The sequence below is a fragment of the Curtobacterium sp. 1310 genome (assembly GCF_017834105.1).
GTDB lineage: Bacteria > Actinomycetota > Actinomycetes > Actinomycetales > Microbacteriaceae > Curtobacterium.
In genome coordinates this window covers 173,015-230,685 of record NZ_JAFICY010000002.1, presented here as the reverse complement: position 1 = coordinate 230,685, position 57,671 = coordinate 173,015, and the positions used below count along the sequence as shown (strand labels likewise).

General features: G+C 72.3%; 49 protein-coding genes and 1 tRNA gene (1 of these 50 cut by a window edge). 27 read left to right on the top strand and 23 right to left on the bottom strand.

Annotated elements, in window-relative coordinates:
* Positions 1-13: the beginning of a GNAT family N-acetyltransferase gene (locus JOD95_RS05200; protein ID WP_209683655.1), read on the bottom strand. Its footprint begins 527 nt before the window's first position; only the first 13 of its 540 coding nucleotides appear in the window; its start codon is at positions 11-13; the stop codon falls past the left edge of the window.
* Complete coding sequence (locus JOD95_RS05195) at positions 10-759, bottom strand: CPBP family intramembrane glutamic endopeptidase (protein ID WP_066652815.1); 750 nt, start codon at positions 757-759, stop codon at positions 10-12. The genes JOD95_RS05200 and JOD95_RS05195 overlap by 4 nt, the downstream gene beginning before the upstream one ends.
* 139 nt (positions 760-898) lie before the next feature.
* Between JOD95_RS05195 and typA the strand changes: the two genes are divergently transcribed.
* From typA to JOD95_RS05160, 7 genes are all read left to right on the top strand, one after another.
* Positions 899-2,821 (top strand): translational GTPase TypA, encoded by a 1,923-nt coding sequence (gene typA, locus JOD95_RS05190; RefSeq protein WP_066652823.1) that lies wholly within the window; start codon positions 899-901, stop codon positions 2,819-2,821.
* A gap of 109 nt (positions 2,822-2,930) precedes the next feature.
* Positions 2,931-4,124, top strand: coding sequence for an amidohydrolase (locus JOD95_RS05185; RefSeq protein ID WP_066652826.1), 1,194 nt, complete (start codon positions 2,931-2,933; stop codon positions 4,122-4,124).
* Between the two features lie 75 nt (positions 4,125-4,199).
* Positions 4,200-4,739 carry a hypothetical protein gene (locus JOD95_RS05180; protein WP_066652830.1) on the top strand — a complete coding sequence of 180 codons (540 nt, stop codon included), beginning with the start codon at positions 4,200-4,202 and terminating at the stop codon, positions 4,737-4,739.
* A gap of 19 nt (positions 4,740-4,758) precedes the next feature.
* Positions 4,759-6,012 carry a PIG-L family deacetylase gene (locus JOD95_RS05175; RefSeq protein ID WP_209683652.1) on the top strand — a complete coding sequence of 418 codons (1,254 nt, stop codon included), beginning with the start codon at positions 4,759-4,761 and terminating at the stop codon, positions 6,010-6,012.
* 37 nt (positions 6,013-6,049) lie between these two features.
* Positions 6,050-6,367 carry a ferredoxin gene (gene fdxA / locus JOD95_RS05170; RefSeq protein ID WP_209683649.1) on the top strand — a complete coding sequence of 106 codons (318 nt, stop codon included), beginning with the start codon at positions 6,050-6,052 and terminating at the stop codon, positions 6,365-6,367.
* A 14-nt stretch (positions 6,368-6,381) separates the two neighbouring features.
* Positions 6,382-7,500 (top strand): succinyldiaminopimelate transaminase, encoded by a 1,119-nt coding sequence (gene dapC / locus JOD95_RS05165; protein ID WP_066652838.1) that lies wholly within the window; start codon positions 6,382-6,384, stop codon positions 7,498-7,500.
* A gap of 194 nt (positions 7,501-7,694) precedes the next feature.
* Positions 7,695-8,993 (top strand): citrate synthase, encoded by a 1,299-nt coding sequence (locus JOD95_RS05160; protein WP_081984701.1) that lies wholly within the window; start codon positions 7,695-7,697, stop codon positions 8,991-8,993.
* 452 nt (positions 8,994-9,445) lie between these two features.
* On the opposite strand, the gene JOD95_RS05155 is transcribed toward JOD95_RS05160, so the two are convergent.
* Both JOD95_RS05155 and dapD read right to left on the bottom strand, forming a co-directional pair.
* The gene (locus tag JOD95_RS05155) at positions 9,446-10,267 is read right to left on the bottom strand and encodes an alpha/beta hydrolase (protein ID WP_209683646.1); all 822 of its coding nucleotides are present in this window, start codon (positions 10,265-10,267) and stop codon (positions 9,446-9,448) included.
* Positions 10,268-10,290: 23 nt separating this feature from the next.
* Complete coding sequence (gene dapD / locus JOD95_RS05150) at positions 10,291-11,259, bottom strand: 2,3,4,5-tetrahydropyridine-2,6-dicarboxylate N-succinyltransferase (RefSeq protein ID WP_209683644.1); 969 nt, start codon at positions 11,257-11,259, stop codon at positions 10,291-10,293.
* A gap of 174 nt (positions 11,260-11,433) precedes the next feature.
* On the opposite strand from dapD, the gene dapE reads away from it, so the two are divergent.
* On the top strand, positions 11,434-12,516 hold the full coding sequence (gene dapE / locus JOD95_RS05145; RefSeq protein ID WP_066657851.1) for a succinyl-diaminopimelate desuccinylase: 1,083 nt from the start codon (positions 11,434-11,436) through the stop codon (positions 12,514-12,516).
* Entirely contained in the window at positions 12,513-13,751 is a 1,239-nt protein-coding gene (locus tag JOD95_RS05140) for a hypothetical protein (RefSeq protein WP_307810380.1), read from the top strand. Before dapE ends, JOD95_RS05140 begins: the two co-directional genes overlap by 4 nt.
* Here the strand turns inward: JOD95_RS05140 and JOD95_RS05135 are convergent.
* On the bottom strand, positions 13,730-14,872 hold the full coding sequence (locus JOD95_RS05135) for an AI-2E family transporter (protein WP_209683638.1): 1,143 nt from the start codon (positions 14,870-14,872) through the stop codon (positions 13,730-13,732). The genes JOD95_RS05140 and JOD95_RS05135 overlap by 22 nt on opposite strands.
* A gap of 145 nt (positions 14,873-15,017) precedes the next feature.
* Between JOD95_RS05135 and JOD95_RS05130 the strand changes: the two genes are divergently transcribed.
* Positions 15,018-15,188 (top strand): DUF3117 domain-containing protein, encoded by a 171-nt coding sequence (locus tag JOD95_RS05130; RefSeq protein ID WP_017887054.1) that lies wholly within the window; start codon positions 15,018-15,020, stop codon positions 15,186-15,188.
* A gap of 173 nt (positions 15,189-15,361) precedes the next feature.
* On the opposite strand, the gene JOD95_RS05125 is transcribed toward JOD95_RS05130, so the two are convergent.
* Positions 15,362-15,994, bottom strand: coding sequence for an O-methyltransferase (locus JOD95_RS05125; protein WP_066652851.1), 633 nt, complete (start codon positions 15,992-15,994; stop codon positions 15,362-15,364).
* A 64-nt stretch (positions 15,995-16,058) separates the two neighbouring features.
* On the opposite strand from JOD95_RS05125, the gene JOD95_RS05120 reads away from it, so the two are divergent.
* Positions 16,059-16,439, top strand: a complete 381-nt coding sequence (locus tag JOD95_RS05120) for a twin-arginine translocase TatA/TatE family subunit (RefSeq protein ID WP_307810379.1) — start codon at positions 16,059-16,061, stop codon at positions 16,437-16,439.
* A gap of 69 nt (positions 16,440-16,508) precedes the next feature.
* Here JOD95_RS05120 and JOD95_RS05115 read toward each other — a convergent pair whose 3' ends face one another.
* Genes JOD95_RS05115 through JOD95_RS05100 form a run of 4 tightly spaced genes read right to left on the bottom strand, consistent with a single transcriptional unit; the run spans position 16,509 to position 20,432 of the window.
* Positions 16,509-17,360, bottom strand: a complete 852-nt coding sequence (locus tag JOD95_RS05115; RefSeq protein WP_066652855.1) for a bifunctional 2-polyprenyl-6-hydroxyphenol methylase/3-demethylubiquinol 3-O-methyltransferase UbiG — start codon at positions 17,358-17,360, stop codon at positions 16,509-16,511.
* A gap of 43 nt (positions 17,361-17,403) precedes the next feature.
* Positions 17,404-18,570, bottom strand: a complete 1,167-nt coding sequence (locus JOD95_RS05110; protein WP_209683632.1) for a P-loop NTPase — start codon at positions 18,568-18,570, stop codon at positions 17,404-17,406.
* Positions 18,563-19,078 (bottom strand): DUF1003 domain-containing protein, encoded by a 516-nt coding sequence (locus tag JOD95_RS05105; RefSeq protein ID WP_066657854.1) that lies wholly within the window; start codon positions 19,076-19,078, stop codon positions 18,563-18,565. Before JOD95_RS05105 ends, JOD95_RS05110 begins: the two co-directional genes overlap by 8 nt.
* 34 nt (positions 19,079-19,112) lie before the next feature.
* Positions 19,113-20,432 carry a magnesium transporter MgtE N-terminal domain-containing protein gene (locus tag JOD95_RS05100; protein WP_066652860.1) on the bottom strand — a complete coding sequence of 440 codons (1,320 nt, stop codon included), beginning with the start codon at positions 20,430-20,432 and terminating at the stop codon, positions 19,113-19,115.
* A gap of 157 nt (positions 20,433-20,589) precedes the next feature.
* On the opposite strand from JOD95_RS05100, the gene JOD95_RS05095 reads away from it, so the two are divergent.
* The gene (locus JOD95_RS05095) at positions 20,590-21,507 is read left to right on the top strand and encodes a general stress protein (RefSeq protein ID WP_209683629.1); all 918 of its coding nucleotides are present in this window, start codon (positions 20,590-20,592) and stop codon (positions 21,505-21,507) included.
* Positions 21,508-21,627: 120 nt separating this feature from the next.
* Here JOD95_RS05095 and JOD95_RS05090 read toward each other — a convergent pair whose 3' ends face one another.
* A complete protein-coding gene (locus JOD95_RS05090; RefSeq protein ID WP_081985226.1) occupies positions 21,628-22,137 on the bottom strand; it encodes a GNAT family N-acetyltransferase in 510 nt (169 codons plus the stop codon).
* A gap of 15 nt (positions 22,138-22,152) precedes the next feature.
* A complete protein-coding gene (locus JOD95_RS05085) occupies positions 22,153-23,637 on the bottom strand; it encodes an aminopeptidase P family protein (RefSeq protein ID WP_209683626.1) in 1,485 nt (494 codons plus the stop codon).
* 70 nt (positions 23,638-23,707) lie between these two features.
* On the opposite strand from JOD95_RS05085, the gene JOD95_RS05080 reads away from it, so the two are divergent.
* Positions 23,708-24,580, top strand: coding sequence for a PHP domain-containing protein (locus tag JOD95_RS05080; RefSeq protein ID WP_374191719.1), 873 nt, complete (start codon positions 23,708-23,710; stop codon positions 24,578-24,580).
* 91 nt (positions 24,581-24,671) lie between these two features.
* Here JOD95_RS05080 and JOD95_RS05075 read toward each other — a convergent pair whose 3' ends face one another.
* Positions 24,672-26,168, bottom strand: a complete 1,497-nt coding sequence (locus JOD95_RS05075) for a DEAD/DEAH box helicase (RefSeq protein WP_066652870.1) — start codon at positions 26,166-26,168, stop codon at positions 24,672-24,674.
* A 104-nt stretch (positions 26,169-26,272) separates the two neighbouring features.
* Between JOD95_RS05075 and JOD95_RS05070 the strand changes: the two genes are divergently transcribed.
* Positions 26,273-26,989, top strand: a complete 717-nt coding sequence (locus JOD95_RS05070) for a ferritin-like fold-containing protein (protein ID WP_066652872.1) — start codon at positions 26,273-26,275, stop codon at positions 26,987-26,989.
* A 57-nt stretch (positions 26,990-27,046) separates the two neighbouring features.
* Here JOD95_RS05070 and JOD95_RS05065 read toward each other — a convergent pair whose 3' ends face one another.
* Positions 27,047-27,343, bottom strand: a complete 297-nt coding sequence (locus JOD95_RS05065; RefSeq protein WP_066652875.1) for a hypothetical protein — start codon at positions 27,341-27,343, stop codon at positions 27,047-27,049.
* 1 nt (position 27,344) lies between these two features.
* Entirely contained in the window at positions 27,345-27,569 is a 225-nt protein-coding gene (locus JOD95_RS05060) for a DUF3107 domain-containing protein (protein WP_066657860.1), read from the bottom strand.
* Between the two features lie 117 nt (positions 27,570-27,686).
* Here JOD95_RS05060 and JOD95_RS05055 point away from each other — a divergent pair, with 117 nt between their 5' ends.
* Positions 27,687-30,842, top strand: a complete 3,156-nt coding sequence (locus tag JOD95_RS05055; RefSeq protein WP_209683621.1) for a UrvD/REP family ATP-dependent DNA helicase — start codon at positions 27,687-27,689, stop codon at positions 30,840-30,842.
* A 110-nt stretch (positions 30,843-30,952) separates the two neighbouring features.
* Entirely contained in the window at positions 30,953-34,225 is a 3,273-nt protein-coding gene (locus tag JOD95_RS05050; RefSeq protein ID WP_209684429.1) for an ATP-dependent DNA helicase, read from the top strand.
* A 179-nt stretch (positions 34,226-34,404) separates the two neighbouring features.
* On the opposite strand, the gene JOD95_RS05045 is transcribed toward JOD95_RS05050, so the two are convergent.
* Positions 34,405-35,403, bottom strand: coding sequence for a phosphotransferase (locus JOD95_RS05045; RefSeq protein WP_066652883.1), 999 nt, complete (start codon positions 35,401-35,403; stop codon positions 34,405-34,407).
* Between the two features lie 119 nt (positions 35,404-35,522).
* Here JOD95_RS05045 and nudC point away from each other — a divergent pair, with 119 nt between their 5' ends.
* Together nudC and JOD95_RS05035 are read left to right on the top strand one after the other, a co-directional pair.
* Positions 35,523-36,458 carry an NAD(+) diphosphatase gene (gene nudC, locus JOD95_RS05040; RefSeq protein WP_209683619.1) on the top strand — a complete coding sequence of 312 codons (936 nt, stop codon included), beginning with the start codon at positions 35,523-35,525 and terminating at the stop codon, positions 36,456-36,458.
* Positions 36,455-38,209 (top strand): ATP-dependent helicase, encoded by a 1,755-nt coding sequence (locus JOD95_RS05035; protein WP_209683617.1) that lies wholly within the window; start codon positions 36,455-36,457, stop codon positions 38,207-38,209. Before nudC ends, JOD95_RS05035 begins: the two co-directional genes overlap by 4 nt.
* Here the strand turns inward: JOD95_RS05035 and JOD95_RS05030 are convergent.
* Both JOD95_RS05030 and JOD95_RS05025 read right to left on the bottom strand, forming a co-directional pair.
* Complete coding sequence (locus JOD95_RS05030; protein ID WP_209683615.1) at positions 38,100-38,957, bottom strand: hypothetical protein; 858 nt, start codon at positions 38,955-38,957, stop codon at positions 38,100-38,102. The two genes, JOD95_RS05035 and JOD95_RS05030, sit on opposite strands and share 110 nt — an antisense overlap.
* Positions 38,958-39,017: 60 nt before the next feature.
* Positions 39,018-40,439 (bottom strand): zinc-dependent metalloprotease, encoded by a 1,422-nt coding sequence (locus JOD95_RS05025; protein ID WP_209683613.1) that lies wholly within the window; start codon positions 40,437-40,439, stop codon positions 39,018-39,020.
* Positions 40,440-40,608: 169 nt separating this feature from the next.
* Here JOD95_RS05025 and JOD95_RS05020 point away from each other — a divergent pair, with 169 nt between their 5' ends.
* From JOD95_RS05020 to JOD95_RS05005, 4 genes are all read left to right on the top strand, one after another.
* Complete coding sequence (locus JOD95_RS05020; protein WP_251154721.1) at positions 40,609-41,718, top strand: S16 family serine protease; 1,110 nt, start codon at positions 40,609-40,611, stop codon at positions 41,716-41,718.
* Between the two features lie 248 nt (positions 41,719-41,966).
* Complete coding sequence (locus tag JOD95_RS05015; RefSeq protein ID WP_209683611.1) at positions 41,967-44,996, top strand: UPF0182 family protein; 3,030 nt, start codon at positions 41,967-41,969, stop codon at positions 44,994-44,996.
* Positions 44,997-45,059: 63 nt separating this feature from the next.
* Positions 45,060-45,136, top strand: a tRNA-Met gene (locus JOD95_RS05010).
* 163 nt (positions 45,137-45,299) lie between these two features.
* The gene (locus JOD95_RS05005) at positions 45,300-46,112 is read left to right on the top strand and encodes a carbon-nitrogen hydrolase family protein (RefSeq protein WP_209683607.1); all 813 of its coding nucleotides are present in this window, start codon (positions 45,300-45,302) and stop codon (positions 46,110-46,112) included.
* 762 nt (positions 46,113-46,874) lie between these two features.
* Here JOD95_RS05005 and JOD95_RS05000 read toward each other — a convergent pair.
* The gene (locus JOD95_RS05000; RefSeq protein WP_209683605.1) at positions 46,875-48,077 is read right to left on the bottom strand and encodes an aminotransferase class I/II-fold pyridoxal phosphate-dependent enzyme; all 1,203 of its coding nucleotides are present in this window, start codon (positions 48,075-48,077) and stop codon (positions 46,875-46,877) included.
* Positions 48,078-48,298: 221 nt separating this feature from the next.
* Between JOD95_RS05000 and JOD95_RS04995 the strand changes: the two genes are divergently transcribed.
* From JOD95_RS04995 to JOD95_RS04975, 5 genes are all read left to right on the top strand, one after another.
* A complete protein-coding gene (locus JOD95_RS04995; RefSeq protein ID WP_209683603.1) occupies positions 48,299-50,341 on the top strand; it encodes a S1C family serine protease in 2,043 nt (680 codons plus the stop codon).
* A gap of 218 nt (positions 50,342-50,559) precedes the next feature.
* Positions 50,560-51,603, top strand: a complete 1,044-nt coding sequence (locus JOD95_RS04990) for a glycosyltransferase family 2 protein (RefSeq protein ID WP_209683601.1) — start codon at positions 50,560-50,562, stop codon at positions 51,601-51,603.
* Between the two features lie 9 nt (positions 51,604-51,612).
* Positions 51,613-52,431, top strand: coding sequence for a CDP-alcohol phosphatidyltransferase family protein (locus JOD95_RS04985; protein ID WP_209683599.1), 819 nt, complete (start codon positions 51,613-51,615; stop codon positions 52,429-52,431).
* Positions 52,428-53,372: a glycosyltransferase family 2 protein gene (locus tag JOD95_RS04980; protein ID WP_209683597.1), complete on the top strand. Its 945-nt coding sequence runs from the start codon at positions 52,428-52,430 to the stop codon at positions 53,370-53,372. The genes JOD95_RS04985 and JOD95_RS04980 overlap by 4 nt, the downstream gene beginning before the upstream one ends.
* Before the next feature lie 138 nt (positions 53,373-53,510).
* Positions 53,511-54,743: a CDP-glycerol glycerophosphotransferase family protein gene (locus tag JOD95_RS04975; RefSeq protein ID WP_209683595.1), complete on the top strand. Its 1,233-nt coding sequence runs from the start codon at positions 53,511-53,513 to the stop codon at positions 54,741-54,743.
* Between the two features lie 11 nt (positions 54,744-54,754).
* Here the strand turns inward: JOD95_RS04975 and JOD95_RS04970 are convergent, their stop codons facing one another.
* The 4 genes from JOD95_RS04970 to JOD95_RS04955 all read right to left on the bottom strand — a co-directional run bounded on the left by JOD95_RS04970 (position 54,755) and on the right by JOD95_RS04955 (position 57,511).
* A complete protein-coding gene (locus JOD95_RS04970; protein ID WP_066657868.1) occupies positions 54,755-55,066 on the bottom strand; it encodes a hypothetical protein in 312 nt (103 codons plus the stop codon).
* A gap of 108 nt (positions 55,067-55,174) precedes the next feature.
* Positions 55,175-55,945 (bottom strand): ABC transporter ATP-binding protein, encoded by a 771-nt coding sequence (locus JOD95_RS04965; protein WP_200884133.1) that lies wholly within the window; start codon positions 55,943-55,945, stop codon positions 55,175-55,177.
* Positions 55,945-56,769: an ABC transporter permease gene (locus tag JOD95_RS04960; RefSeq protein WP_209683593.1), complete on the bottom strand. Its 825-nt coding sequence runs from the start codon at positions 56,767-56,769 to the stop codon at positions 55,945-55,947. The genes JOD95_RS04965 and JOD95_RS04960 overlap by 1 nt, the downstream gene beginning before the upstream one ends.
* Before the next feature lie 46 nt (positions 56,770-56,815).
* Entirely contained in the window at positions 56,816-57,511 is a 696-nt protein-coding gene (locus tag JOD95_RS04955; RefSeq protein WP_066652912.1) for an NTP transferase domain-containing protein, read from the bottom strand.
* Between the last annotated feature and the right edge of the window lie 160 nt (positions 57,512-57,671).

The window sequence follows — 57,671 nt, the reverse complement described above, 5'->3', positions numbered from 1 at the left end:
TCGGTGCGCTCACCGGAACAGTCCCGGGAACGCCTGGGCGACGAAGGGGTAGCCCACGAAGACGACGGCGTCGAGCAGGCAGTGCGTGATGACGAGCGGGAGCAGCCGCCCCCACCTCGTGTAGATCCACCCGAACACGACGCCCATCACCGCGTTCCCCACGAACGCCCCGAACCCCTGGTACAGGTGGTAGCTCCCGCGCAGGACCGCGGTCGACAGGATGACCTGCCACCGCCCCCACCCGAGCCCGCCGAGCCGCTCGTACAGGTACCCGATGACGATGACCTCCTCCTGCAGCCCGGACCGGACGGCCGAGAGCAGCAGGACGGGGATCGTCCACCAGTAGGTGTTCAGCGCCGCCGGGTCGACGTCCACCGTGAAGCCGAGTGCGCGACCGGTGAAGTAGAGCGCGAGTCCGGGGACGCCGATGCCGAGCGCGATGAGGGCTGCACCGCCGAGGTCCGGCCGCGCCCGGAAGCGGTCGATGCCGAGCCGGTGGAGGTGCGGGCGCCTCGCGCTCCAGAGGAGGTAGCAGACCAGCGCGACCGGGGCCAGGTCGACCGCGATGCCGACGAGCTGCCGCGCGAGGTCGACGTACTGCACGGTCGTGGTGGACGTGTTGAGTGCCGTCGACTGCTCGCCGAGGGGCGTCGTCTGGGACAGGTCGTCGATGATCTGCAGCACCGAGTACAGCGCGCTGCCACCCAGTGAGAGCATGAGGACGATCGTGATCTCGGTCCACGTCCGCCGTCGGGTCATGCGCTGTACTCCTCAGGGTTGCGAACTACCGGTAGACTGGCGTGTCGGGCGTTCCAGCCCACCCCCGGGCAGTGCCACCACGGCGCGAGAGCCGCCGTCGGCCGCCCGATCTTCTCCGAACACTTGAAGGATGTCCTGTATGGCGCTCGCCACCCGGTCCGACCTGCGCAACGTCGCCATCGTGGCACACGTCGACCACGGCAAGACCACCCTCGTCGACGCGATGCTCACGCAGACCAACTCGTTCGACGCCCACTTCGAGGGCGAAGACCGGATGATGGACTCGAACGACCTCGAGCGCGAGAAGGGCATCACCATCCTCGCGAAGAACACCTCGGTGCTCTACAACGGGGAGCACGCCGAGCAGTTCAACCCGGGTGGCCGCATCACGATCAACGTGATCGACACCCCCGGCCACGCCGACTTCGGTGGTGAGGTCGAGCGCGGCCTCTCCATGGTCGACGGTGTCGTGCTGCTCGTCGACGCGTCCGAGGGCCCGCTGCCCCAGACCCGCTTCGTGCTGCGCAAGGCGCTCGCCGCGAAGCTCCCGGTGATCCTGCTCGTCAACAAGACGGACCGCCCGGACTCCCGCATCGACGAGGTCGTCTCCGAGTCGCAGGACCTGCTCCTCGGCCTGGCCTCCGACCTGTCGGACGAGGTCGACGACCTCGACCTCGACGCGATCCTCGACGTCCCGGTCGTCTACGCGTCCGGTCGTGCCGGTGCCGCGAGCCGCAACAAGCCGAACGACGGCGAGCTGCCCGACAACGACGACCTCGAGCCGCTGTTCGAGGCGATCCTGCAGCACGTCCCGGCGCCGACGTACGACGACGAGCACCCGCTGCAGGCGCACGTCACCAACCTCGACGCCTCGCCGTTCCTCGGCCGCCTCGCGCTGCTCCGCATCTTCCACGGCACGATGAAGAAGGGGCAGACGGTCGCGTGGGTCAAGCACGACGGCACCGTCGCGAACGCCCGCATCACCGAGCTGCTCATCACGAAGGCACTCGACCGCTTCCCGGCCGAGTCCGCGGGCCCCGGTGACATCGTCGCCGTCGCCGGCTTCGACACCATCACCATCGGTGAGACGCTGTCCGACCCCGAGGACGTCCGCCCGCTGCCGACCATCACGGTCGACGACCCCGCCATCTCGATGACCATCGGGACCAACACGAGCCCGCTCGTCGGCAAGGTCAAGGGCCACAAGCTGACCGCGCGCATGGTCAAGGACCGCCTCGACCGCGAGCTCATCGGCAACGTGTCGCTCAAGGTGCAGGACATCGGCCGTCCGGACACCTGGGAGGTCCAGGGCCGTGGTGAGCTGGCGCTCGCCATCCTGGTCGAGCAGATGCGCCGCGAGGGCTTCGAGCTCACCGTGGGCAAGCCGCAGGTCGTCACGAAGCGTGACGAGAACGGCAAGCTCCAGGAGCCCTACGAGCACATGACGATCGACACGCCGGAGGAGCACCTCGGCGCGATCACGCAGCTCATGGCCGCGCGCAAGGGTCGCATGGAGAACATGACGAACCACGGCACCGGCTGGATCCGCATGGAGTTCATCGTGCCGTCGCGTGGCCTCATCGGCTTCCGCACGTCGTTCCTCACCGAGACCCGTGGCACGGGCATCGCGAACGCGATCTCGCACGGCTACGACGACTGGGCGGGCCCGATCCAGACCCGCATCAACGGTTCGATCGTCTCCGACCGCGCCGGTGTCGTGACGCCGTTCGCCATCACGAACCTGCAGGAGCGCATGACGTTCTTCGTCAACCCGACGGAGGAGGTCTACGAGGGCATGGTCATCGGCGAGAACTCGCGCGCCGACGACATGGACGTGAACATCACGAAGGAGAAGAAGCTCACGAACATGCGTTCGGCGAACGCCGACTCCTTCGAGTCGATGACGCCGTCGCGCCAGCTCTCCCTCGAGGAGTGCCTGGAGTTCGCGCGCGAGGACGAGTGCGTCGAGGTCACTCCCGACAACGTGCGCATCCGGAAGGTCGAGCTCGACGCTCAGGCCCGTCAGCGCGCGTACGCCCGCCTGAAGCGCCAGGACGCGTAACCCGGCGACAGCCTGGAGGCACTGCCTCCGTCCGACGGCCCGGTCACCTCGTCGAGGTGGCCGGGCCGTCGGCGTCCGCGCCCTCCGGCTCCGGGGTTACGGTGGACGGGTGACCCTCGATCTCCTCTCCCTGTACCAGGACCTGCACGCCCACCCGGAGCTCGGCTTCCAGGAGCACCGCACCGCCGGTGTGATCGCCGACCGGCTGGCCGAGATCGGTGGGATCGAGGTCACCACGGGCGTCGGCGGGACGGGCGTCGTGGGCGTCCTGGCGAACGGCGACGGACCGGTCGTGTGGCTCCGCGCCGACATCGACGGCCTGCCCGTGCAGGAGCGCACGGGGCTGTCCTACGCGAGCACGCACACCGGCCGCGACGACGAGGGCGTCGAGGTCCCGACGATGCACGCCTGCGGGCACGACATCCACGTCACGTGGCTGCTCGGGACCCTCGAGCGCCTCGTCGACACCCGTGACGCGTGGCACGGCACGGTGGTCGCCGTCTTCCAGCCCGCGGAAGAGGTCATCTCCGGTGCCCGCGCGATGATCGAGGACGGCCTGGTCGAGCGCTTCCCGCAGCCGGAGGTCGTACTGGGGCAGCACTCCGCCCCCGCGCCGGTCGGGATCGTCGCGGTCGGCAGCGGACCGGTCATGGCGTCGAGCGACCGGCTGACGGTCACGTTCAACGGCCGCGGCGCGCACGGTTCGGCGCCGCAGGCCTCGCTCGACCCGATCGTCACCGCCGCGAGCGCCGTCGTGCGGCTGCAGACGGTCGTCTCCCGCGAGGTCTCGCCGTCCGACGCCGGTGTCGTCACCGTCGGCGCCTTCCACGCCGGGACCCGGCCGAACATCATCCCGGACCAGGCCGTCATCGAGATCTCGACCCGTGCTCGGAACGAGGAGACCCGCGAGCGGATCATCGCCTCGATCGAGCGCATCGTGCGGGCCGAGAGCGAGGCGGGCGGCCTCGCCGCGCCGACCATCGAGCGTGCCCCGGGTGCCGAGGTCACCGTGAACGACCCCGAGGCGGCGAAGCGCGTGCTCGAGGCGATCCGTCCCGTCGTGCCCGGCGCGCGCGACCTGGAGATCGGGCTGGCGATGGCGTCGGAGGACGTCGGGCAGCTCGCCACCGCGGCGGGGGTGCCGCTCGTGTACTGGTTCACCGGCATCACCGACCCGGAGCTGTTCCGCCGCGGCGAGGAGATCCCGAGCAACCACTCGCCGTTCTACGCGCCGCAGGCCGAGACGGCGATCCCGGTCGGCGTCGACGCCCTGACGGCAGCCGCCCGAACCTACCTGTCCTGACCGGCGGCGCGGCGGACGGGAGACTTCCCAGGGAACGCACGCCGCGCCTCCCGGCAGTCCACCTAGGGTGTCCGCATGCGCACGACCCGGACCCTCATCGCCGCCGTGACCGCGGGGATCGCCCTCGCGGGCCTGACCGGCTGCTCCGCCGACGCGGTGCGCCAGGCGACCGACCTCGGCTCGTCGGTCGCCTCGAACGTCAGCGAGACCGTGCAGGGCATCGACGGCAAGGCCGTGCAGGACGGCATGGCCTCGGTCGCGGGCGGCATCGACGGCGCCCTCGACGCGGCACTGTCGGGCACGGGCGTGACGAGCGACGGCAGGGTGCCGGACGGCTTCCCGACCCCCGACGTCCCGCTCGTCGACGGCACCGTGCTCGGCGGTGGGGCCGGGCCGAACGGTTCCGGCTGGGTGGTGCAGGTCCGCGTGGCCTCGGTCGACGACTTCGCGGCGGCCGCCGAGCAGCTCGCTGCCGCCGGGTACACCGAGTCCGCGAAGCGTGCGGACACGTCGAGCGCGTTCGGGATGTTCCGCAGCGACGCGTACCGCGTGGTGCTGACGGTGTCCGAGTCGTCGGACGGCGTGACCGCGACGTACATCGTCACGCCCCGCTAGCGAAGTACCCTGGGACGCGATGTCCAAGGCTCCCGCACCGCGTCCCGAGCGCGTCCTGTTCGTGCACGCCCATCCCGACGACGAGACACTGTCGTCCGGCGGCACCATCGCGACCCTGCTCGAGCTCGGCGCCGAGGTGACGGTGCTCACCGCCACGCGGGGCGAGCGCGGCGAGATGCTCACCGAGGCCCTGGCGCCGCTCTTCGGTGACGGCCCCCGTGTCGCGGCACACCGCGAGACCGAGATCGCCGCCGCGCTGGCCGCGCTCGGCGGTCCGGCACACCTGTGGCTCGGCGGTCGGGGAGCACGTCCCACCGACCTGCCCGAGCGGCGGTACAGCGACTCCGGCATGCAGTGGGGACCGGACGGACGCGCGACGGCCGCCGACGACGCCCCGGCCGACTCGCTCACCGCGGCGGACCTGGGCGAGGTCGTCGACGACGTGCGCGCGGCGATCCGCTCCACCGGCGCCGACGCGGTGGTCAGCTACGCCGACGACGGCGGGTACGGCCACCCGGACCACGTGCGGGTGCACCACGCTGCCCGGTACGCGGCCCGGGCAGAGGAGGTCCCCTTTTCGATGATCGTCGACCCGACGTCGGAGGAGGTCGACCTGACCGTCGACGTCGTCCCCGTCCGGGCGAAGGTCCGCGCCGCCGTCGAGCAGTACCGGTCGCAGGTCGCCATCGACCCCGTGGACCCGACCGACCCGCAGCGCCTGACCTGGGTGATGCCCCACGGCGTCCGGCAGGAGGCCCCCGCGGTCGAGGCGTTCCGGCACGACGCCGACCCGGTGCCCCACGCTCCCGAGACCTTCGCGGAGCTCACCCGTCAGGGGAAGGTGACGGCGGTCGTCGTCGCGGCGGTCGCCGGGCTCGTCGTCGGAGCACTCGGGACCGTCACACACCAGCAGCGGCTCGCGGGCTTCCCGGTCGGCATGGTCCTGACGACGCTCATCGTGCTCGGACTCGTGGTGGGACTGCGCCTCCTGTACCGCTCGCGGGCGATGGTCGCAGCGGCCGGCATCGGGATCATCGTCGCGACGCAGGTGCTCGTGAGCGTCGGCGGGCAGTCGTCCCCGCTGGTGCTCGCGAACCTCGCCGGCTACGTCTGGACCTTCGCGCCGGCGGCGATCGCGGCGTTCGCCCTCGCCTGGCCCGACCTGTCGGGGCTGCGCGCCCGCGCCGCGGCGGCGTCCGGAGCCAGAGCCGGGACGGCTGCCGCATCGTCCACGGACACCGCGCGGTCCGGGGCTCCCGGGCGCCGCGAGTAGACTCGACCACGCTCAGTCCGAAGGGAGCACCCGCACCGTGACCTACGTGATCGCCCAGCCCTGTGTCGACGTCAAGGACCGCGCCTGCATCGACGAATGCCCGGTCGACTGCATCTACGAGGGTGACCGGTCGCTGTACATCCACCCCGACGAGTGCGTCGACTGTGGTGCGTGCGAGCCGGTCTGCCCGGTCGAGGCGATCTACTACGAGGACGACCTGCCGGACGAGTGGGCCGACTACTACAAGGCCAACGTCGAGTTCTTCGACGAGGTCGGTTCGCCCGGCGGTGCTGCCAAGGTCGGTGTGATCCACAAGGACCACCCCGTCGTCACAGCCCAGCCCCCGCGCGGCTGACCCCGGACCGCTCCGTGGCGCTCGACCTCCCCGACTTTCCCTGGGACCAGCTCGTCCCGTTCAAGCAGCGCGCAGCGGCGTACGAGGGCGGCATCGTCGACCTCAGCGTCGGTTCGCCCGTCGACCCTACCCCCGAGGTCGTCCGACGGGCCCTGGCGGGTGCCACCGACGCGCACGCCTATCCGCAGGTCGCCGGCACGCCCGCGCTGCGCGAGGCGATCGCCGACTGGTACGGCCGTCGGCAGGGCATCACGCTGACGCCCGAGCAGGTGCTCCCGACCATCGGCTCGAAGGAGTTCATCGCCGGGCTCGCGCTCTGGCTCGGGATCGGCCCGGGGGACACCGTCGTGTTCCCGGAGGCCGCGTACCCGACCTACGAGCTCGGAGCCGCGCTCGTTCGGGCCGACGCGCTGGCATCGGACGACCCCGCCGCATGGCCGGAGAGCACGAAGCTCGTGTGGCTGAACTCGCCCGGCAACCCGGACGGTCGCGTGCTGTCCGTCGAACAGCTGCGCGCCGCGGTCGCACGGGCGCGGGAGCTCGGCGCCGTGATCGTCGGCGACGAGTGCTACGCCGAGCTCGGGTGGGAGCCGCCGTACGACGCGTCGCCGACACCCTCGATCCTCGACCCGCAGGTCGTGGGCGATCGGGTGGACGGCGTGCTCAGCGTGTACTCGCTGTCGAAGCAGTCGAACCTCGCTGGGTACCGTGCTGCCTTCGTCGCGGGGGACGCGGCGATCCTGGCCGACGTGCTGGCGGTCCGGAAGCACACCGGCATGATGCCGCCGCTGCCGGTCCAGGACGCGATGATCGTGGCCCTCGCCGACGACACGCACGTGCAGCAGCAGAAGGCCCGCTACCGTGCCCGACGGAACATGCTCCGACGGGCACTCGAAGGGGCGGGCTTCCGGATCGACCACAGCGAGGCCGGGCTCTACCTCTGGGCGACCCGCGGCGAGCCCGCGCTCGACACCGTCGGCTGGCTGGCGGAACGGGGCATCCTCGTCGCGCCGGGCACCTTCTACGGGCCCGCCGGGGCGGAGCACGTCCGGGTGGCGCTCACTGCGACCGACGACCGGATCGCGGCCGCGGCGCAGCGGCTGGCGAGCACCCGGAGACTGGCCGCGTCCTGATCGAGGTGGGCCGCGCCTCCCGGTCGTGACGAGGGGTGGGACCGCTGTGCGCTCCCTGCACAATCCGTGGAATCCACCAGATCTCCGCCTTCCGGTGGTGCACGACCGACAGTCGGCGCAGTTAGGCTGTCGTCGTGACTGACACTGCCAACGACGCTCAGAAGACGGCCACACCGCCCACCACGCCCGTCCCCGTGAGCCCCGCCGCCGCGGAGTCGACGGAGACGGCGACACTGACGTTCCCGGGTGGCACGGCGGAGTTCCCGATCCTGCCGAGCGTCGACGGCGCGTCCGCCATCGACATCTCCTCGCTGAAGAAGCAGACCGGGCTGAACACGCTCGACTACGGCTTCGTCAACACCGGCGCGACCAAGAGCGCCATCACGTACATCGACGGCGACCAGGGGATCCTGCGCTACCGCGGGTACCCGATCGACCAGGTCGCATCGGGGTGCACCTACCTCGAGGTCGCGTGGCTCCTCATCTACGGCGAGCTCCCCACGAAGGACGAGCTCGACGACTTCGACGCCCGCATCCGTCGGCACACGCTGCTGCACGAGGACCTCCGTCGGCTCTTCGACGCGCTGCCGCACTCGGCGCACCCGATGTCGGTGCTGTCGAGCGCCGTGAGCGCACTGTCCACGTACTACGAGGACGACATGGACGTCGACGACCCCGAGAAGGTCGAGCTGCAGACCGTCCGGCTCCTCGCGAAGCTGCCGGTCATCGCCGCCTACGCGCACAAGAAGGCGATCGGGCAGGCGTTCCTCTACCCGGACAACAAGCTGTCGTTCGTCGACAACTTCCTCCGGCTGAACTTCGGCACGATGGCCGAGCCGTACGAGCCGAACCCGGTGCTGTCGAAGGCGCTCGAGCGGCTCCTCATCCTGCACGAGGACCACGAGCAGAACGCCTCCACCTCGACCGTGCGCCTGGTCGGCTCGACGAAGGCGAACATGTTCGCGTCGATCTCCGCCGGCATCAACGCGCTGTACGGGCCGCTGCACGGTGGCGCGAACGAGGCCGTGCTCGAGATGCTGCAGCAGATCAAGGACTCCGGCGAGCCGGTGTCGCGCTTCGTCGAGCGGGTGAAGAACAAGGAGCGCGGGGTGAAGCTCATGGGCTTCGGGCACCGCGTCTACAAGAACTACGACCCGCGCGCGAAGCTCGTGAAGGAGTCCGCGCACGAGGTGCTGCAGTCGCTCGGGGTGCAGGACGACCTGCTCGACATCGCGATGGAGCTCGAGCAGATCGCGCTCGAGGACGAGTACTTCGTCAGCCGCAAGCTCTACCCGAACGTCGACTTCTACACGGGCATCATCTACCGGGCGATGGGCTTCCCGCCGCGCATGTTCACGGTGTTGTTCGCCATCGGGCGTCTGCCGGGGTGGATCGCCCAGTGGCGTGAGCTCAACAACGACCCGCTCAACAAGATCGGCCGCCCGCAGCAGCTCTACGTGGGGCACCCGGAGCGGGACCTGCCCGCTCGCTGACGTCCGGCCCCGGTCCGAAGGCCCGCTCGCGCCCCGCGAGCGGGCCTCTTCCGTCACGCTCAACGGTCGCGAGCCGCGAGCGGGCCATCTCTGTCACGCTCGGCGTCGTCCGGCGACGGTTCCTGCCCGCTCGGCAGGCGGCGCGCGGCGTGTCCTGCCCGCTCGGTGACCTGAGGGCAAGTGCGCGCGCCGGAGGGGAGGCGCGGTGCGGGCTGGCACCGCGCCTCCCGTCCGGCGCGCAGCTCGTTCCTTCCCATGACGAATGCCATGGCAGGCGGAACCGGGCGTACCTGGCCGATCCTGCGGATCAGGTACGCCCGGTTCTGCTGGGTACGCCTGGTGCCATCGAGTGCACCCGGATTCCGTCGGCGCCAGCCGGCGTCACCCGGCTCGCGCCGAGCTCCTCGTGGCGCTCAGGAGCGGCGGTCAGGCGCCGCGCTCAGGCGCGGCGGTCAGCAGGCGCGGCGCACCGCCGACGGGAACCGGCCCGTCGCCGTCGCCCAGGTCCCGAGCCGGTCGACGGCCGCACGGAACGCGGGCGTGCCCGGTCGGTTCAGGAAGGCGTGCCGATCGGGCAGGACGTGTCGCTCCACCGACGTGCCCGCCGAGACGAGCTCGGCAGCGAACCGCTCGCCCGACGCCCGCATCGCGTCGGACGCGGCGTCGACGACGAAGGCGGGCGGGAAGCCGGTCAGGTCCTGTCCGCCGGCGAACGCCGTCCGCTGCCCGAGTGCCGTCCGGGGCACCGCGTTCCGGTTCGCGACGTCGAGGGCCCACGGGGCGTGCGTCACACGGCGGTGTCCGCGGACGGTGCGCTGCACGGCGCGGTCGCGGGGGAGTCGGGCGTGGTGGAAGCCGTACGCGAGGACGACGCCCTCCGGCGGGTCGCCGGCATCGAGCAGGCCGAGCGTCGCGGCGGACGCGAGGCACGCCCCCGCGCTCGCCCCACCGAGCAGCAGCGGCCCGTCGGTGTGCGCCCTCGTGTGTCGGACCACCGCGAGCACGTCGTCGTGCGCGTGGGGCCACCGCGCCCGGGGCCGAGCTCCACGGCGTCCGACCCAGGGCAGCCCGGGCAGCGGAGCGAGGCGGTAGTCGACGGTCACGACGGCGAGCCCGTGGGCGGCCAGCGCGGTGGCGACGGCGTGCGACTCCGGTTGGTCGAGGCCACCGCGGAAGAACCCGCCCCCGTGCAACCAGACCAGGGTGAGTCGGCCCGGGCGTCCGTACCGCCGGACGGGCACCGGTCCGTGCGGCCCCGCGATCGTCGCCCCCATGCCGTCTCTCGTCGGGAGCCGCGCTACGCGTGCAGCGCCGTGTTGAGCTGGATGCCCTGGCCCTGGCGCTGCAGGGCCTCGACCGCACCGGAGAGCGAGTTGCGCCGGAACAGCACGTTCGGCACGCCCGACAGCTCTGCGGCCTTCACGGTGCGCGGCGTGCCGTCCGGGTTCGGTGCGACACCCACCAGGACGACCTTGGTGCCGGCCGTCACGTAGAGCCCGGCCTCGATCACGGAGTCGTCGCCGAGCGAGATGCCGAGGCCGGCGTTCGCCCCGAGGAGCGCCCGCTCGCCCAGCGACACCCGGTGCGTCCCGCCGCCGGACAGGGTCCCCATGATCGACGCACCCCCACCGATGTCGGTGCCGTCTCCGACGACGACCCCCTGCGACACCCGACCCTCGATCATGGCGTCACCGAGCGTGCCGGCGTTGAAGTTCACGAAGCCCTCGTGCATGACGGTCGTGCCGGGAGCCAGGTGTGCGCCCAGCCGCACCCGGTTGGCGTCGCCGATGCGCACCCGGTCCGGCACGACGTAGTCGAGCAGGCGGGGGAACTTGTCGACCGCGTGCACCGCGATGCCCGCACGCTGCAGGACCGGACGCAGGCGGACGAGGGCGTCCGGGTGCACCGGGCCGGCGTTGGTCCAGGCGACGATCGGCAGGTGACCGAAGACGCCGTCGAGCGAGACGGTGTTCGGCCGGACGTGCAGGTGGCTGAGCAGGTGCAGCCGCAGGTACGCATCGGGCGTGCTGGTGGGTGCGTCGTCGATGACGATCTCGGTCGTCACCGCCTCGATCCGGACCTCGCGCCGGGGGTCGTCGCCGACGTGCGCCTCGAGCTCGGGCGGGAACACCGCGTCGGCCGGACGCGCACCGAGGTGCGTCTCGGGGTACCAGGTGTCGAGGACGGTGCCGTCGGCGGCGATCGTCGCGAGGCCGTGGCCCCAGGCGTGCGTGGGTCGGTCGGTGGCTGCGGTCGCGTCGGTCACGCCCCCAGGGTAGCGAGCGGGCCGGTCGGCGACCCGTCCGGGGAGACGGTCTGTGGAGAACGTCGGTGACGAGACCAGGCCGGCCTGGAGGCAAAGGTGCTGTGGACGGATCGGCACCGTCCACAGGTGGTCGCCTCACCGTCCGCTGAGGGAAGCGGCCGGTACGCTGACCGCATGCCGGAGCAGCTCGACCTCACCGCCTCGTCCATCGACATCACGCGCGCCGTCTGCGACATCGAGTCGGTGTCGGGGAACGAAGGACCCCTCGCCGACGCGATCGAGGCGGCGCTGTCGTCGCTGCCCCACCTCGACGTCGTGCGCGACGGCGATGCGATCGTGGCACGCACGCAGCTCGGTCGCGAGCGCCGGGTCGTGATCGCCGGGCACATCGACACGGTGCCGCTCAACGGCAACCTGCCGACCGAGTTCCGGACCGCGGACGACGGCACCGAGATCCTCTGGGGTCGCGGCACGGTCGACATGAAGGCCGGGTGCGCCGTGCAGCTGAAGCTCGCGCACGACCTGACCGAGCCGAACGTCGACGTCACGTGGGTGTTCTACGACCACGAGGAGGTCAGCGACTCCCTGAACGGCCTCGGTCGGCTGGCGCGGACCCGTCCCGAGCTGCTCGCGGGCGACTTCGCGATCCTCGGCGAGCCGTCGGGCGCCCAGATCGAGGGTGGGTGCAACGGCAACCTCCGCGCCGAGGTCCGGACCTCCGGCAAGCGCTCCCACAGCGCACGCAGCTGGATCGGCGACAACGCGATCCACAAGACCGCACCGATCCTGGCGACGCTCGCGGCGTACGAGCCGCGCACCGTGACGGTCGACGGGCTCGAGTACCGTGAGGGGCTCAACGCCGTGGGCATCACCGGCGGCATCGCCGGCAACGTCATCCCGGACGAGGCCATGGTGCACGTGAACTACCGCTTCGCGCCGTCGCGCAGCGCGGACGAGGCGGTCGCGCACATCCGAGAGCTGTTCGCCGGGTACGACGTGCAGATCGTCGACCTCGCCGCCGGCGCCCGCCCCGGGCTCGACGCGCCGCTCGCGCAGCAGTTCGTCGCAGCGGTCGGCGGCCCGGCCCCGCGTCCGAAGTACGGGTGGACCGACGTCGCCCGCTTCTCGGCGCTCGGGGTCCCGGCGGTCAACTACGGTCCCGGCGAGCCGGTCTTCGCCCACCACGACGACGAGCAGGTCCCCGTCGACCAGATCACCGCGGTCGAGGACGGCCTGCGTCGGTGGCTGACGGCGTGACCACCGGCCCCGCGCGCACCGTCGCGGGGCTCCACGGCGCCGGCCGCTGGCGCGCGCGCTACCGGCTCGTGCCCTGGTGGGTCCGGGTCACCGTCGTCTACGTGGTCGCGCGGCTCGTGACGGGGGCGATGCTCCTGGCCTTCGCCGGTGTGCAGACCGCCAACTCGTTCACCGGTGCGCGTCCGTCGTACCTGTCCTTCGCATCGATCTGGGACGGCGCCTGGTACCGGGTGATCGCGTCGAACGGGTACCCGTCGACCCTGCCGGTGGACGCCGCGGGCCACGTCACCGAGAACGCGTGGGCGTTCATGCCCGCGTACCCGTTCCTCGTCCGAGGGCTGATGGTGCTGACCGGGGCGTCGTTCGAGGCCGTCGCGGTCACGGTGTCGCTGGTCGCGGGGTGGGGCGCTGCGCTGGTGTTCCGACGGCTGATGGGCCGCTTCCTCGACGACGGCCGGGCGACGTTCGCCACGGTGCTGTTCTGCGTCGCGCCGGTGTCCGCCGTGTTCCAGGTCGCCTACGCCGAGGCGATGGGGCTCTTCCTGCTCCTGGTCGCCCTGCTGCTGATGGTCGACCGCCGCTGGTGGACGATGCTGCCGGTCGTGCTGCTGCTCGGGATGACCCGACCGACCGGGCTCGCGTTCGCGTTCCTCGTGGTGCTGTTCCTGGCCGCCTGGACGGTCCGGCCGTCATGGGTGCGCGAGGTCGAGCGGCCGACCCTGCGCACCGCTCTGCCGCCACTCGTCGTGGGTGCGGTCTCGGGGCTCGTCGGACTCGCCTGGCCGGCGATCGCGTGGGCGGTGACCGGGGTCCCGAAGGCGTACACCGACACCGAGCTCGCCTGGCGGTCGTCGTACATCGGGTGGCGGGAACTCGTCCCGTTCGCGCCGTGGATCCAGGGCGCTGGCTGGTGGTTCGGGCAGCCGGCGGGCGGGATCCTGCTCGCCGTGGCGCTCGTCGGGTTCGCGGTGTTCGTCGCGCACCCCGCCGTGCGGCGCGTCGGCCTCGAGCTGCGGTTGTGGGGCGTGGCCTACGTCGTGTACCTGCTCGCCGTGTTCTTCCCGCAGTCGAGCACCTGGCGCATCCTGCTGCCGATCGCGCCGCTCCTCGGCATCGTGGCCCTCCCGCGGTCGTCGGGCTACCGGGTGCTGGTGGTCGCGGTCTGTCTCGGTCTGCAGTTCGTCTGGCTGTACACCTGCTGGTGGGTCGACGGCTACGACTGGACGCCGCCGTGATCGACCTCGCGGTCGTCTGAGTCCTCGGCGGCGGGTGTCGCCGAGGGGTCCTCGCCCGGGCGCCAGTCGGCCGCGGCGTGCACCATCGCGTTCACCGTCGCGATGAACGGCACGGCGAAGAAGGCTCCGACGACGCCGGCGATCGTGGTGCCCGCGGTCACACCGAGCACGACGCCGAGCGGGTGCACCCGGACGGCCGAGCCGGTCAGGAACGGGTGCAGCACGTGGCTCTCGAGCTGCTGGACCACCACCACCACGGCGAGCATGACCAGCGCCGGCACCAGTCCGTTGAAGACCAGCGCGATGAGCACGGCGACGATGCCGGCGACGATCGCCCCGACCACCGGGACGAACGCGCCGAAGAACACGATCACGCCGATCGGGACGGCGAGCGGGAGGCCGAGCGCGAGCGCGCCGATGACGATGCCGAGTGCGTCCGTCACCGCGACGACGAGCTGCACGCGGATGAAGCTGGTGAGGGTCTTCCACCCCGCCTGACCCGCGGCGTCGATGCGTCCGCGCGAGCGTCGCGGGAAGATCCGCACCACCCACGACCAGATCCGGCGGCCGTCGATGAGCACGAAGATCGTCGTGAACACCACGATGAACAGCCCCTCGAGCGCGTGCACCAGCCCACTGCCCGCCTCGGCGGCCCCGGACAGGATCGACGCGACGTGGGTCTGCAGGAACTTCGTCGCCTCCGCCAGGTACTTCGTGACCTGCGCCGAGGTGATGCCGAACGGCTCGGACGCGAGCAGGGTCTGGAAGGTCTGCACGTTGCTCGTCAGCCGACGCTCGAGCGTCGGCAGGTCGTAGCGGATCTGCGCCGTCACGACGAGCGCCAGGACACCGAGGACGACCACGACCGAGATGCAGGCCGTGAGCACGGCGAGCCACTTCGGCCACCGGTGACGTTGCAGGAACGCCGAGAAGGGGGCGAGCAGTGCGCAGACGAGCAGCCCGACCAGGAACGGCACGATGATGTCCTGCAGCAGGACCACGAGGGCGACGACGACGGCGAGGGCAGCCACCACCACGAGGAAGCGCCACGAGAACGCTCCGGCGATGCGCATGCCCTTCGGCACCGCCTCGACGACCGGATCGACCTGTGGACGCAGCACGGAGCGGATGTTCGGCACACGCCAAGGTGACCACCCGGAGCCGCGAGAACGTCGCATTCCGACACCCCCAACCTGGGCGGTTTCGCAGTTGCCCCCTCGGTACGGGATAATGGGCCTGCATCTTCTGCACGAAAGGGGACATCTGATGGCAGCGATGAAGCCGAGGACCGGTGACGGGCCGATGGAGGCTGTCAAGGAGGGTCGACTCATCATCGTGCGGGTTCCGCTCGAAGGTGGAGGCCGCCTGGTGGTCTCGGTCAACGACGCCGAGGCCAAGGAACTCCACGACGCACTGGCAGAGGTCGTCTCCGCCTAGTCCGTCGACGCACCACGACGAGAGGCCCGGAGCACGTACGCTCCGGGCCTCTCGTGTGCCTCGTGGCCGACGGAACCGGCAGACCGGGCCACGATGTCCGTCGCTCCGGGACGTCCGTCGGGTCAGGACGTCCGTCGGGTCAGGACGTCCGGCGGGTCAGGATGTCCGGCGGGTCAGGCCGAGACCTTCGTCATCTGCAGCAGCCCGTCCCCGGCGGGGGAGAGCGCGCTCCGCACCGCGCCCGAGGTCGAGACCTCGGTGAGCAGCAGGCGGAAGTCCGTCGTCGCACGGTCCCGACGCACCGGGTCCGCGACGCGACCGCGCCAGAGCGCGTGCGGCACGAGCACGGTGCCCCCGACGCGCGCGAGGCGGAGTCCGTGCTCCACGTACTCGATCACGTGCTCGGGGTCGGCGTCGACGAGGACGACGTCGTACGACGCCTCGTTCATCCGGGGCAGCACCTGGTTCGCCCGACCCGGGATGAGCCGGACACGCGAGGGTGCCGTGCCGGCGGCGACGTAGGCGTCACGGGCGTACTGCTGGTGGTCGACCTCGACGTCGATCGTCGTGAGGGTCGCATCGGGCGCGCCGCGCAGCAGGTAGAGCCCCGAGACGCCGAGCCCGGTGCCGATCTCGATCATGCTCGTCGCGCGCGATGCCGCTGCGACCACGGCGATCTGGGCGCCGATCGCGGGGGAGACGGCTTCCACCCCGAGTTCGAGGGAGTGCTCTCGCGCTCGGGCGATCACCTCGGGCTCCGAGACGATGTCCTCGGCGAACTTCCAGTTCGACTCTTTCTCTGACACGCACACTCCGTTCGGGAGACAACTCTACGGGTGCGGCGCAGTGGGACGGGTTACGCTCGTTGCCGTGTCCATCGACTTCAACAAGATCCTGATCATCGGGATCATCGCGGTGCTGCTGCTCGGGCCGCAGCGCCTGCCGATGTACGCGCAGAAGCTCGCCGAGTTCGTCAAGGCGATCCGCCGGTTCGCGGACACCGCGAAGGACCGCATGCGCGAGGAGATGGGCCCCGAGTTCGACGACGTCGACTGGCAGAAGCTCGACCCCCGGCAGTACGACCCCCGTCGCATCATCCGCGATGCCCTGCTCGACTCCGGGGGCACCGCCGCCGGCAGCACGGCCGCGGTGGAGACCGCGCAGGTCACCGCGTCGAGGGTGCGTGCGACGGCGCCGGTGGTGCCGCTCGCCGAGGGCGAGCCGGCCCCCTTCGACACCGAGGCGACCTGACGCGGCTCCCGTCACGACACGACGGACGGGAGGCCCGGTGCCAGCTGGCACCGGGCCTCCCGTCCGTTCTCAATCACGCGTCGCGACGATCGTGAACGTCGTCGGGATCCGGTCGCGGTCCGGGGCGGGCCACACCCACGAACCGTGGCCGTCCTCCTCCATGCGCGGGCTGAACCGCCACGGCAGGGTGCGCCCCTCGTCCAGTCGGCGGAGACGCAGTCCGGCGCCGAGCAGGGCGTTGACGACCTCGGACAGCGGGTGCGGCCACTCGTACGTCCGGGTGTTCGCGACGGTGCCCTCGCCGACGTAGGTGCCCGCGTCCTCCCACTGCTGGGCCGTGCCGTCGGGGAAGTACCGGTGCCGCGTCACGAGCTCCGGCGCGTCCTCGTCCAGGGCGTACAGCGCGGGGTGTCCGTCGCGGATGAAGAACACCCCGCCCGGCCTGAGGAGTCCCGCGACCTGCGCGGCCCAGCGGTCGAGGTCCGGGAGCCAGCAGATCGTGCCGATGCTCGTGTAGACGACGTCGAAGTCGCCGGTGACGGCCGCGCGGGCGTCGAGGACGTCGGTCTCCACCCACGTGACGTCGAGGCCGAGCCGGTCGGCCAGGGCCGCTGCCGCCGCGAGCGCCGGTGCCGAGAAGTCGACCCCGGTGAGGCGTGCACCCTCGCGGGCCAGCGAGACCGTGTCGGTGCCGATGTGGCACTGCAGGTGGCAGACGTCGAGCCCCGTGAGCGTGCCGCCGGGCAGCCACGGCGTGAGCGCGGGCAGGTCGTCGCGCACGACGTCCGACCGGTGTGCCGGGTCGTCGAGCGCGGCGACGTCGTACGCGCCCTCGTGGATGGGGACCCGGTCGTCCCAGTTCGCCCGGTTCGTCGCGCGGGCGGCGTCCCAGTCGACGCTGACGTGGTCGGAGCTGTCCATGCGGCCACGCTAGCGGGCGCATCGGCCCGTGCGCGACGATCGCTCAGGACAGGCTGAGTCCGAGCTTGCGTCCGGCCAGGCCCCGTCCCATCGTGGTGATGGTCTCGGCGACGGACCGCAGGGCGACCGCGGCGGGGTCCTCCGGGGCGCCGAGCACGACCGGGACGCCGCCGTCGCCGCCCTCCCGGAGCGGGACCGACAGGGGGACGCGGCCGAGGACCGGCACGGGGATGTCCTGCCCCCGGGAGAGCCGAGCGGCGGTCTCGTCGCCGCCGCCCTCGCCGAACAGGTGCAGGACGCTGCCGTCGGGCTGCACGAGCCCGGCCATGTTCTCGACCACACCGATGACCTTCTGCCCGGTCTGCCGTGCGACGACCCCGCTCCGCTCGGCGACGTCGGCGGCCGCGGCCTGGGGCGTCGTGACGACGAGCACCTCGGCGTGGGGGAGCAGCTGCCCGACCGAGATCGCCACGTCGCCGGTGCCGGGCGGCAGGTCGAGCAGGAGCACGTCGAGGTCGCCGAACCACACGTCGGTCAGGAACTGCGAGACCGTGCGGTGCAGCATCGGTCCACGCCAGGACACCGCGGTCGAGACGTCGTCGACGAACATGCCGATCGAGACGACCTTCACCTCGTGGGCGACCGGCGGCAGGATCATGCTGTCCACACGGGTCGGTCGTGGTGCGACGCCGTGCTCGTCGGTCAACCCCATCAGGCCGGGCACGCTGAAGCCGTGCACGTCGACGTCGACGATGCCGACCCGCTGACCGGCCGCTGCGAGCGCGACGGCCAGGTTGACGGTGACCGTCGACTTCCCGACCCCGCCCTTGCCGCTCGTGACGGCGATCACGCGGGTCAGGGAGTCCGGGGTGAACTGCACGCCGCGCGGCCGGCCGGCACGGAGGCGTTCGGTGAGGGCGGCGCGGGTCGCCGGGCTCATCACGTCGACGTCGACCTCGACGTGGTGCACGCCGTCCACGGAACCGGCGGCCGATCGCACGTCGCGCTCGATGGTGTCGGCGGCGGGGCACCCGACGATCGTGAGCTGCAGGTCGACCCGCACCGAGCCTCCCGGCCGGACGTCGACCCCGCGGATCATGTCGAGCTCCGTGACGGGGCGGCGGATCTCGGGGTCGATCACGCGACCGAGCGCAGCGAGGACCGCGGCGCCGAGCTGCTCGTCGGGCGTCGCTGCGGTGCCGTCAGCCACGCGTGCTCGCCGCTCCCTCACCGTCGTCGACGGAGTCGGCGCGCAGCGCTGCCTCCTCGGCGTCCCGCCGGTCGAGCTCCTCGAGCAGTGACCGGATCTCGGCGCGGATGAAGTCCTTCGACGCCATCTCCCGCATCGCCAGACGGAGGGCGACGACCTCGCGGGCCAGGTACTCGGTGTCGGCGAGGTTGCGCTCGGCGCGCTGGCGGTCCTGCTCGAACTGCACACGGTCGCGGTCGTCCTGCCGGTTCTGCGCGAGCAGGATGAGCGGCGCCGCGTACGAGGCCTGCAGTGAGAGCACCAGGGTGAGCGCGGTGAAGCCGATCGCAGCCGAGTCGAACTGCCACGGCTTCGGAGCGAGGGTGTTGTAGCCCATCCACAGGGCACAGAAGAGGGTCAGGCCGACCAGGAACCAGGGCGTTCCCATCGCCCGCGCGATGCCCTCGGTCGCCCGACCGAAGGTGTCCCCGCGGCCACGGCGGCGGGTCGGGAGCACACGCGTGCGCATGCCCTTGGGCGAGTCGAGTCGCTCCTGGCGGTTGTCATCCGTTCGGGCCACGGGTGGTCCTCCTCCCCGTCGTCACGGGCGTCTTGCGCTGGCGTTGGCGGAGTCGCGAGGGGGCATCCCCCTCGCCGTGACTTCGCCAGTCGTCCGGCAGGACGTGGTCGAGGACATCGTCGATCGTCACCACCCCGACCAGACGGTGGGCGTCGTCGACCACGGGGACGGACACGAGGTTGTAGGTCGCCATCACGCGCGTGACCTCGGCAGCGCTCGCGTCGACGCGGACCGGCTCGGTCTGCTGGTCGATGAGCGTGCCGAGGCGCTCGTTCGGCGGGTACCGGAGCATGCGCTGGAAGTGCACGAGCCCGAGGAACCGACCGGTCGGCGGCTCGTACGGCGGCAGCACCACGCACACGCTCGCGCCGAGCGCCGGGGCGAGCTCGTGCCGGCGGATGAGCGCCAGCCCCTCGGCGACGGTCGCGTCCGCCGAGACGATGACGGGCTCGGTGGTCATGAGACCACCCGCGGTGTCCGGCTCGTACTCGAGGAGCATGCGGACGTCCTGCGCCTCCTCCGGCTCCATGAGCTGCAGCAGCGCCTCGCTCCGGTCGTCGGGGAACTGCGCGAGCACGTCTGCGGCGTCGTCGGGCTGCATCTGGTCGAGGACGTCGGCTGCGCGGGCGTCCTCGAGCCGGGTCAGGATCTCGATGCGTTCCTGGTCGGGCATCTCCTCGAGCACGTCGGCGAGCCGGTCGTCGGGGAGCTCCTCGGCGACCTCGAACCGGCGCTCCTCGGGCAGGTCGAGGAGCGTCGACGCCAGGTCGGCCGGGACCAGGTCGGAGTAGGCGGCGATCACGTGCTCGGCGGACTGGGCCTCGCCGGGGAGCTCGTCCTCGGTGACCTCGTTCCACGTGGCAAACGTCGTCGGGCCCTTGCCGAACGGCGACGGCGTCGTCTTCGGCTTGCGGAGGAAGAGCTGCGACACCTCCCAGTCGCCCTGTCCGCGGTCCTCGATCGCGACGTCCTCGATCGTCGCGCGGATGCGGTCGCGCGTCAGCAGGACCTTGCGGCCGAGCATCTCCGCGATGACGCGCACCTCACCCCCGCGCTGCTCGAAGCGACGCATGTTGACGATGCCGGTGGTGATGACCTGACCGGCGCCGATCGACGTGACGCGGCCGATGCTGAGGAAGATGCGGCGCTTGCCGGGCACCTCGACGATGAGCCCGACGACGTGCGGGGCGTCGACGCGGCGGTACACGACCAGGACGTCCCGGACGCGACCGACGCGGTCGCCCGCGGGGTCGAAGACGGAGCACCCGGCGAGGCGGGCGACGAAGACCTTCGTGGCGCTCACCCGTCCAGCGTAGTCGCTGCCGCGCGCGCCCGGGACGAGCGCACCCTGCGCACACCGAGGGGACGCGCGGCTCGGTGCACCAGCCGCTGCGCCCCTGCCCCGGAGGTTCCCGGGAGGCGCACGTGTGATCGCAAGGTGCCCGGTGGATGATGGCTGGGTGAGCAACCAGAGCCCGTTCGCCGGACGCACCGCCCAGGCCTTCCCGACGCTGCCGCGTGGGGACGTCCTCGGCACCTACGACAGCTACCCCGATGCCCAGCGCGTCGTCGCGAAGCTCGCCGAGGCGGACTTCCCCGTCGCCAAGATCTCGATCGTCGGCAACGACCTGAAGACCGTCGAGCGCGTCACCGGGAAGATGACCTACGGCCGTGCGGCCATCGCGGGCGCGCTCTCCGGTCTCTGGCTCGGCATCTTCTTCGGCATCGTGCTGACGCTGTTCTCACCGACGGCGGGCGGTCTGATCATCGCCGCGGCGATCATCGGCGCCGCGTTCGGCATGCTGTACGGCATCGTCTCGTTCGCGATCACGAAGCGGCAGCGGGACTTCACGAGCGTGCACCAGGTGCTCGCCACGAACTACCAGATCGTCGTCGACCCGCAGCTCACCGGCCAGGCGCAGCGGATCCTCGGCCAGCACGGCGCGACGCCGTCGACGCACTGGAACGACGCTCCGCAGCCTGGCGCGCCGGGTTCGCAGGCCCGTCCGTCCCAGGGCCAGGAGCCGTGGCGTCCGGGCCCCCAGCAGGGCTCGCCCTACGGTGGGCACGCGACGCCGCACCAGCCGCAGCAGCACCGGCCTGGAGGCCCGCAGCAGTCCGGCCCGTCGGCCGCCGGTCCGCGGTACGGGACCAACGACGGCCCGCGGTACGGGACGAACGACGGCCCCCGGTACGGCGAGACCCCGCAGACGGCGCAGCAGCCGGCGCCGACGTCGGACCCGCGTGTCCCGCAGTCACGACCGGGCCAGCCCCCGCAGTACGGGGAGCGCGTCGACGGAGCCGACGAGCGCTCCGCCGGTGCGGACCAGCGACCCGGCTCGGCACCCGACGACCGCCGCGACGGCGAGCGCGGCTGACGGAGGGACCGAACCGAACCGGAGGACGCCCGCGTCGACGATCGTCGACGCGGGCGTCCTCCGTTGCGGCGCGTGACCGGTCAGGGCTCCGGTCACGGGTCGCCGGTCAGGGCTCGGTGGTCAGAGCACCTTCGAGTAGCACATCGACCGCGCCGCTCCGACGTAGGGCCCGAACTGCGCGATGCGGCGGAAGCCCTCGCGCTCGTAGAACCCGATCGCGCGCTTCTGCTCGTCGCCGGTCTCGAGCACGAGCGCCGGGGAACCCAGGTCGATCGCGGCCTCCTCGAGGCGACGGAGGATCGCGCTCGACACCCCGGCCCCGCGGGACTCCGGCCGCACGTACATCCGCTTCACCTCGGCGATGCCGTCCTGCACCAGGCGCAGGCCACCGCAGCCGAGGGGCGTGCCGTCCTCGTCGCGGGCCAGGAAGAAGACCGCGATCGAGTCGGCCGTCGGCTTCTCGCCCGGTTCGGTGTCCCCGCCGTAGGCCCGGTCGATCTCGAGACGCTGGGCGGCGCGGAGCCGCTGTGCGTCGGGCGAGTCGAAGTGCTCGACGTCGATCACCAGCCCGCGCGGCGCGATCGGGCCGTCGGTCGGGGCGGACGTCGTGCTGGGGGAGGCGTCGGGCATCGTCACCCGCTCAGGCTAGCGGCCGGTGCGGGCGATCCACCCCTCCACTTCCGAGGGGGTCCGGGGGATGCCGACCGACAGGTTCTCGGCGCCGTCCTCGGTCACCAGGACGTCGTCCTCGATCCGGACGCCGATGCCGCGGAACTCCTCGGGCACGGTCAGGTCGTCCTGCTGGAAGTACAGGCCGGGCTCGATCGTGAACACCATGCCCGCTTGCACGACGCCGTCGATGTACATCTCGCGACGGGCCTTCGCGCAGTCGTGGACGTCGAGCCCGAGGTGGTGGCTCGTCCCGTGCACCATGTAGCGGCGGTGGAACTGGTTGTCCGGCTGCAGCGACTCCTCGGCCGTACCGGGCAGGAAGCCCCACTCGGCGGTCTTCTTCGCGATGACCTCCATCGCGGTGGCGTGCACCTCGCGGAAGGTGATGCCCGGCTTCACGATCGCGAACGCGGCGTCGGCGGCTTCGAGTACGGCCTCGTAGACCATGCGCTGCACGTCGGTGAAGGTGCCCGACACGGGGAGCGTCCGGGTGATGTCGGCGGTGTAGAACGAGTCGACCTCGACGCCGGCGTCGATCAGGATCAGGTCGCCCGGCTGCACCGCGCCGTCGTTGCGGGTCCAGTGCAGGATGCACGCGTGGTGGCCGGACGCGGCGATCGTGTCGTAGCCGACCGTGTTGCCGTCGGCCCGTGCGCGACGGTTGAACGTGCCCTCGACGATGCGCTCGCCGCGAGGGTGCGCGAGCACGGCGTCGAAGTCGGCGATGACGTCGTCGAAGCCCGACCCCGTGGCCTCGACGGCCTTCCGGAGCTCGCGCACCTCGTACGCGTCCTTGACCAGCCGGAGCTCGGACAGGTCACGGGAGAGCACGTCCTCGGTCGCCGGGGCCCCGTCCACGGCGTCCGCACCGCCGACCGTCGTGCCGAGTCGGGTGTCGAGAGCGCGCGTCAGCTCGGCGTCGGCATCGCGGACGAGCAGGACGGATGCGTCGAGGCCGTCGGCCACCCCGGCGAAGGCGCCGAGGTCGGCCGTCGCGAGACCCAGGTCGGCGGCGACCTCGTCGAGCGAGGGACGGGGCCCGACCCAGAACTCACCGATCTCGGGGTTCGCGTAGAACTCCTCGGAGTCACGGCCGGCCGTGGCGCGGAAGTACAGCGTGGCGTCGTGACCGGACCCGTTCGGGGTCATCACCAGGACGGAGCCGACGACCGTGTCGGTGCCCCAGCCGGTCAGGTGCGCGAAGGTCGAGTGCGGACGGAACGGGTAGTCGCAGTCGTTCGACCGCACCTTCGCCTGACCCGCGGGGACGACGATCGTGCGTCCGGGGTGCAGCTCCGAGATGCGAGCACGTCGCTCCGCCGCGAAGGGCGACTGCTCGCGCGGCTCGGGGGTGGGGCGCTCCCGGTCCGCCCACTGCGACGCGATGTGGTCCTTGAAGGTCGAGGACCCGGGGGTGGTGGATCGGTTGCTCGTCGCGCGAGGAGTGGTGTCGGCCATGTCACCCATCATCGCACCGAGCTGACCCTCCGGCCTGAGCGGCTGTTCACCTGTCGGTAGCATGGTCGACGTGCCCGATCCGTTCATCGACCTGCACGCCCACTCGAGCGTGTCCGACGGCACCGAGCGGCCGGCGGAGCTCGTCACTGCCGCCGCCGCTGCCGGCCTCGACGGCGTCGCCCTGACGGACCACGACACGACGGCCGGCTGGGACGAGGCGACCGCCGCCGTCCGCGACCGCCCGATGTCGCTGCTCCCCGGCCTCGAGCTGAGCACCCGCGTCGGCCACCGGAGCGTGCACGTGCTCGGCTACCTGGTCGACCCGACCGACGAGGCCCTGGTCGCGGAGACCGCCCGGATCCGCGACGGCCGGTTCGCGCGGGCACGACGCATGGTCGAGCGCATCGGTCGCGACCACCCGATCACGTGGGACGACGTCCTCGCGCAGGCGCGCGACGGCGCCACCATCGGTCGGCCGCACATCGCCGACGCCCTGGTCGCCCGAGGGCTCGAACCGGATCGCAGCGCGGCGTTCCGCGGGATCCTGCACCCGGCCTCCGGCTACTACGAACCGCACGAGGCGCCGACGCCCCTGCGCGGCGTCGAGCTCATCCGCGGAGCCGGTGGCGTGCCGGTGATCGCGCACCCGGCGGCGTCCTCGCGCGGGATCGTGATCGACGAGCCCATGCTGCGTGACCTCGTCGACGCCGGCCTCGGCGGGCTCGAGGTCGACCACCGCGAGAACCTCGCCCACGGCAAGCGGACGCTGCTCGACTGGGCCGGTCGCTACGACCTGTTCGTCACCGGCTCGAGCGACTACCACGGCACCGGCAAGCCGAACCGGTTCGGCGAGCACCGGACCGCGCGGCACTCCTTCGACGCCATCGTCGACCAGGCCACCGGCAGCGACCCGGTGCACGGAGCGGGCTCCCGCCTGGCCTGACGTCCGCCCCTGTCGGGGTCCCCGGCGGGCAGGCCCGCGGACGTGACGAAGGCCCCGTCAGGTGAGTGACGGGGCCTTCGGACGGGAGGCGCTACTCGCCCTCGCCGGTGCCCTGCGGTGCCGAGGTGGTCGCCTCGGCGGAACCGCTGCGGCGACGACGACGGCGACGGCGCTTCGCGGCCCCGTCGGTGGTCGAGCCCTCGCCGGCGGGCTGCGCGGCGTCGGGACCCGTGGACTCGGCGGCCGGAGCCGACGTGACGGCGTCGGACGAGCCTCCCGACCGGGTGCGCGAGCGCGGACGCGAGCCGCCCTGGCGGTCACCGCTGCGCTCGGAGCCGCGACGGTCACCGGTCCGCTGCGCGCCACGGCCGGCGGAGGAACCTGCCTCGGCCGCGTGCGAGGGCGCACCGGGCAGGCGGCCCTTCGTCCCGGCGGGGATGTCGAGGTCGGCGAACAGGTGCGGCGACGACGAGTAGGTCTCGACGGGCTCGGGGATGCCGAACTCGAGGGCCTTGTCGATGAGCGTCCACTTGTGCAGGTCGTCCCAGTCCACGAAGGTGACCGCGATGCCCGTCTTGCCGGCACGACCGGTGCGGCCGGCGCGGTGCAGGTACGTGTCCGGGTCGTCCGGGATCGTGTGGTTGATGACGTGCGTGACGTCGTCCACGTCGATGCCGCGCGCCGCGACGTCGGTCGCGATCAGCACGTCGCGCTTGCCGGCCTTGAACGCCGCCATCGCGCGCTCGCGCTGCTCCTGGTTGAGGTCGCCGTGGACGGCGGCGGCGTTGAAGCCACGGTCCTTCAGCTCCTCGACGAGCTTCGCGGCGGCGCGCTTCGTGCGCGTGAAGATCACGGTCTTGCCGCGGCCCTCGGCCTGCAGGATGCGGGCGATGACCTCGTCCTTGTCGAGCGAGTGCGCGCGGTAGATGACGTGCTTGATGTTCGCCTGCGTCAGGCCCTCGTCGGGGTCCGTCGCGCGGATGTGCACCGGGCGCGTCATGAACCGGCGGGCCAGCGCCACGATCGGAGCCGGCATCGTCGCCGAGAAGAGCATGGTGTGGCGCACCGCGGGGACGGCCTGGAAGATGCGCTCGATGTCCGACAGGAAGCCGAGGTCGAGCATGCGGTCTGCTTCGTCGAGCACGACCTCCTGCACCTTCGACAGGTCGAGCAGGCGCTGGCGCTGCAGGTCGATGAGGCGACCGGGCGTGCCGACGACGATCTGCGCGCCGGCCTTGAGCTGCTCGATCTGGCCCTCGTACGCCTTGCCGCCGTAGATCGACACGATCGTGGTCGACCGGTTCGACGTGGCGAGCTCGAGGTCCTCGGTCACCTGGACCGCGAGCTCGCGGGTCGGGACGACGACGAGCGCCTTCACGCCGTGCTCCGGGTCGGCACCGAGGCGCTGGATCAGCGGCAGGCCGAAGCCGAAGGTCTTGCCGGTACCCGTCTTGGCCTGGCCGATGATGTCCTGGCCGGTGAGGGCGAGCGGGATCGTCTGCTGCTGGATCGGGAAGGGCTCGGCGATGCCCTTCGTCGCGAGCGCGTCGACGATGTCCTGCTCGATGTTGAGGTCTGCGAAAGTCAAAGAATCACCTTAGTCCTGGTGGAAGTCCAGGCCAGTCTACCGACGGCGGGCGAGGACAGCGCCCGCCGGGCGGGAGTGGTGCCCGCGGCCCGTATGCTTGGGGCGTGGTGTCGTGGTGGAACCGGAAGCGCGCTGCGCAGCTCGCCGCCGCGTGGCTGGCGTCGCGGAACCCGCGGAACGCCAAGCCCGTGGAGCGCCTGCAGCTGGACGACGTGAGTCCCGAGCTCGACGTGTACCTGGGGCAGGCGGCCTACCTGCAGCTGTCGCTCTACGAGACGATGGGTCGAGCCGGTGCCGCGGCGCCGACGATGTCCGGGCGACTCGTCACGGGCGTGCTCGCGACGACCGCGCTCGAGCGGCACCGGACGATCGTCGCCGAGATCGAACGAGGCGGGTGGGCGCCGGCGGAGCTCATGGAGCCCCACCGCGAGGCGATCGACCGCTTCCTGCTGCGCACGAGCGGCGCTGACTGGTACGAGTCGATGCTCACGGGCTACGTGACGGCAGGGATCCTCAACGACCTCTTCGGCAGCCTGCTCCGGTCGCTGCCGCTCGACGTCCGACAGCGGTTGCGGACGGTGTTCGACGCGCGCGAGGAACCGGCGGTCGTCGAGGAGCTGGCAGCGCACATCGAGCAGGACCCGCGCGTCGGGTCGCGCCTGGCGATGTGGGGCCGGCGGCTCGTGGGGGACACGCTGCTCGTGGCACGGTCGGCGCTGGCGGTCCACGCCCGTGAGGACCAGGAGAAGCTCGAGCCGGTGTGGACGGAGCTCATCGCTGCGCACACACGGCGGATGGACGCACTCGGCCTGACCGCCTGAGGCGCGGGCCGCGTCGACGGCCCGGGGCGCGGGGCGCGCTCGCTCGGGCCTGCTCGGTCAGACGCGCTCGGTGCGTGCGCGCTCGAAGGCGTGCTCGTCTGCGGCCGTGCGACGACGACCCAGGACCCACTCGGTCACGACGGCGACGACCCCGGCACCCACCAGGGCCACGACCCAGATCCATCCGCCGTCGTACGGCCAACCGGCCCAGGTCAGGGCCTCCCACACGACGGCCGCCACGACGCCGCCGACGACGGGGCCGAGCAGTGCTCCGCGCGTCGAGCGCCACGGCACCACGACGTGCGCGACGGCCCCCGCGATGAGGCCGCCGAGCACGGCGAAGAGCAGCTCCACGTCAGGCGACGAAGCCGATGCGGCGGGACTCCTCTGCGCCGACCTCGACGTAGGCGAGCGAGGCGACGGGCACGATGAACCGGCGGCCCTTCTCGTCCTTGAGGGAGAGGTGGGTCGACTGCGACTCGAGGGCCGCTGCCACGGCCTGCTCGATCTCCTCGGCGCTCTGGGCGGTCTCGAAGGCGATCTCGCGCGGGCTGTTGATGATGCCGATCTTGATGTCCACGAGCACAGCGTATCCGAGCGGTACCCCGTCGGCCCGGGCGTTCGCCGGGGGCGCACCGCCGACGGCGGTCCCGGTGCGTCGAGCGTTGCTGTCGGCCGTCCTCGGTACCGTGTCCGCGTGCCCAGGACCACGCTGACGACCCTCCCCGAGGACGTCGGGGTCGTCCGCCCGCTCGTCGCCGACCCCGCGCAGGACGCCGTGCTCGCCCTGCCGGAGGGCCGGCACGCCGCCGTGCTCGGCGCGCCGGGCACCGGCAAGACCACCACGCTCGCGCGGCTCGTCGCCGACCGGCTCTCCCGTCCGGACGCGGTCTCGCCGGACGGTCACGCCACGGTGCTCGCGCTGACCTCGGCCCGCACCGCAGCCACGGCGCTCCGCGATCGCCTGGCGGCCGCGGTCGACCGGGCGGTCCCGGGCGCGCTCGCCCGGACGGTCAACTCCCTGGCCTTCCAGGTCGTCGCGCACGCCGCCGCGCTGCAGGGGCAGGAGCCGCCGACGCTGCTCACGGGTGGCGAGCAGGACCGCATCATCGCCGACCTGCTCGCGGGGCACGAGACCGACGGGGTCGGACCGGAGTGGCCGGCGCCGATCACCGCCGTCGTGCGGGAACGGGCCGGCTTCCGCACGGCACTCCGCGACGTGATGATGCGCGCCGTGGCCGCCGGGGTGGAGCCCGAGGACATGCGGGAGCTCGCCGACGAGCGCGGTCGCCCCGAGTGGCGCGCGGTCGGTGACTTCGTGGACGAGTACCGCGCAGCGGTGACGGCCTTCCGTGGCAGCAGTCTCGACGCTGCGGAGCTCGTGGCGTTCGCGACCGCCGCGGTGCTGCGACACGAGGTCCCGGCGAGTGTCGCCGCGCTGCGCCTGGTCGTCGTGGACGACACGCAGGAACTCGTCGAGGGCGAGGTCGCCCTGCTCGGGGCGCTCGCCCGCTCCGGGGTGCAGGTCGTGGCGTTCGGAGATCCGGACATCGCGGCCTCGGCGTTCCGCGGTGCGGAGCCGGACGTGCTCGGACGCCTGGCCACCCGGCTCGGTGTGGCGCGCGTCGACGAGGTCGTGCTCGGCACGGTGCACCGGCACGCGGCACCGGTCCGGGAGCTCGTCGGCGCGGTGACGGCGCGCATCGGGGCCGCCGCGGCCGGACGCCAGCGCACCGCCGTCGCGTCGACGACCGGTGCCCGGAGCGACGCCGTGCTGCACCTCGAGGCCGGCAGCCGTTCGGCGCTCGTCGTCGCCGTCGCCCGGCGCCTCCGTGAACACCGGCTGCTGGACGGCGTGCCGTGGCACCGGATGGCCGTCGTCACCCGCAGCGGAGCGGCCATCCCGGAGCTCGTGCGTGCCCTGTCCGTCGCCGAGGTGCCCGCGACGGCCGGCGCCGCCCCGGTGCGCCCGCGTGACGACAGCGCTGCCCGGGCGCTGCTCGACGCCGCCGCGGTCGCGCTCGGGGTGCTCCCGCTCGGTGCCGACCTGGCGACGTCGTTCGCGACCGGACCCCTCGGGGGCCTGGACACCCTGGCGATGCGACGTCTCCGGCTCGCCCTGCGTCGCGAGGAACTCGCGGGCGGCGGGACCCGTACCGCCGACGAGCTGCTCGTCGAGGCGCTCGGTGCCCCCGAACGGCTCGCCACCGTCGACGCCGGCTTCGCCCGACGCGCGACCCGACTCGCCCGCAGCCTCGTGCAGGCGCGGGCGGACGCCGCCGCGGACGCCAGCATCGAGGAGATCCTGTGGGGACTGTGGGAGCGCAGCGGCCTCGCGACGGCCTGGGGCGGGCAGTCCGCGGCAGGAGGTGTCGGGGCCGCCGAGGCCGACCGGCACCTCGACGCCGTCGTCGGGCTCTTCACCGCGGCGAAGCGCTTCGTCGAGCGCACCCCGGACGCGCCCGCGCGGGTGTTCGTCGACGACCTGCTCGGCGCCGACCTGCCCGAGGACTCCATCGGCCCCGACCGCACGGCCGGACGCGTGCGCGTGCTCACCCCCTCGGCCACGATCGGGCTCGAGTGCGACGTGGTCGTCGTGCTCGGGCTCCAGGACGGTGTCTGGCCGAACACCCGGGTGCGGGGGAGCCTGCTCGACCCGGACGGGCTGGTCCGCGCAGCCGCCGGCATCGACGACCAGACCGTCGACGACCGGGCAGCCGTCATCGCGGACGAGCTCCGGTTGTTCGCCCGCGCCGTCTCCCGCGCCACCACCCAGGTCGTCATCGGCACGGTCGCCAACGACGACGAGGCACCGTCGCCCTTCGTCCGGCTCGTCCCGGTGCCGCCGGACCGGCAACCGACCGTGCACCCGCTGTCGCTCCGGGGCATGGCGGGTTCGCTGCGGCGCCGCGTCGTCGCCTCGGGCGACCACGAGGCCGCATCCGCCCTCGCACGGCTCGCCGAGGCCGGGGTCGCCGGTGCGTCACCGGACGAGTGGTACGGGACGGCCGAGCCGACGACGGAGGACCCGCTGGTCGACGTGGACGCCCCGCCGGCGCCCGAGCACGAGGACGGTGAGCCGGTCGCCCCGACGGTCGCGGTGTCGCCCTCGCGCATCGGCACCTTCGAGGAGTGCCCGGTGCACTGGTTCGTGCAGACCTTCGGTGGCAGCGCGCCGAGCCCGGCGATGGGCATCGGGACGATCGTCCACGAGGCGATGGAGCAGGCCACCGCGGTCGACGTCGAGTCGCTGTGGGACCACGTGGAGGGGCGCTGGGACGAGCTGACCTTCGAGTCGCCGTGGGTCGCCGACCGCGAACGCGCGCGGACCCGGCGGATGATCGAGGGGCTCAGCGACTACCTGCGCACGTTCGCGAGCGCCGGTCGACGGCTGCTCGGCGCGGAGACGTCGTTCGCACTCGTGACCGGGCCGGCGCGGATGCGCGGCAGCATCGACCGCATCGAGGTCGACCCCGACGGGCGGGTCAGCGTCGTCGACCTGAAGACCGGCCGCTCCATGCCGAGCGAGAAGAACGACATGCCGGAGCACCCCCAGCTCGGCGCGTACCAGCTCGCGGTCGAGGACGGCGCGGTCGAGGGGGTCCCGGCGGGCGCGCCGATGGCCGACGCCCGACTCGTCTTCGTGCAGAACCCCCGCTCGGGACAGGCGTACTCGGAGCGCACGCAGCACGCCTTCGACGACGAGGCGCGCGAGGCCTACCGGGAACGGTTGCACGCCGTCGCGCGGGGGATGGCCGGCCGGACCTTCCTGGCGAACGTCGACGACCACTGCGACCGGGCGCGGACCGGCGTCGAGTGCCGCATCCACGTGGTGGGGGAGGTGACCTGGTGACGACCGGTACCGACACGCAGCCCGGGGCCGACGCAGGTGTCGACACCGCCGCACCCCCGGCGGCCCACGACGCCGACGCGCCCCCGGCGGCCCACGACGCCGACGCGCCCCTGGCGGCCCACGACGCCGACGCGATCGCCGACGCCCTCGGCCGACCGCGCCCGACCGACCAGCAGCGTGCGGTCATCGAGTCGCCGCTCGCTCCCGCGCTCGTCGTCGCGGGAGCCGGCAGCGGCAAGACGGAGACGATGGCGTCGCGGGTGGTGTGGTTGCTCGCGAACGGGTTCGTCCGTCCCGCCGAGGTGCTCGGGCTGACGTTCACCCGCAAGGCGGCCGGTGAGCTGTCCGTGCGCATCAACGACCGGATCCGTGCGCTCGAGGACGTCGGGCTCCTGACCGCCGGCGACGCCTTCGAGGCCCCGACGGTCTCCACCTACAACGCGTTCGCCAACGCCGTGTTCCGCGAGAACGCCCTGCTGGTCGGACGCGACGGCGAGTCCCAGGTGCTCACCGAGCCCTCCGCCTGGCAGCTCGCCCGTCGGGTGGTCGTCGGTGCGCGGGACGACCGGCTCGCCGGGCTCGACCGCGACGTCGACACCGTGACCGCTGCCGTCGTGGCCCTCGCCGGGGCGGTGTCCGAGCACCTCGTCGACCCGGCCGACCTGCGTCGCTTCGCGATCGACTTCGGTGCGCTGCTCGAGCTGCCCGGGAACGCCAGGGGCAACCCCTACAAGGCCGTGACCGACACCGTCGCAGCGATCGGAGCGCTGGAGCCGCTCGTCGACCTCGTCGAGGAGTTCCGACGGCAGAAGGTCGACCGCGGCTTCGTGGAGTTCTCGGACCAGATCGCCCTCGCGCTCGCCGCGGCCGAGTCCGCCCCGCGGGTGGTCGACGACCTGCGGAGCCGGTTCCGTGTGGTGCTCCTCGACGAGTACCAGGACACCTCCGTGGTGCAGACACGCTTCCTCGCCCGGCTCTTCCGCGGACACCCGGTGATGGCGGTCGGCGATCCGCACCAGTCGATCTACGGCTTCCGCGGGGCGAGCGCGGCGAACCTGGCCCGCTTCCCGCGCGACTTCGCGGTCGCACCGGTCGCACCGGTCGCACCGGACGCACCGGACGCACCGGTCGCACCGGACGCACCGGTCGCGGGGACGGACGGTGCCGGAACGCCGGCGCCGGTGACCTTCGCCCTGTCCACGAGCTGGCGCAACCCGGTCGACGTGCTCGCCGGCGCGAACGCCGTCGTCGACCCGCTGTCGGCTGCGTCGGAGGTCGCCGTGGAGCGACTCGCGCCGCGACCCGGTGCGGACGCCGGCACGGTGACGGCCGTCTTCCCCGAGACCCTGCCCGAGGAGGCGGACGCGGTCGCCCGCTGGTTCGCGGACCGCCGGAGTGCCTCGCCGGAGGGCTCGATGGCGCTGCTGCTGCGCTCGCGGAAGGACCTGTCGGCGTTCACCGCCGCGCTCGGTGCACACCGGGTGCCGTTCCACGTGCTCGGCACCGGCGGCCTCCTGCAGCGACCCGAGATCGTCGACCTGGTGGCGTGTCTCCGGGTGCTCCACGACCCGGCGGCCGGCAACGACCTCATCCGCCTGCTCGCCGGCGCACGGTGGCGGGTCGGTGCCGCCGACGTCGCCGCGCTGCACGAACTCGCCCGCTGGCTGTTCCGCCGCGACCACACGCAGCAGCGCCTCGACGACGAGCTGACCGCGGCGTTCCGCGCGTCCGTCGCCGCCGGGGAGCACGGATCGATCGTCGACGCGCTCGACTTCGTCGCGAGCGCCCCCGACGAGCACGGCGCCCTCGAGGGCATCAGTCCCGCCGGCCGCCAGCGGATGCGCGAGCTCGGGCAGCAGCTCGCCGCGCTCCGGGCCCGGGCGGCCGGGGACCTGGTCGACTTCGTGACCCTGGTCGTGCAGGAGATGCGGCTCGACGTCGAGGTCGCCGCCCACGAGCAGGGGAGCGCCGCCTTCCTCGACGCGTTCGTCGACGAGCTCGCCGGGTTCGTGACGACCGACGACCGCGCCGACCTCGGTGCCTTCCTCGGCTGGATCGACGCCGCCGCCCGCCGCGACGACATGGGCCCGCGGTCCGAGGAGCCGGAGGCCGGCACGGTGCAGATCCTGACGATCCACGGGTCGAAGGGCCTGGAGTGGGACGCGGTCGCGGTGCCGCGGCTCGTCGAGGGCGCGCTCCCCGCCCGACCGCAGGAAGGATCCTCGGGGTGGCTCGGCTTCGGCCGCCTGCCGTACGAGTTCCGCGGGGACGCCGACGAGCTCCCGCGGCTCGAGTGGCGGGGGCACGCGGACCAGAAGGGCGTCGTCGACGCCATCGAGGCCTACAAGGAGCAGGTGAAGGCCCGGAACGAGGACGAGGAGCGTCGGCTGACCTACGTGGCGCTGACGCGGGCACGGCACGACCTGCTCGTGTCCGGGTCGTCGTGGGCCGGCGGGGTCAAGCCGACGCCGCCGAGTCGGTACCTCCGGGACCTCGTCGCGGCAGGGGTCGTCGCTGCCGACGCCGTCCCCGACGGCACCGTGCACGAGGAGAACCCCCTCGGCGGGGACGGGGCGACCCAGACCTGGCCGCACGTGCCGTTCGGGCAGCGGGGTGCCCGGGTCCTCGCGGCAGCCGAGCGCGTCCGGAACGCGAACCCCGGTGCGGCCGGGCGCTTCGCGGCGGACATCGACCTGCTGCTCGCCGAGCGGCAGGCTGCACGGTCGGACCGGCGCCGCGTCGCGATCCCGCACCGTGTCCCGGCCTCGGGGTTCAAGGACTACATCGGCCAGCCGGACGCGGTCGCCGAGCGCCTGCGCCGGCCCATGCCGGAGCGGCCGTACCGTGCGACCAGGCTCGGCACGCTCTTCCACCAGTGGGTCGAGCAGCGCGCGCGCAGCGGTGGCTCGCTCGAGACCCTCGACCTGTGGGACGACGAACGCGACCTCGACGCGGACGAGGCCGTGGACGCCTCGACCGACGCCGCGGTCACCGACGACGACGCACGACGACTGGCGGCGTTCCAGGCGACCTTCGCCCGGTCACGCTGGGCCGACCTGACCCCGGTGGAGGTCGAGCGCGAGATCCACATCCCGTTCCTCGGGCACAGCGTGGTGTGCAAGCTCGACGCGGTGTACGAGATCGACGGTCGCGCCGAGGTGGTGGACTGGAAGACCGGCAAGGCACCGACCGGCACGGCGGACCTGGCCGCGCGGCAGCTGCAGCTCGCGCTGTACCGGGTGGCGTACGCCGAGTTCACCGGGCGACCGGTCGACGAGGTGGACGCCGTCTTCTACTTCGTCGCGGACGACCTCGAGGTACGGCCCACGGCGCTGCTCGACCGTGCCGGTCTCGAGCGCGCCTGGCAGGAGGCGCTCGGCTGATCCGGTGCGTCGACCGGCCGGGTGCGTCGACCGGCCGGGCCCGGTGCGTCGGCCGGCCGGATCAGGGCTGGGCCGCTGCGGCACGTGGACCGACGCCGTGTCGGACGGGAGGCGCGGGGCGGGGCCGCGGGGAGCCTCCCGTCCGATGGGTGGTCGCGACGGACGGGGCGGCGGCCGGGTCAGCCGTGTCGACGCTCGGTCGACGACAGCAACTGCTCGACCTCGCCGATCTCCATCGTCTCGGGGGAGACCGACTGCAGCGGCGCCGCGCTCGGGGTCTGCACGGCGTCGACCAGCCGGTGCATCATCGCGACCGCGTCGTCGACCACCTCGGTGCTCTTCGCCTGCACGCCGTGCAGCAGCCACTGGGCGGTCTCGAGCTCGTGGTGGACGCGGGCGCGCTGGGCGAGCTGGCGGTCCCGACCCCCGCCGTTCGCCTCGTACGCACTGATCACGGTGTCGAAGGCGTCGCGGTGACCGGCGAGCACCCAGGCCAGGTCCTTCGCGGGGTCGCCGAGTCGGAGCTCGCCCCAGTCGAGGACGCCGGTGACCGAGTCGCCGTCGACCAGGACGACCCCGGTGCCCAGCGCGCCGTGCACGACCGTCGGGGTGAACTGCCAGAGCTGCTGGTCGCGCGCAGCGCCCTCCCACCGTTCGACGAGTGCGGCGGGCACGAGCTTCGTGGCGACCGCGCGGTCCATCACGGAGACGGCGGAGCGCAGGACCTCGAACGGGGTGAGCGACGGCAGTCCCGCGTCCGTCACGAAGCTCGTCGGCAGCTGGTGGACGGCCGCGACGGCACGGCCGACGGCGGTCGCGAGGTCGGGACGCTCGGTCAGGTCGCGCAGCGTCGGGTGGGTGCCCGGCACGTAGGTCGTGACGATCGCCCGGGTCGAGCCGATCGGCGCCTGACCGCGGTACTCGGCCACGGCGAACGGCAGACGCGAACGGATGCCGGCGCTCAGGGCACGGATCGCGACGAGGTCCGCGGACTGCCGGGCCTCGGCCCGCTGGTTGCGCGGGCGACGGATCGCACTGAGCGCGCCGTCCGCGTCGCGGAGGACGGCCGACTCGTAGTCACCGGAGGCGGCCGAGCCGAGTGTGCGCGTGCCCGTGACGACCAGACCGGGAACGGCCGTGGTCGCCAACGCGGCTAGAGTGAACTGGGATCCCGCCATGCCCCTCAGGGTAGGTCCGCGTCCGGTGCCGGAGCGCACGCCACGCTGGCCTGTGCAAGCCCGGGCACCGTCCACAGGGTCCCGTTGAGAAACCCGTCCCGATCGAGGAGCACCCCGCCGTGACCGTCGAGTTCGCCGCCAGACTCCCGCTGTCCCGCAACGAACTCGACCGCGACGCGGAGTTCCGGACCACCCCCGACCTCGACCGCGTCCTGCGCGCCGACCCGGACACCCGGTGGCTGCCGGTCCGCGGTGCCGAGCTGCTCCGTGACGCCGACGGCGCGCTCCGGTTCGTGGGCGCCGACGCGGTGCCCGAGCACGCGGTGACGCTCTACCTCGGCCGAGCGGTCACCGACGCCGCCGACGCTCCCGCCGGCACGCGCTTCGCCGCCGCGCTGCTCGACGCGACGGCCGCCGCCGCGATCGAGCCCGACGACGGGGCGTGGTCGAGCCTGCGCATGTTCGGCACCGAGCTGTCCGCCCGCGACCAGGGCCTCGCGGTCGAGGCCGTCGCGATGGCGAACTGGCACGCCGTGCACGGGTTCTCCCCGCGCACCGGCTCGCCGTCCGACGTCGTCAGCGGCGGGTGGGTCCGCCGCGACCCCGAGGGGCACGAGCTCTTCCCGCGGACCGACGCGGCGATCATCGTCGGGGTCACCGACGCCGACGACCGCATCCTGCTCGGGTCGAACGCCGCGTGGGACGCCGACCGCTACTCGCTGCTCGCCGGCTTCGTCGAACCGGGGGAGTCCCTCGAGGACGCCGTCCGCCGCGAGGTCTGGGAGGAGTCCGGCGTGCGCGTCGAGGAGCCCGAGTACCTCGGGTCGCAGCCCTGGCCGTTCCCCGCGTCGCTCATGGTCGGCTTCCGCGCACGCGCCGTGGACGGCGATCCCTCGACCGCTCGACCGGACGGCGTCGAGATCCTCGACGTCCGGTGGTTCTCGCGCGACGAGGTCCGCGAGCGTGCCGGCGACACCCTGCTGCTGCCCGGCCGCACGTCGATCGCCCGCGCGATCATCGAGGAGTGGTACGGCGGGCCGCTGGACGTGCCGTGACCGATCCCCGCGCGGCGACCGGTGCCGCACCGGTGCGCCCGCCGTCGCCGGACGAACTGCTCGCGGCGCTCGACGCCGAGCAGCAGACCGTGGCCCGGACGTTGCTCGGCCCCGTCGCCGTGCTCGCCGGCGCAGGGACCGGCAAGACCCGGGCGATCACCCACCGGATCGCGTACGGGGTCGCGACCGGCACGTACTCGCCGAACCACGTCCTCGCGCTCACCTTCACGACACGGGCGGCCGGGGAACTCCGGTCGCGGCTGCGCGCGCTCGGCGCCGGGACGGTCCAGGCGCGGACCTTCCACGCCGCGGCGATGGCACAGCTCAGCTACTTCTGGCCGGACACCGTCGGCGGGCACGCCCCGCGCATCGTGGAGTCCAAGGGACGGGTCATCGCGCACGCCGCCGACACGGTCGGGATCCACGTGGACACCCCGGTGCTCCGCGACCTCGCGGCCGAGGTCGAGTGGCGCAAGGTGCAGATGCTCACCTACGACGAGTACGAGGCCGCTGCGGCCGACCGGGTGATGCCGCGGGACACCCCGCCCCGGCGGGTGATCGACCTCATGAAGGCGTACGAGCAGCTCAAGGACGACCGTCGGCAACTCGACTTCGAGGACGTCCTGCTCGCGACGCTCGGCATGGTCGAGTCGGAGCCGCGGGTGGCCTCGTACGTCCGACAGCAGTACCGGTTCTTCGTCGTGGACGAGTACCAGGACGTCTCGCCCGTGCAGCACGACCTGCTGCGCGCGTGGCTCGGCGGCCGCGACGACGTGTGCGTGGTCGGTGACGCCAGCCAGACGATCTACTCGTTCGCGGGCGCGTCGAGCCGGTACCTGCTGGGCTTCGGGTCGGAGTTCCCCCGCGGGTCGGTCGTGCGCCTCGAACGGAACTACCGGTCGACGCCCGAGGTGGTGCACGCCGCGAACACCCTGATGCGCGGGCAGCCCGGTGCGCTCGACCTCGTCGCGCAGTCCGCCGAGCGGGGCCCGGAGCCGGAGGTGCTGCCCTGCGTGCACGACGGCGACGAGGCGCAGACCGTCGCCCGTCGCATCGGCGAGCTCGTGGCGTCGGGAGCGGCGTTCGGCGACTGCGCGGTCCTGTTCCGCGTCGGCGCGCAGTCCGCCGCGCTCGAGTCCGCCCTCGGTCGCGCCGGCATCCCGTACCGGGTGCAGGGCGGCACGCGGTTCTTCGACCGGCCCGAGGTGAAGCTCGCGGTGCACCACATGCGCGGCGAGGCCGTCCGGCAGACCGACGACGAGCTCACCCGCCGGGTCGGGCTCGTGCTGCAGCTGAGCGGCTGGACCCCGACGCCGCCGGACGGCACCGGCGCGGTCCGCGACCAGTGGGAGGCGTTGCAGGCGGTCATGGGCCTGGCCGAGGCCGCGCCCGCCGGCACGACGATGCAGCAGTTCACGCAGGACCTGGTCGACCGTGCGGCGACCCACCACGAGCCGGAGCTCGACGCTGTGACCCTCGCCACGCTGCACTCCTCGAAGGGTCTGGAGTGGCCCCACGTCGTGGTCGTGGGCGCCGCCGAGGGGCTGCTGCCCATCTCCCACGCCGCGACCGACGCCGAGGTCGACGAGGAGCGCCGGCTGTTCTACGTCGGGCTGACCCGCGCGCGTCGCTCGGTCACCGTCACGTGGTCACGGCAGGGTTCCACGCGCGGGGGTGCCCGGGCGCCGAGTCGGTTCCTGGCAGCGCTCGACAGGCGCACCGAGGGTGCTGTGCCACCGGCAGCAGGCTGACCGTCAGGTCGTCGCGGTCGAAGACGACCTGCTCCGTCGTGGGGACCTGGGTCCGCAGGGGCAGGCGCTGCACGAGCATCCGCACCGCGGCCGATGCGACCGCTGCGCGTCGCCAGGGCGACAGCGGTGCTGCCGGCCGACCCCACACCTGGGCGGCCAGCGCGGGCCACGCCGGGTCCTCGTCCACGCGGGCGTACTCGACACACTGCAGGCACGGGCCGTCGCCCGGGACGACCACCGGCCCGAGCCGGATCCGACCGTCGCCGACCACGAGCGACAGGTGCGGGGTCCCGCGCCGCGCCCACGCCGACCGGAGCGCCGGGTCGACGACGTGGTCGACGACGACCACCGCGAGTGCGGGGGTCGGGTCCGGCAGCACGACCGGCCCACCGCGGCGCGCGGCCGTCCGGGCCACCGTCACGCCCTCGCCGGAGAGCATCTCGGCGACGGTGTCGGCGAGGACGCCGTCCCCGTGGACCTCGACCCGGGCGAGCGGCTCGGGCAGGACGTCGACGACGGCGGGGGAGGCGTCACCGAGCACGCGGGCCGCCACCTCGGGCCTGCACCCCGTCGTCCCGGCGAGGGCGGTCAGGGCGTCGCGGCTCGTCTCCCGCCGGAGCGCGCAGAGGAAGCGCTCCTCGGCCACGGTCGGGACGGGGACGACGGCGCGCGGCGGGTCGACGCCGAGCTGCACGGTCCCCGGGTCGCGCCAGACGAACTCGAGCGTGGGGTCGATGCGGATGCCCATGCACCCACGCTGGCGGAACGGCCGGCCCCGTGGGGACCGGCCGTCACGATCTGTGGAGAACTAGCGGGGTCCGGCGCCGGGGGTGTCGTCGCCCGCAGCGCGGTCGTCCGCGGGGCCACCCTCGTCCTCGATGCCGCCGCTCTCGTCCTCGCGCGGGCGGTCGCCGGAGGCGTCGTTGAGCAGGTCCTCGAGCGCCTTGTCGAACGCGTCGTCCTCGGCGGAGCGACCCGGGTTCCGCAACCGCAGCACGAAGGCGTCCGGGTCGTCCACGTCCTCGGACGTCGGCACGGCGTCGAAGTGCGACCACAGGGCGTCGCGCTCCTCGGCCCCGAACTCCTCGGTGACGCGCTGCCAGAGCGCAGCGGCCTCGCGCAGACGGCGGGGGCGCAGCTCGAGGCCGACGAGCGTGGCGAAGGCCGACTCGGCGGGACCACCGGCGGCACGGCGACGGCGGACCATCTCCGCGATCGCGTCGGACTTCGGCAGCCGGACCGTCGCGGCGGCGGTGACCGTGTCGACCCAGCCCTCGACGAGCGCGAGCATCGTCTCGAGCCGGCCGAGCGCGGCTTCCTGCTCGGGCGTGCGCGGCGGGATGAGCGCCCCGGACGCGAGTGCGTCGCGCAGCTGCTCCTGGTTGGTCGGGTCGATCTCCGAGGCCAGTTCCTCGACCCGGTCGAACGGGATGTGGATGCCCCGTGCGTAGTCGGTGATCGACGAGATGATGTGCAGCCGGAGCCAGCGGGCCGACCGGAAGAGCCGGGCGTGCGCGAGCTCACGGACGGCCAGGTAGATCCGGACCTCGTCCTCGGGCACGTCGAGGCCCTCGGCGAACTCGGCGACGTTCTGCGGCAGCAGTGCGGCGACCTGCTCGTCCAGGAGCGGTACGCCGACGTCGCCGCCGGAGACGACTTCCTTCGACAGCTGCCCGACGACCTGGCCGAGCTGGATCGCGAACAGGGCGCCGCCGACGCCGCGCATCGCCTTCGAGACGTCGCCGAGCATGGCCTTGAGCTGCTCGGGCGCGCGCTGGTCGATCGCCTCGGTGAGCGCGTTCGCGATGCTCAGCGCCACCGGCTCGGCGATCTGCGCCCAGACCGGGGTGGTGGCCTTCGCCCACTGCTCCCGCGTGTACAGGCTCGGCGTCGCGGTGAGCTCGGGGACGCTCGTGGCCTCGTCCAGCCAGAGCGCGGCGACCTGGAACGCCTGGTCCGATGCCTGGGCGGTCGCCGGGTCGACCGGGTGCCCGCCGTCGCGCGCGATCGCGGTCGCACGCTCGGACGCGACCGAGAAGTCGATGCCGTCCCTGCCCGACTGCGCCGCGCGCTGGAGCTGGCTCATCAGGTTCGCCACGAACGCCGGGTCGTTCGGCAGTCCGGCCGCGCCCGCGAGCTGCGACGGGTCGATCTGTCCCTCTCCGGAGAGCAGCTTGCGCAGCATCTCCTGGAAGTCGTCGTCCGGCCCCGGCTGCGGTTGATCAGGCATGACGACTACGCTAACCGCTGCTCACGGGGCCGCGCCCGGGATGCTCCCGAGGGGACGCCCGGACCGCTGCGCCGAGGGCGAACAGCCCGCGAGCACGCGGGCGACCGACCCGCCAACGCGCGGGTGCACCGCCCGCACCCGCGGGCGCCCCGCCCGTGGAAGGACGTCCGTGACCCTCTTCGCCCCCGCGCCCCGTCGCCGTTCCCGCGCACGCACCGTCGGCTGGGCGTTCGTCATCGGCGCGGTCGTGCTCGGACTCCTGGCGAGCTTCCTGCCGAGCCCCTACCTGATCGAGGTGCCCGGGCCGGTCTACAACACGATCGGCACGCAGCGGCAGGGGCAGGGCAAGGACGCGAAGGACGTCGAGCTCATCCAGATCGACGGGGCGGAGACGTACCCGACGGGTGGCGCGCTCGACATGCTCACCGTGGGCATCCAGGGTGACGCCACGAACCGCCCGTCGTGGACGAGCGTGATCCGCGCGCTGTTCTCGCGCTCCGAGGCGGTCATCCCCGCGAGCGCCGTCTACCCGGAGGGCACCACCACCGAGCAGGTGAACCAGCAGGACGAGGCCGACATGCGGTCGTCGCAGCAGTCCGCCGTCGCCGCCGCGCTCATCCACCAGGGCCACGACCTGCCGACCGAGCTCCGGGTCGGGACGGTGCAGGAGGGCTCCGCTGCGGACGGCACCATCCGCGAGGGCGACGTCATCACGGCCTTCGACGGGGAGCAGCTGACCGAGAACGTCGACGCCGGGTCGCTCCGTGCGGCGGTCGCGGAGCACGGGACCTCGTCGCCGGCGACGGTGACGCTGCTGCGCGACGGGAAGCGCGAGCAGGTCGAGGTCACCCCCCGCGAGGAGCAGGGGACCCCGCTCCTCGGGGTCGGCGTCACCGAACGGTACGACTTCCCCTTCGACGTGAAGATCGCGCTGCAGGACGTCGGCGGCCCGTCCGCCGGCATGATGTTCGCGCTCGGGATCATCGACGAGCTGACGCCGGGCGAGCTCAACGGCGGGAAGCACGTCGCGGGCACCGGCACGATCACCGCGGACGGCGAGGTCGGCCCGATCGGTGGCATCCGGCAGAAGCTCTACGGCGCGAAGGACGCCGGTGCGACCGTGTTCCTGGCGCCGGCCGACAACTGCGACGAGGTCGTCGGCCACGTGCCGGACGGACTCGACGTCTACAAGGTCGCCACGCTCGACCAGGCGGTCACCGACCTCGAGACGATCGCCGCGGGGAAGAGCACCGCCGGGCTCGCACGCTGCGGCTCCTGACCCGATCACCCGCACGGCGCGACGTGCGCGCTCGACGCGATCCGCGCCTCCCGGCCGACCGGCCCGGAGGCTCGGCTCGCCTTCCTGAGTCCCCGTACAGTTTCGCTGTCGGTCCGGACCAATAGGATCGGAGCACTGACGGCCCGGCGCGCCGGGCCCGCCGGTCCGACACGTCTGGAGCACATCAAGTGACGACAACCTCGTCCACCTCGGGCACTGCTGGGCGGCGTTCGCCGCGGGTCCCGATCGTGGTCACGATCATCGTGCTGGCCGCACTGGTGATCGGCTTCTTCATCTTCGCCAGCCTGTACACCGACTACGCGTGGTTCGCGCAGCTCGGGTTCCAGCAGGTCCTCACCACGCGCTGGATCGCGGGCACGCTCATGTTCGTGGCCGGGTTCCTCGGCATGGCGGTCCCGGTCTACGTGAGCATCGCGCTCGCCTTCCGCTTCCGCCCGGTCTACGCCAAGCTCAACTCGCAGCTCGACCGCTACCAGCAGGTCATCGAGCCCCTGCGCCGCGCGGTCATGATCGGCATCCCGGTCGTCCTCGGCCTGTTCGCCGGGCTCGCGACCGCCGGTCGCTGGAGCATGGTGCTCGAGTACTTCAACCGGACCCCGTTCGGCCAGAAGGACCCGCAGTTCGGGCTGGACATCGGGTTCTACGTGTTCGAGCTGCCGTTCTGGCGCTCGATCGTGGCGTACTCGTCGGCCGTCGTCCTCATCGCCGGCATCGCCGCGCTCGCCGCGACCTACCTCTACGGCGCGCTCCGCTTCGGCGGTCGCGAGGTCCGCATCTCGAAGGCCGCGCGCGTCCAGCTCGCCGTCACCGCAGCGGTCTACGTGGCGCTGCAGGCCGTCAGCCTGTGGCTCGACCAGTACGCCGCGCTGACGAAGGACAACCCGCTCATCACGGGTGCGCAGTACACCGACGTCAACGCCGTCATCCCGGGGCGCGAGATCATGGCGGGCATCGCGGCGATCGTCGCGATCCTCTTCATCGTCACCGCCGTCATCGGCCGCTGGCGCATCTCGATCGTCGGCACCGGGCTGCTGCTCGTCGCGGCGATCGTCATCGGCGGCATCTACCCCTGGATCGTCCAGCGCATCCAGGTGAAGCCGTCGGAGCGGACCTACGAGTCGGCCTTCATCGAGCGCAACATCAAGGCCACCCGCGACGCGTACGGCGTGAGCGGGGTGCAGGAGCAGAACTACGACGCCACGACCGAGGCGAGCTCCGGTGCACTGGCGCAGGACGCCCAGACCACGGCGAACATCCGTCTGATCGACCCGAAGATCGTCTCGGACACGTTCAGCCAGCTGCAGCAGTACCGGCAGTACTACCAGTTCCCCGACCAGCTGGACGTCGACCGCTACGACATCGACGGCCAGACCGAGGACACCGTCATCGCGGTCCGCGACATCGACCTCGACGGGCTCAGCTCGCAGGCGAACACCCAGTACAACCGGACGTTCGTCTACACCCACGGCTTCGGCGTCACCGCGGCCTACGGCAACCAGCGCGCGAGCGACGGCAAGCCGGTGTTCCTCGAGTCCGGCATCCCGTCGAACGGGCAGCTCGGCAACTACCAGGAGCGTGTCTACTTCGGTGAGACCTCGCCGCCGTACTCCATCGTGGGCGGACCCGAGGGCTCGAAGAACATCGAGCTCGACTACCCGGCCGGCTCCGACGACAGCGACGGCGGCAACGCCACGACGACGTACCAGGGCGACGGCGGACCGAGCCTCGGCGGGTTCTTCAACCGCCTCGTCTACGCGGCGAAGTTCCAGTCGGAGCAGATCCTGCTGTCGGACGCGGTGAACCGCGACTCGCAGATCCTGTACGACCGCGACCCGATCCAGCGCGTGCAGAAGGTCGCTCCGTACCTGAAGCTCGACAGTGACGCGTACCCGGCGATCGTCGACCACCGCATCCAGTGGATCGTGGACGGCTACACGACGAGCGACGCCTACCCGTACTCCCAGAGCCAGAGCCTGTCGGACACGGTCGCCGGGACCGACTCGTCGGCGTTCCGCACGGACCAGGTGAACTACATCCGCAACTCGGTGAAGGCCACCGTCGACGCGTACACCGGCAAGGTGACGCTCTACGCGTGGGACACCGAGGACCCGGTGCTCAAGACGTGGCAGAAGATCTTCCCCACGTCGACGCAGCCGGTCTCGCAGATGAGCGCGGAACTCCTCGACCACGTGCGCTACCCGACCGACCTGTTCAAGGTGCAGCGCTCGATCCTCGGCACGTACCACGTGACGAACGCGAACTCGTTCTACTCGGGTGACGACGCGTGGAACACCCCGCAGGAGACCACCACGGGCACGACCGACTCCGAGGCCAACTCGGACACGGTGTCGCAGACGACGACGAACGCCCTCGGTACCAGGACCACGGCGTCGCAGGGCAACCTGCAGGACCCGTACTACCTGACGATGAAGGTGCCGGGGCAGGACACCGCCTACTCGCTGTACACGACCTACATCCCGCAGCAGTCGGCCGGAGCGAACAACCGCAACGTGCTGACCGGGTACCTGGCGGTGGACTCCGACGCGGGTGGTGCCGGCAAGGGCGAGAAGGCGTCGAACTACGGCAAGCTCACGCTGCTGACGATGCCGAAGACGGACAACATCCCGGGTCCGGCGCAGGTGCAGAGCCTCTTCAACGGTGACACCACCGTGTCGCAGGAGCTGAACATCCTGAAGCGGGGCAACTCGACCGTGAAGCAGGGCAACCTGCTGACGCTGCCGGTCGGCGGTGGGTTCCTCTACGTCCAGCCCGTCTACGTCCAGTCGACCTCGAGTGGCTCGTACCCGCTGCTGCAGAAGGTGCTCGTGGCCTTCGGCGACAAGATCGCTTTCGAGGACACCCTCGACCAGGCGCTCAACGAGCTGTTCGACGGTGACTCCGGTGCTGCCGCCGGTGACCAGGGCGCGGCGAACGGGTCGGGTTCGACCGGTTCGTCGGACTCGGGTTCGTCGGGCTCGGGTTCGTCGGGCTCGGGCTCGTCCGACTCGGGTTCGGGATCGTCCGACTCCTCGGGTGACTCCGGTTCGTCGTCCGGAGGGTCCTCCTCCGGCGGCTCGGGCGACTCGTCGAGCAACACCGGCAACCAGGCGCTCGACCGGGCCCTGGCCGACGCGCGCAGCGCGCTGCAGGACCGCCAGAAGGCCTACGCCGACAACGACCTGGTCGCTGCGGCCGAGGCGGACAAGCGCCTGCAGGACGCCATCGAGGCCGCGACCGAAGCCGAGAACGGCAACTGACACGCCGTGGCGGGGCACTCGATTTGTGCCCCGCCACCGGGGTGTGTAGGCTATTGGATGTGCCGCGGGGTGGAGCAGTTCGGTAGCTCGCTGGGCTCATAACCCAGAGGTCGTAGGTTCAAATCCTGCCCCCGCAACCAAGCGTCACAAGAAGGCCCCGGTCCACTCGGACCGGGGCCTTCGTCGTTCGCACCTCGCACGTGCGAGGCCTGCTGGTCGTGCACGGCGTGCTGGTCGTGCTGGTCGTGCTCGTCGTCCTCGCTGCTGCGTTCAGCGAGGACGTGCCGCGGCTACGCTCGGGCCATGGCAACCCTCACCGTCGCCGCCGCGCAGTTCGCTCCCGTCGACGACACGGCGGCCAACCTCCGCACCGTGCAGGCCGCTGCCGAGGACGCCGCCGCGCGCGGGGTCGACCTGCTCGTGACGCCCGAGTACACGTCGTACTTCAGCGCCGAGATCGACGACCGGTTCGTCGCCGCCGCCGAGCCGCTCGACGGGCCCTTCGTGACCGGGCTCCGGGCGATCGCGCGACAGCACGCCATCGCGCTCGTCGTGGGTGTGGCCGAGACCGCGGGGACGCCGGGACGGTTCCGGAACACCCTGGTCGCGGTGCTGCCCGACGGATCGATCGCGGCGACGTACCGGAAGGTGCACCTGTACGACGCGTTCGGGTCGAAGGAGTCCGACCGCATCGAGTCGGGTGATGCCGACCAGCTGCCGGTGTTCGAGCTCGGCGGGGTCCGCATCGGCCTCGAGACCTGCTACGACCTGCGTTTCCCCGAGGTCACCCGGCGCCTGGCCGCACCCGAGGTCGGCGCAGCCGACGCGGTGGTCCTGCCGGCCGAGTGGGTGCGCGGCCCCGGGAAGGAACACCACTGGCGCACACTGCTGACCGCCCGTGCGATCGAGAACACGGTCTGGGTCGTCGGGGTCGGTCAGACCGGGCCGATCGGTATCGGCGACTCCGTGGTGATCGACCCCGCCGGTGTCGCGGTCGCCGCCGGCGGAGCCCAGCCCGGCACCGTCGTCGCGACGATCGACACCGCGACCACCGAGGCGGTCCGTGCGGTCAACCCCTCGCTCGCGCTCCGTCGGTTCGACGTGCGCCCGCGCTGAGCGCACGCCCCGCACGGGCACGGACTGTGCCCACGCCCACGCCCGCGCCGCACAGGCTGCGCCCGCCCGCGCCTCTGCCGCACGTCTGTCTCCCCGAGCGGGCGGAACCGGCATCGCGGCGCGAGCTCCGGCCTCGATTCCGCCCGCTCGCGCCCCCTGGTGCAGTCGTGTTCGCCCTCTGCTGCGAGCGGACGAACAGCGCGGACCAGCGCACGACGGCGAACGGGCGGAACCGGGAGAGCCGCGTGCGGAGGGTGCAGGAACGACCCGCTCGCGGGGACAGCCGGCGCGGACCGGTGTCGGAACGACGAGCTGCGCTCCCCGAACGGGCGGAAACGGCGGCTGGGTGCGCCGAGATGTGCAGAAGAGGCCCGCTCGCGGTGACCGGGTGATCGGAGGCCGGGAGACCGGGTGGCTGGGGGACCGGGGCTCGTCGAGCGGGCGGAAACGGCGGCTGGGGGCGGCGAGACGTGCAGAAGAGGCCCGCTTGCGGTACCTGGGGGACCGGGTGACCGGCACTCGCCGAACGGGCGGAAACGGTGCCTTGGTGCGCCGATACGTGCAGAGAAGGCCCACTCACGGTGACCGGGCGACCGGGTGGCCAGCGCTCGCCGAGCGGGCGGAAACGGCGGCTCGGTGCGGCGAGAAGTGCAGAAGGGGCCCGCTCGGCTGGTCCGCGCGGGACGGTGGCGGACGTGCACGTCGGGTGCGGCGCGCCGGAGCACGGGGTGCGCCGTGGGGGAGGGTGGGGGCGCCTCCCGGTCAGCGGGTCGGGGCGAGGGCTGCGAGGCGGCTGACCGCCTCGGACAGGACGTCGCGGCGCTTGCAGAACGCGAAGCGCACGAGCGACCGGTAGCCCGCCGCGCGCTCCGGTCGGACGAACGCCGACACGGGGACGCCGACGACCCCGGCGAGTCCGGGGAGCCGCAGGCAGAACTCCCGGGCGTCGTCGTACCCGAGCGGTGCGGTGTCCGCGAGGACGAAGTACCCACCGTCCGGGTGCATCACCTCGAAGCCCGACGCGCGGAGTCCGCCCGCGAGCAGTTCGTGCTTCTCGGACAGCTCCCGCGCGATGCCGTGGAACACCTCGTCGGGCAGACGGAGCCCGGCTGCGACCGCGGGCTGGAAGGGAGCCCCGTTCACGAACGTCAGGTACTGCTTGACCGAGACGACGGCCTCGACGAGTGCGGGCGCCGCCGTGAGCCAGCCGATCTTCCAGCCGGTGGTGCTGAAGGTCTTGCCAGCGCTGGAGATCGTGATCGTCCGGTCCGCTGCACCGGGCAGGGTCGCGACGGGGACGTGCGGTGTGCCGAAGGTGAGGTGCTCGTACACCTCGTCGGTGACGACCAGGGCGTCGTGCCGCTCGGCGAGCTCGAGGACGGTGGCCAGGACCTCGCGGGGGAGGACCCGCCCGGTCGGGTTGTGCGGTGTGTTCACCAGCACGACCCGCGTGCGGTCGGTGAACGCGGCACGCAGGGTGTCCTCGTCCGGCAGGAAGTCCGGTGCCGTCAGGGGAACCGTGACGTGGGTGCCGCCGGCGAGACGGATCAGCGCCCCGTACGCGTCGTAGAAGGGCTCGAAGGTGACGACCTCGTCGCCCGGCTCGACGAACGCGAGCAGCGTCGCGGCGAGGGCCTCGGTCGCGCCGGCGGTGACGAGGACCTCGCGGTCCGGGTCGACCGTCAGCCCGTACCAGTGCGCCTGGTGCTCAGCGATCGCTTCCCGGAGCTCCGGCGCCCCGCGGCCGGGCGGGTACTGGTTCACGCCGCGGCGGATCGCGTCGACCGCGGCGTCGAGCACCTCGACCGGGCCGTCCTGGTCGGGGAAGCCCTGGCCGAGGTTGACGGCGCCGGTGGCGGCAGCGAGTGCGCTCATCTCGGCGAAGACGGTCGGCGCGGGGACGCCGTCGGGACCGAGCAGCATCGCCCCCTCGGCGGCTCGGAGCCAGGGTCCGGTGCGGTGCATGGTGGTCCCTCCGGTGCGCGCGGCGCGGGTCGACGGCCTGGAGGCCCCAACCTAGTCGGACGGATCGGCGGTGCGCGTCCTGCGGGTCACCCGGCGCCGCGAGACCGGGAACGCGTCCACAGCCCACGCATAAGATCGCCATAGGTCGCTTGCAGCGCCAGCAGGAGCACCGCTCAGGTGGGTCCGGAAGACTGCACGAGCTTGAAAGGAGCACGTCCAGCATGACCGACACCACGCCACACGGCCAGGGCGACGACAACCGCCCCGAGGAAACCGACCACCGGGCCGCAGCCGAGGACGCCTCGCGCGCCACCTCCGGCGAGGGCACGTCGACGCAGGACGTCTCCGGACAGCCCGCCGACCGCCGTACGGACCACGACCACACCGACGTCATCGACGACGCCCACGGGGCCGAGACCGACGTCATCGCTGCGGGGACCGACACCACGACGGACCGCTACACCGCGCCCTACCCGACCATCGACCGCGACCGCGACGGCAGCGATGCCGTGCAGCAGGCGAGCCCCTACGGCTCCGACAACGCACACCACGGGCGGGGCGACGACCGGTACGTGCACAGCCAGTACGGCCAGGGTCAGAGCCAGTACGGCCAAGGCCAGTACGGCCAGGACCAGGACCAGGGCCAGTACGGCCAGGGCCAGTACGGACAGGGCCAGTACGGACAGAGCCAGTACGGCCAGAGCCAGTACGGCCAGGACCAGAACCAGTACGGCCAGAGCCAGAACCAGTACGGCCAGAGCCAGAACCAGGACGGCCAGAGCCAGTACGGCCAGACCCAGAACCCGACCCCGTACGGTCAGGACCAGTACGGCCGGTCCCAGGGCCAGCCCCGCTACGGCGAGTACGCCCAGGGCACGCCGCAGGTCGGCTCGCAGTACGGCGCACCGCAGAGCGCCTCGTACCCCGGCTCCGCCCAGGCCCCCTCGTCCGCCAGCGCCTTCGGCGACGTGGACGGCTCGAACCAGCGCAACGGCCACTACTTCGGCGGCGCTGCCGCGGGTGCGGCGACCGGGACCGCCACGGGTGCCGCAGTGGGCACGACCGCGAACGGGAAGGGCGGCCGCAACAAGCTCGTCCTGCCGATCGTCGCGGGTCTGGTGCTCGCCGGCCTGGTCGGCGGCGGCGCCGGTTGGGCGGCCGGTGCAGCCCAGGGCGGCGGCACCACCGTGATCGGCTCCGGCTCGTCGCAGAACGGCGGCAACCTCACGGTCAACGACTACAACAACGCCACCGTCGTGACCGCGGTCGCCGCGCAGGCGACGCCGTCCGTCGTCACGATCAACGTCTCCTCGGGCTCCGCGGGCGGCACCGGCTCCGGTGTCTTCTTCACGAAGGACGGGTACATCGTCACGAACACCCACGTGGTGACCCTCGACGGTGACAGCTCGAACGGCACGATCACGGTCACGACGTCCGACGGCAGGATCTACCCGGCGAAGCTCGTCGGCACCGACCCGACGGTCGACCTCGCGGTCATCAAGATCGACGCGACCGGCACCAAGCCGATCTCCTTCGCGAACTCCTCCGAGCTCAACGTCGGTGACACCGCGGTCGCGATCGGCGCGCCGCTCGGCCTGTCGAACACCGTCACCGACGGCATCGTCTCGACCCTGAACCGCAGCATCCAGGTCGCCTCGAGCGCCCCCAGCCAGGGCGGCGACTCGAACGAGGGCGGCAACGGCGACAGCCCGTTCGAGTTCCCGGGCAACGGCGGATCCTCCACCAAGACGACCGTCTCGCTGCCGGTCATCCAGACCGACGCGTCGATCAACCCCGGCAACTCGGGCGGCGCCCTGCTCGACTCGAAGGGCAAGCTGATCGGCATCAACGTCGCGATCGCGAGCGCGGGCAGCTCCCAGTCCTCCGACGCGCAGTCGGGCAGCATCGGTGTCGGCTTCGCCATCCCGGCGAACCTGGTCCAGCGCGTCGCGAACGAGATCCGTGAGAACGGGTCGGCGACGCACGGTCTGCTCGGCGCGACGGTCGGCGACGCCTCTGAGGACGCGAACGCCACCCAGATGGGTGCGCTCATCAAGTCGGTGTCGTCCGGCGGAGCGGCGGCGGACGCCGGTCTGCAGAAGGGCGACGTCGTGACGAAGATCGGCTCGGCATCGGTGGCGGACGCCACCGACCTGACCGCGCAGGTCCGCTTCTTCGCCGGCGGTGCGAAGACGACGATCACCTACGTCCGCGACGGTCAGACGCGCGAGGCCGACGTCACGCTCGGGACCTACAAGAGCTGACGCGACCAGCGACGGACGGGAGGCGCGGTGCCGGCTGGCACCGCGCCTCCCGTCCGTCGTCCGGCCCCGACGCGGCTCGTGGTGCGGTCCGACGGTCGGCGCCCTGGCGGGTCCGACGCAGGTGGGCGCTCCGGCCGCTTGATAGGCTCATGGCTGCTCTCCGGGGCGGTACCGGTCCACGGTGCGCTCCGCGCGTCAGCCACGACCCCGAGGACCGCATGCAGACAGACGGACAGCCCCTGACGGGGGTCTCGTACGTGATGCCGGTGCTCAACGAGGTCACCGAGGTCCGTGCCGCGGTCGGGAGCCTGCTGGAGCAGGACTACGAGGGTCCGTTCGAGGTGATCCTCGCGCTCGGACCGTCGATCGACGGGACGAACGAACTCGTCGCCGAGATGAGCGCCGCCGATCCTCGTGTCCGGGCCATCGAGAACCCCGTCGGCTCCACACCCGCCGGGCTCAACGTCGCCATCCGAGCGTCGGTGCACCCGATCGTGATCCGGGTCGACGCCCACTCGGTGCTGCCGTCGGACTACACCCGGATCGCCGTCCGCGTGCTGCTCGAGTCGGGTGCGGACAACGTCGGTGGCATCATGCACGCCGAGGGCCGCACGCCGTTCGAGCGTGCCGTCGCCCTCGCCTACTCCAGCCGGGTCGGCCTCGGTGGGACACCGCACCACGTCGGTGGCAAGGCCGGTCCGGCCGAGACCGCCTACCTCGGGGTGTTCCGACGCGACCGGCTGTTCGAGGTCGGACTCTTCGACGAGGGCATCAAGCGCGGCCAGGACTGGGAACTCAACCGGCGGTTGCGCCAGACCGGTGGCACGGTGTGGTTCACCCCGGAACTCGTGGTGACCTACCGGCCGCGGCCGAGCCTCCGACGACTGGTGCGCCAGTTCGTCGCGACGGGCCTGTGGCGCGGCGAGCTCGCCCGACGCTTCCCGGCGAACAACGGCCTGCGGTACTTCGCGCCCCCGGCGATGGTCGTGGCGATGGCGCTCGGGATCGTGGCCGGACTCGTCGGCATCGTCGGTGCCGTGCTCGGGTCGCCCGTCGCCTGGGCGGCGCTGGGCTTCGTCGTCCCCGCCGTCTACCTGCTCTTCGTCGTGCTCGGCGCCGTCCTCGTGGCGCGGCGTTCCGGGCTGCCCACGATGCTCTGGCTGATCGTCGTGCTGCCCTGCATCCACGTCGGTTGGGGCATCGGTTTCATCATCGGGTTCCTGACCCGGACCTCCGAGCTGACCACGCACACGGGACGGTGACCTGACCCCTTGACCGACGACACCACCGGCCGCGGCAGCGCCCGCCCGACCTCGATCGCCGAACTCCGTGCGGTCGCCCAACCCGACGAGGTCCGCTCGCGGGCGAACGCCGAGCACTGGACGGCGTCGCTCTACCTGCGCGACGTGTCGCCGTACCTGACCTGGGTGCTGCTCAGGACGCGGGTCTCGGCGAACCAGGTGACCGGCCTGATGATCCTGGTGGGGTGGAGCGTCGCCGCCGCGCTGCTGATCCCGGGCATCTGGGGTGCACTGCTCGCACTCGTGCTCGGTCAGCTGCAGATGCTCGTGGACTGCTGTGACGGTGAGGTCGCCCGGTGGCGCGGCACCCGGTCGCCCGCCGGGGTGTTCCTCGACAAGGTCGGGCACTACACGACCGAGGGACTCATCCCGATCGCGCTCGGCGTCCGCGCCGCGACCTGGCCGGTCCACGGCGCGGACTGGATGTGGACGACGATCGGGTGCGCGCTCGGCCTGGTGATCGTGCTCAACAAGGCGCTCAACGACATGGTCCACGTCGCCCGCGCGAACGCCGGGCTCGAGAAGCTCGTCGACCGCCGGGACGCCGGCACGGCCCCGTCCGGGCGGCGCTTGGCGACGCTGCGTCGCTTCGCACGCTTCCTGCCCTTCCACCGCCTGTACCACTCGGTCGAGCTGACCATCCTGGCGTTCGTGTTCGCACTGCTCGGGCTCGTCGTCGGCAGCCCGCTGGTCGACCGGGTCCTGGTCGGGGCGCTGTTGCCGCTCGCCGTCCTCGCCACGGCCGGTCACTTCGTCGCCATCATCTCGTCGAAGCGGGTGCGGGCATGACCTCGGGAGCGACGACGGGCGCCACACCGGAGGCGTTGCCCGGGACCCAGCGACGGAACGCCGTCCCGCACCGGCAGCGCCCGCGCATCGCCGTCGTGAGCCTGTCCCAGGGCACCCGTCCGGACGACCTCCGCCGTGGGCTGACGAGCGTGCTCGCGCAGCAGGACGTCGAGCTCGACGTCGTGTGCGTCGGCAACGGCTGGGCGCCGACGGGGTTGCCCGAGGGCGTCCGTGCGCTCGCGCTGCCCGAGAACGTCGGGATCCCCGCCGGTCGCAACGCCGGAGCAGCAGTCGTCGACGGCGACTACGTGTTCTTCCTCGACGACGACGCGTCGATCCCGTCGCCGACCTTCCTGCGTGACGCCGTGGCACTGCTCGAACGCGACCCGTCGCTCGGCCTGGTGCAGCCGCGGGTGGTCGACCCGACCGGATCGGCGAACCCCCGTCGCTGGGTGCCGCGCATCCGCAAGGGCGCTGCGACCGACTCGTCGCCGGTCTTCTCGGTGTGGGAGGGGGCCGTCCTCCTGCCGATGGACGTCCACCGCGCAGTCGGCGGGTGGGGTGCACCGTACTTCTACGCGCACGAGGGCATCGAGCTGGCGTGGCGTGTGTGGGATGCCGGTCGACGCGCCTGGTACGCCGGCGACCTGGTCGCGCACCACCCGGCGATCGACCCCGCCCGGCACGCCGAGTACGTCCGGCTGAACGCCCGCAACCGCGTGTTCCTGGCACGCCGCAACCTGCCGGTGGCACTGCGACCCGTCTACGTCGGGTCGTGGGCCGCGATCCAGATCGCTCGCTGGTGGCGACACCCGGTGCGCCTGCGGACGTGGTTCGCGGGGATCCGGGAGGGCTGGACGGCGGACTGCGGACCGTCGCGGCCCATGGGGTGGCTGACCATCGCCCGGATGACGCTGGCCGGTCGGCCACCCGTCGTCTGACTCCGCCGCCCGGACGTCCCGGCGCCCCGACCGGGCGTCCGCGGTCGAGCACCCCGTCGCTGCCCGCACCACACCCTTCGTCACTGCCGTCGTCGCCGAGCACACCGCCCAGCAACCGCCCGTAGCCTGAGGACCACCATGCCGATCACCAAGGACGTCCGGACCGCGATCCGTCTCGCCCGCCGCCTGCTGCGTGCCCGTCAGAACCGGCGGGAGCTCGACCGCCGGCTCCCGGAGGTCCCGGAGCTCGCACCGCGCTCGATCGAGGTCGCGGTCTACTTCGCCGACGGCAAGGTGAACATGTACCAGCTCCGGCAGTGGTACGCGCCGTTGGCGGAACTCGCCCGCGAGCACCCCGTCGCGATCATCTCCCGCAGCCCCGGCACGATGACGACCCTGCTCGACGAGTCGCCCGTCCCGGCGGTGTACGCCCGCCAGGTCGTCGACCTCGAGCGGTTCGTCGAGGAGCAGGCACCGAAGATCGTCCTGTACGTCAACCAGAACGCCCGCAACTTCCAGATGATGCGGTACGGGCGCATGTGGCACGTCTTCGTCAACCACGGCGAGAGCGACAAGATGTACATGACCACCAACCAGTTCAAGGCGTACGACTACGCCCTGATCGCGGGAGACGCCGCCCGGGACCGCCTGCGTGCCGCCCTGTGGGACTACGACGTGGACCACCGCACCATCGCCATCGGACGCCCGCAGGCCGACCACTTCGCCGGCGCGGTGCCGTACCCCCACGACGACCGGACCGTGGTGCTCTACGCGCCCACGTGGGAGGGCGACCGCGCCGCCGCCGCGTACGGCTCGATCGCGTCGCACGGGGTCGAGCTCGCCGAGCGCCTGCTCGCGACCGGTCGACACCGTCTGGTGTACCGGCCGCACCCGCGCAGCGGCGTGCTCGACCAGGACTACCGTGCTGCCCACGAGCGCATCGTCGCCGCGATCACCGCCGCGAACGCCGCCGACCCGTCTGCGCACCACGTGTACGACGACGGCCCGCAGCTCGGGTGGCAACTGGCGGACGCGGACGTCGCCGTGACCGACATCAGCGCGATGATCTACGACCGACTGGCCGTCGGCAAGCCGCTGCTCGTGACGCGTCCGGCGGCACCCGAGGCCGACGTGGACGAGCGCGGGTACCTCGGCGCCGCGAACTGGCTGCTCGCCGAGGACGCCGCCGACGTGGTCGCGCGGGTGGACGCCGCCGCGAACGACGCCGAGGAGCTCGCGACGCTGCAGCACTGGGTCGAGCGGTACTTCGGCGACACCACACCCGGCGTCGCGACGCGCCGGCTGCATGCTGCCGTCGACCGTCTCGTGGCGCGCTGGCACGAGGTCGCCCGGGAGCGCGGCGAGGGCTGACCCTGCGGTCGTCACGACGCGAGGCCGACCAGATGGTCGCCCACGAGTGACATCCGCCACAGGTACTCGGAACGGTCCGGGCGCCGCCACCGGACGACCACGATGCCGGTCTGCTCGGGGTCGGCGCCGAACACCGCGATCGACAGGGATCGACCCGGGTCGAGACGGTTGACCGCCAGCGGCGGGCAGTACCCGCTGCCGAGGTGCGTGAGGGAGATCGCGTGGAGCGGCTCCGGCCCGGTGTTCACCAGGTCGTAGCGACGTGGTGCCCAGGATCGGTCGACGGTGAACGGGACTGCGTAGGCCGTGGGTGGGTGGTGCATGCGGGCCACGGTAGGGGGAGGGGCCGACGTCGGGAGCCCGGGGGAGTGCGCTGGTGCCTCGGCCTGTGGACGAGGGGACGGCGGGCCCCGGGTGTGGAGGAGCGGAGCTCAGGCCCCGTGGTCGGCCGCGTACCGCGCCAGGGCTGCCTCGATCGTGTCGTCGAGCTGCAGACGCCCCTTGTCGAGGTAGAGCCCCCGGTCGCAGAAGCGACGCAGGTCCTTGTCGTTGTGCGAGACGAAGAACAGCGTCCGGCCACCGGCCAGCAGCTCCTCGATGCGCTTGTAGCACTTCTCGCGGAAGCTCTTGTCACCCACCGCCAGGACCTCGTCCACCAGGATCACCGGTTCGTCCAGCCGCGAGATCACCGCGAACGCGATGCGCACCTTCATGCCGCTCGACAGGTGCTTGTAGGGGGTGTCGACGAAGTCGCCGATCTCGGCGAAGTCGATGATCTCGTCGAAGGCGTCGCGGATCTCGGCCCGGGACATCCCGTGCAGACCCGCTGTCAGGTACACGTTGTCCCGGACGGTGAGGTCGCCGACGAAGCCGCCGGTGATCTCGATGAGCGGAGCGACACCCGCATCGACACGGATCCGTCCCTCGTCCGGCAGCATGACCTGCGCGACGAGCTTGAGCAGGGTGGACTTCCCCTGACCGTTGCGTCCGACGACGCCGATGGCCTCGCCCGGCCGGACGTCGAACGACACGTTGCGGAGCGCCCAGAACTCGTCCGCGCGCTTGCGGCGGTTGCTCCCGGCGAACAGGTCCTTGAAGCTCCGGCTCGCGCGGCGGTTGCGCTTGAACCGGATGCCGGCGTCGCGCACGGAGATCACGGGCGCCACGCTCGTGGACGGCGCGGTCCGGTCGGTCGCGGTCATCACAGCTCCTTCAGGACGCGGTGCTCGCTCCGGCGGAACACGAGGAGGCCGACGACGAGGACCACGGCGGTGACCACCACCGACACCCCGACCTCGAGCCAGTCGAGCTGGCCGGGGAAGAACGCGGAGCGGTACAGGCCGAAGATGCCGCTGAGCGGGTTCAGTGCGGCGATGTCGTGCAGCCGGTCGGGCAGGGCCTGCGTGCCGTAGATGATCGGCGACGCGTAGAACAGGAACCGCAGGACGAGCTTCACGGCGCGTTCCAGGTCACGGAAGAAGACGACCAGGGGTGCGACGATCAGCCCGATCCCGTAGACCAGGGCGCACTGCAGCACGATGGCCAGCGGGTACAGCGCCAGTTCCCAGTGCAGGTGCGCACCGGCGGCGATCGCGAAGACCGCGAGCACCGGCAGGCTCAGCAGGAACTCGATGCCCTTCGACGCGTTCACCCGGGCGACCCAGATGCTCCGGGGGATCGTCGTCGACCGGATCAGCTTCGCCTCCTTCGTGAAGGCTCGCGTCGAGTCCGACACCGCTCCGGTGAACCACATCCACGGCAGCAACGCCGACAGCAGGAAGACGATGTACGGTTCCTCGCCCACCGATCCCCGGTGGAAGACCTGGGTGAAGACGAACCAGTAGATCGCCGACATCACCAGCGGGTCGAGGATCGACCACAGGTACCCGAGCGCGGACGTCGAGTACCGGACGCGCAGGTCCCGCACGGTCAGCAGCCAGAGTGCCTGGCGGTACCGCCGACCGGCGCTCCGGGACGACGTCGATGCAGTCGTCGCGGGCGCGGTCGGCGCACTCGCTGTGGTCACGCGGCTTCCCTCCGGGCGGAACCGCCGAGGGGGTCCTGACGGTGGTTCAGGCGAACAGGTCGTTCGCGCGCTGGAGGTCCTCGGCGAAGTCGATCTCGACCGCGTACAGGTCGGAGATGTCGATCGGCGACCAGCGTAGCCCGTCCTCGGCGATGGCAGCCTCGATGCCGCCCTCGAAGTACTCCTGGTCGTCGACGCGGCCGAGCTGGCGGATGAGCGCCTGCTTGTCGCGCGAGGAGACGTAGTTGATGCCCACGGCCTCGCCCAGTCCGCCCACGACCCGCTTCGAGAGCTCCTTGATGCAGCCGTCGGCGTCGACCGTGTACTTGACCTCCTCGTCGGAGACCTTCTCGGTGTTGACGCTGACGAACGAGCGGTCCTGGTCCATCATGTCCGCGGCACGGACGAGGGCGCGCGGGTCGAAGACGACGTCGCCGTTCATCCACAGGACGCCGCTCTTGCCGGTCGCCTTGAGCGCGCGCAGCAGGCTCTTCGACGTGTTCGTCGAGTCGTAGGACTCGTTGTAGACGAAGTTCGCCTCGGGGAACGCCTCGACGATGTACTCGGACTTGTAGCCGACGACGATCGTGACGCGGGCGCTCGAGCCGAAGGCGGCTCGGATGTTGTCGAACTGCTGCTGCATGATGGTGCGGCCGTCGCTGAGTTCGGTCAGCGGCTTCGGCAGGCTCCGACCGAGTCGGCTGCCCATCCCCGCTGCGAGGATGACGATCTGCGTGGTCATGCTGGTCCCTTCTGGTGTCCGCCCGCGCGCCGCGTGGGGCACGGGCGGGCCTCGTCGAGTGTGCCCGCTCCGGGTCCGAGTTCGCCGTGAGCGTGCGCTTCCTGCACCTTCGTGCGGGGGACGAGCGGCCACGGGCGCCCGTCCGGGCAGGTTTCCATGT

Bases quoted from the DNA above. Each gene is read 5' to 3' on its own strand.
- JOD95_RS05045 (WP_066652883.1), bottom strand. From the start codon at position 35,403: ATGGCGGGATCCCAGTTCACTCTAGCCGCGTTGGCGACCACGGCCGTT.
- JOD95_RS05105 (WP_066657854.1), bottom strand. From the start codon at position 19,078: ATGCGCACGCGTGTGCTCCCGACCCGCCGCCGTGGCCGCGGGGACACC.
- JOD95_RS04970 (WP_066657868.1), bottom strand. From the start codon at position 55,066: ATGCACCACCCACCCACGGCCTACGCAGTCCCGTTCACCGTCGACCGA.
- JOD95_RS05025 (WP_209683613.1), bottom strand. From the start codon at position 40,439: ATGCCTGATCAACCGCAGCCGGGGCCGGACGACGACTTCCAGGAGATG.
- JOD95_RS04980 (WP_209683597.1), top strand. From the start codon at position 52,428: ATGACCTCGGGAGCGACGACGGGCGCCACACCGGAGGCGTTGCCCGGG.
- JOD95_RS05130 (WP_017887054.1), top strand. From the start codon at position 15,018: ATGGCAGCGATGAAGCCGAGGACCGGTGACGGGCCGATGGAGGCTGTC.
- JOD95_RS05115 (WP_066652855.1), bottom strand. From the start codon at position 17,360: ATGGACAGCTCCGACCACGTCAGCGTCGACTGGGACGCCGCCCGCGCG.
- JOD95_RS04965 (WP_200884133.1), bottom strand. From the start codon at position 55,945: ATGACCGCGACCGACCGGACCGCGCCGTCCACGAGCGTGGCGCCCGTG.
- JOD95_RS05000 (WP_209683605.1), bottom strand. From the start codon at position 48,077: ATGCACCGCACCGGACCCTGGCTCCGAGCCGCCGAGGGGGCGATGCTG.
- JOD95_RS05030 (WP_209683615.1), bottom strand. From the start codon at position 38,957: ATGGGCATCCGCATCGACCCCACGCTCGAGTTCGTCTGGCGCGACCCG.
- dapE (WP_066657851.1), top strand. From the start codon at position 11,434: ATGCCGGAGCAGCTCGACCTCACCGCCTCGTCCATCGACATCACGCGC.
- JOD95_RS04955 (WP_066652912.1), bottom strand. From the start codon at position 57,511: ATGACCACGCAGATCGTCATCCTCGCAGCGGGGATGGGCAGCCGACTC.
- JOD95_RS05155 (WP_209683646.1), bottom strand. From the start codon at position 10,267: ATGGGGGCGACGATCGCGGGGCCGCACGGACCGGTGCCCGTCCGGCGG.
- JOD95_RS04995 (WP_209683603.1), top strand. From the start codon at position 48,299: ATGACCGACACCACGCCACACGGCCAGGGCGACGACAACCGCCCCGAG.
- JOD95_RS05195 (WP_066652815.1), bottom strand. From the start codon at position 759: ATGACCCGACGGCGGACGTGGACCGAGATCACGATCGTCCTCATGCTC.
- typA (WP_066652823.1), top strand. From the start codon at position 899: ATGGCGCTCGCCACCCGGTCCGACCTGCGCAACGTCGCCATCGTGGCA.
- JOD95_RS05180 (WP_066652830.1), top strand. From the start codon at position 4,200: ATGCGCACGACCCGGACCCTCATCGCCGCCGTGACCGCGGGGATCGCC.
- JOD95_RS05175 (WP_209683652.1), top strand. From the start codon at position 4,759: ATGTCCAAGGCTCCCGCACCGCGTCCCGAGCGCGTCCTGTTCGTGCAC.
- JOD95_RS04990 (WP_209683601.1), top strand. From the start codon at position 50,560: ATGCAGACAGACGGACAGCCCCTGACGGGGGTCTCGTACGTGATGCCG.
- JOD95_RS05085 (WP_209683626.1), bottom strand. From the start codon at position 23,637: ATGGCCGACACCACTCCTCGCGCGACGAGCAACCGATCCACCACCCCC.
- JOD95_RS05090 (WP_081985226.1), bottom strand. From the start codon at position 22,137: ATGCCCGACGCCTCCCCCAGCACGACGTCCGCCCCGACCGACGGCCCG.
- JOD95_RS04975 (WP_209683595.1), top strand. From the start codon at position 53,511: ATGCCGATCACCAAGGACGTCCGGACCGCGATCCGTCTCGCCCGCCGC.
- JOD95_RS05005 (WP_209683607.1), top strand. From the start codon at position 45,300: ATGGCAACCCTCACCGTCGCCGCCGCGCAGTTCGCTCCCGTCGACGAC.